This is a genomic window from Billgrantia montanilacus, from assembly GCF_003336675.1.
Lineage (GTDB): Bacteria > Pseudomonadota > Gammaproteobacteria > Pseudomonadales > Halomonadaceae > Halomonas > Halomonas montanilacus.
Genome location: NZ_QPII01000006.1, coordinates 115,343 through 170,978, shown reverse-complemented (window position 1 = coordinate 170,978; position 55,636 = coordinate 115,343). Strand labels below are relative to the sequence as shown.

60 protein-coding genes and 2 tRNA genes (2 of these 62 cut by a window edge) are annotated in these 55,636 nt (G+C 63.2%); 43 read left to right on the top strand and 19 right to left on the bottom strand.

All coding sequences use genetic code 11. The annotated features are described in order from the left end of the window. From urtB to DU505_RS10600, 13 genes are all read left to right on the top strand, one after another. Positions 1–1,465, top strand: the 3' portion of a protein-coding gene (gene urtB / locus DU505_RS10660) for an urea ABC transporter permease subunit UrtB (RefSeq protein ID WP_114478965.1). The gene continues 209 nt to the left of window position 1, outside the view; the window shows 1,465 of its 1,674 coding nt (coding positions 210–1,674); the start codon falls outside the window, past its left edge; it ends in the stop codon at positions 1,463–1,465. Positions 1,466–1,468: 3 nt separating this feature from the next. Next, complete coding sequence (gene urtC, locus DU505_RS10655; protein ID WP_114478964.1) at positions 1,469–2,614, top strand: urea ABC transporter permease subunit UrtC; 1,146 nt, start codon at positions 1,469–1,471, stop codon at positions 2,612–2,614. Continuing rightward, positions 2,611–3,450 (top strand): urea ABC transporter ATP-binding protein UrtD, encoded by an 840-nt coding sequence (gene urtD, locus DU505_RS10650; protein ID WP_114478963.1) that lies wholly within the window; start codon positions 2,611–2,613, stop codon positions 3,448–3,450. Before urtC ends, urtD begins: the two co-directional genes overlap by 4 nt. Further along, positions 3,450–4,148 (top strand): urea ABC transporter ATP-binding subunit UrtE, encoded by a 699-nt coding sequence (gene urtE / locus DU505_RS10645; RefSeq protein ID WP_114478962.1) that lies wholly within the window; start codon positions 3,450–3,452, stop codon positions 4,146–4,148. The genes urtD and urtE overlap by 1 nt, the downstream gene beginning before the upstream one ends. Before the next feature lie 232 nt (positions 4,149–4,380). After that, the gene (locus DU505_RS10640) at positions 4,381–5,274 is read left to right on the top strand and encodes an urease accessory protein UreD (protein ID WP_245947883.1); all 894 of its coding nucleotides are present in this window, start codon (positions 4,381–4,383) and stop codon (positions 5,272–5,274) included. A gap of 17 nt (positions 5,275–5,291) precedes the next feature. Next, entirely contained in the window at positions 5,292–5,594 is a 303-nt protein-coding gene (gene ureA, locus DU505_RS10635; protein WP_114478961.1) for an urease subunit gamma, read from the top strand. Between the two features lie 41 nt (positions 5,595–5,635). Next, entirely contained in the window at positions 5,636–5,968 is a 333-nt protein-coding gene (locus DU505_RS10630; RefSeq protein WP_114479025.1) for an urease subunit beta, read from the top strand. Further along, positions 5,965–7,680: an urease subunit alpha gene (gene ureC, locus DU505_RS10625; RefSeq protein WP_114478960.1), complete on the top strand. Its 1,716-nt coding sequence runs from the start codon at positions 5,965–5,967 to the stop codon at positions 7,678–7,680. The genes DU505_RS10630 and ureC overlap by 4 nt, the downstream gene beginning before the upstream one ends. Before the next feature lie 250 nt (positions 7,681–7,930). Next, complete coding sequence (ureE, locus tag DU505_RS10620) at positions 7,931–8,455, top strand: urease accessory protein UreE (RefSeq protein WP_114478959.1); 525 nt, start codon at positions 7,931–7,933, stop codon at positions 8,453–8,455. Beyond that, entirely contained in the window at positions 8,445–9,179 is a 735-nt protein-coding gene (locus tag DU505_RS10615; protein ID WP_114478958.1) for an urease accessory protein UreF, read from the top strand. Before ureE ends, DU505_RS10615 begins: the two co-directional genes overlap by 11 nt. Positions 9,180–9,210: 31 nt before the next feature. Further along, the gene (gene ureG / locus DU505_RS10610; RefSeq protein WP_114478957.1) at positions 9,211–9,843 is read left to right on the top strand and encodes an urease accessory protein UreG; all 633 of its coding nucleotides are present in this window, start codon (positions 9,211–9,213) and stop codon (positions 9,841–9,843) included. A 60-nt stretch (positions 9,844–9,903) separates the two neighbouring features. Next, positions 9,904–10,500, top strand: coding sequence for a HupE/UreJ family protein (locus DU505_RS10605; RefSeq protein WP_114478956.1), 597 nt, complete (start codon positions 9,904–9,906; stop codon positions 10,498–10,500). Between the two features lie 352 nt (positions 10,501–10,852). Continuing rightward, a complete protein-coding gene (locus DU505_RS10600) occupies positions 10,853–11,077 on the top strand; it encodes a LapA family protein (RefSeq protein WP_114478955.1) in 225 nt (74 codons plus the stop codon). Positions 11,078–11,104: 27 nt separating this feature from the next. On the opposite strand, the gene DU505_RS10595 is transcribed toward DU505_RS10600, so the two are convergent. Continuing rightward, a complete protein-coding gene (locus DU505_RS10595; protein WP_245947881.1) occupies positions 11,105–12,028 on the bottom strand; it encodes a YihY/virulence factor BrkB family protein in 924 nt (307 codons plus the stop codon). A 492-nt stretch (positions 12,029–12,520) separates the two neighbouring features. Then, positions 12,521–13,564: a serine hydrolase domain-containing protein gene (locus DU505_RS10590; RefSeq protein WP_245947880.1), complete on the bottom strand. Its 1,044-nt coding sequence runs from the start codon at positions 13,562–13,564 to the stop codon at positions 12,521–12,523. A gap of 160 nt (positions 13,565–13,724) precedes the next feature. Here DU505_RS10590 and DU505_RS10585 point away from each other — a divergent pair, with 160 nt between their 5' ends. From DU505_RS10585 to dcd, 7 genes are all read left to right on the top strand, one after another. Next, complete coding sequence (locus DU505_RS10585) at positions 13,725–14,399, top strand: polyamine aminopropyltransferase (protein WP_114478952.1); 675 nt, start codon at positions 13,725–13,727, stop codon at positions 14,397–14,399. A gap of 1 nt (position 14,400) precedes the next feature. Beyond that, positions 14,401–15,009 (top strand): hypothetical protein, encoded by a 609-nt coding sequence (locus tag DU505_RS10580; protein ID WP_114478951.1) that lies wholly within the window; start codon positions 14,401–14,403, stop codon positions 15,007–15,009. 75 nt (positions 15,010–15,084) lie between these two features. Beyond that, a complete protein-coding gene (gene arfB / locus DU505_RS10575) occupies positions 15,085–15,498 on the top strand; it encodes an alternative ribosome rescue aminoacyl-tRNA hydrolase ArfB (RefSeq protein ID WP_114478950.1) in 414 nt (137 codons plus the stop codon). Positions 15,499–15,552: 54 nt separating this feature from the next. After that, a complete protein-coding gene (locus DU505_RS10570) occupies positions 15,553–16,305 on the top strand; it encodes an RNA pseudouridine synthase (protein WP_220250618.1) in 753 nt (250 codons plus the stop codon). A 113-nt stretch (positions 16,306–16,418) separates the two neighbouring features. Beyond that, positions 16,419–17,573 (top strand): coiled-coil domain-containing protein, encoded by a 1,155-nt coding sequence (locus DU505_RS10565; RefSeq protein ID WP_114478949.1) that lies wholly within the window; start codon positions 16,419–16,421, stop codon positions 17,571–17,573. A gap of 150 nt (positions 17,574–17,723) precedes the next feature. Next, positions 17,724–18,527: an iron-sulfur cluster carrier protein ApbC gene (gene apbC, locus DU505_RS10560; RefSeq protein WP_245947898.1), complete on the top strand. Its 804-nt coding sequence runs from the start codon at positions 17,724–17,726 to the stop codon at positions 18,525–18,527. 97 nt (positions 18,528–18,624) lie between these two features. Then, on the top strand, positions 18,625–19,191 hold the full coding sequence (gene dcd / locus DU505_RS10555; RefSeq protein WP_114478947.1) for a dCTP deaminase: 567 nt from the start codon (positions 18,625–18,627) through the stop codon (positions 19,189–19,191). A 155-nt stretch (positions 19,192–19,346) separates the two neighbouring features. On the opposite strand, the gene purN is transcribed toward dcd, so the two are convergent. Together purN and purM are read right to left on the bottom strand one after the other, a co-directional pair. After that, positions 19,347–20,105, bottom strand: coding sequence for a phosphoribosylglycinamide formyltransferase (purN, locus tag DU505_RS10550; protein WP_114478946.1), 759 nt, complete (start codon positions 20,103–20,105; stop codon positions 19,347–19,349). Next, entirely contained in the window at positions 20,102–21,178 is a 1,077-nt protein-coding gene (gene purM / locus DU505_RS10545; protein WP_114478945.1) for a phosphoribosylformylglycinamidine cyclo-ligase, read from the bottom strand. Before purM ends, purN begins: the two co-directional genes overlap by 4 nt. 176 nt (positions 21,179–21,354) lie before the next feature. Here purM and DU505_RS10540 point away from each other — a divergent pair, with 176 nt between their 5' ends. Together DU505_RS10540 and hda are read left to right on the top strand one after the other, a co-directional pair. Continuing rightward, positions 21,355–22,431 carry an AI-2E family transporter gene (locus DU505_RS10540; protein ID WP_114478944.1) on the top strand — a complete coding sequence of 359 codons (1,077 nt, stop codon included), beginning with the start codon at positions 21,355–21,357 and terminating at the stop codon, positions 22,429–22,431. Beyond that, entirely contained in the window at positions 22,428–23,129 is a 702-nt protein-coding gene (gene hda, locus DU505_RS10535; RefSeq protein ID WP_114478943.1) for a DnaA regulatory inactivator Hda, read from the top strand. The genes DU505_RS10540 and hda overlap by 4 nt, the downstream gene beginning before the upstream one ends. A gap of 55 nt (positions 23,130–23,184) precedes the next feature. Here hda and DU505_RS10530 read toward each other — a convergent pair whose 3' ends face one another. The 3 genes from DU505_RS10530 to DU505_RS10520 form a co-directional block, all read right to left on the bottom strand. Continuing rightward, positions 23,185–23,718, bottom strand: coding sequence for a carboxypeptidase-like regulatory domain-containing protein (locus DU505_RS10530; RefSeq protein ID WP_114478942.1), 534 nt, complete (start codon positions 23,716–23,718; stop codon positions 23,185–23,187). Between the two features lie 152 nt (positions 23,719–23,870). Further along, entirely contained in the window at positions 23,871–24,248 is a 378-nt protein-coding gene (locus DU505_RS10525) for a phasin family protein (RefSeq protein ID WP_422667017.1), read from the bottom strand. Between the two features lie 108 nt (positions 24,249–24,356). Further along, entirely contained in the window at positions 24,357–25,331 is a 975-nt protein-coding gene (locus DU505_RS10520) for a sensor domain-containing diguanylate cyclase (protein WP_181872799.1), read from the bottom strand. Positions 25,332–25,816: 485 nt separating this feature from the next. Here DU505_RS10520 and DU505_RS10515 point away from each other — a divergent pair, with 485 nt between their 5' ends. Beyond that, a complete protein-coding gene (locus DU505_RS10515; RefSeq protein ID WP_114478939.1) occupies positions 25,817–26,575 on the top strand; it encodes a helix-turn-helix domain-containing protein in 759 nt (252 codons plus the stop codon). Here DU505_RS10515 and DU505_RS10510 read toward each other — a convergent pair whose 3' ends face one another. Then, entirely contained in the window at positions 26,576–27,160 is a 585-nt protein-coding gene (locus DU505_RS10510) for a hypothetical protein (RefSeq protein ID WP_181872798.1), read from the bottom strand. It abuts the gene before it with no gap. Between the two features lie 318 nt (positions 27,161–27,478). On the opposite strand from DU505_RS10510, the gene DU505_RS10505 reads away from it, so the two are divergent. Continuing rightward, entirely contained in the window at positions 27,479–28,858 is a 1,380-nt protein-coding gene (locus DU505_RS10505; RefSeq protein ID WP_114478938.1) for a class II fumarate hydratase, read from the top strand. A 6-nt stretch (positions 28,859–28,864) separates the two neighbouring features. Here DU505_RS10505 and DU505_RS10500 read toward each other — a convergent pair whose 3' ends face one another. From DU505_RS10500 to DU505_RS10490, 3 genes are all read right to left on the bottom strand, one after another. After that, entirely contained in the window at positions 28,865–29,935 is a 1,071-nt protein-coding gene (locus tag DU505_RS10500; RefSeq protein ID WP_181872797.1) for an endonuclease/exonuclease/phosphatase family protein, read from the bottom strand. 66 nt (positions 29,936–30,001) lie between these two features. Beyond that, a complete protein-coding gene (gene glpD, locus DU505_RS10495) occupies positions 30,002–31,504 on the bottom strand; it encodes a glycerol-3-phosphate dehydrogenase (RefSeq protein ID WP_114478937.1) in 1,503 nt (500 codons plus the stop codon). A gap of 185 nt (positions 31,505–31,689) precedes the next feature. Further along, positions 31,690–32,448, bottom strand: a complete 759-nt coding sequence (locus DU505_RS10490) for a DeoR/GlpR family transcriptional regulator (protein WP_114478936.1) — start codon at positions 32,446–32,448, stop codon at positions 31,690–31,692. Between the two features lie 149 nt (positions 32,449–32,597). Between DU505_RS10490 and glpK the strand changes: the two genes are divergently transcribed. The 3 genes from glpK to DU505_RS10475 all read left to right on the top strand — a co-directional run bounded on the left by glpK (position 32,598) and on the right by DU505_RS10475 (position 34,348). Continuing rightward, complete coding sequence (gene glpK, locus DU505_RS10485; protein ID WP_114478935.1) at positions 32,598–34,085, top strand: glycerol kinase GlpK; 1,488 nt, start codon at positions 32,598–32,600, stop codon at positions 34,083–34,085. Positions 34,086–34,157: 72 nt separating this feature from the next. After that, positions 34,158–34,234 (top strand) — tRNA-Val (locus tag DU505_RS10480). Positions 34,235–34,271: 37 nt separating this feature from the next. Next, positions 34,272–34,348: transfer RNA gene (locus tag DU505_RS10475), tRNA-Val, on the top strand. Positions 34,349–35,109: 761 nt separating this feature from the next. Here DU505_RS10475 and DU505_RS10470 read toward each other — a convergent pair. The 4 genes from DU505_RS10470 to DU505_RS10455 form a co-directional block, all read right to left on the bottom strand. Continuing rightward, a complete protein-coding gene (locus DU505_RS10470) occupies positions 35,110–35,568 on the bottom strand; it encodes a GAF domain-containing protein (protein ID WP_114478934.1) in 459 nt (152 codons plus the stop codon). Between the two features lie 99 nt (positions 35,569–35,667). Continuing rightward, on the bottom strand, positions 35,668–36,483 hold the full coding sequence (locus tag DU505_RS10465; RefSeq protein WP_114478933.1) for a MetQ/NlpA family ABC transporter substrate-binding protein: 816 nt from the start codon (positions 36,481–36,483) through the stop codon (positions 35,668–35,670). Positions 36,484–36,530: 47 nt separating this feature from the next. After that, positions 36,531–37,184 (bottom strand): methionine ABC transporter permease, encoded by a 654-nt coding sequence (locus DU505_RS10460; protein WP_114478932.1) that lies wholly within the window; start codon positions 37,182–37,184, stop codon positions 36,531–36,533. After that, positions 37,165–38,238, bottom strand: coding sequence for a methionine ABC transporter ATP-binding protein (locus tag DU505_RS10455; RefSeq protein WP_114478931.1), 1,074 nt, complete (start codon positions 38,236–38,238; stop codon positions 37,165–37,167). Before DU505_RS10455 ends, DU505_RS10460 begins: the two co-directional genes overlap by 20 nt. 413 nt (positions 38,239–38,651) lie before the next feature. Here DU505_RS10455 and DU505_RS10450 point away from each other — a divergent pair, with 413 nt between their 5' ends. The 7 genes from DU505_RS10450 (at position 38,652) to DU505_RS10420 (ending at position 44,638) form a co-directional block, all read left to right on the top strand. Further along, positions 38,652–39,281, top strand: coding sequence for a riboflavin synthase subunit alpha (locus tag DU505_RS10450; protein WP_114478930.1), 630 nt, complete (start codon positions 38,652–38,654; stop codon positions 39,279–39,281). 254 nt (positions 39,282–39,535) lie between these two features. Next, positions 39,536–40,840, top strand: coding sequence for an NCS2 family permease (locus DU505_RS10445; RefSeq protein ID WP_114478929.1), 1,305 nt, complete (start codon positions 39,536–39,538; stop codon positions 40,838–40,840). Between the two features lie 24 nt (positions 40,841–40,864). Then, on the top strand, positions 40,865–41,410 hold the full coding sequence (locus DU505_RS10440; protein WP_114478928.1) for an adenine phosphoribosyltransferase: 546 nt from the start codon (positions 40,865–40,867) through the stop codon (positions 41,408–41,410). 7 nt (positions 41,411–41,417) lie between these two features. Further along, entirely contained in the window at positions 41,418–41,894 is a 477-nt protein-coding gene (gene gpt / locus DU505_RS10435; protein ID WP_114478927.1) for a xanthine phosphoribosyltransferase, read from the top strand. A gap of 3 nt (positions 41,895–41,897) precedes the next feature. Next, positions 41,898–42,593, top strand: a complete 696-nt coding sequence (gene ung / locus DU505_RS10430) for a uracil-DNA glycosylase (RefSeq protein WP_114478926.1) — start codon at positions 41,898–41,900, stop codon at positions 42,591–42,593. Positions 42,594–42,656: 63 nt separating this feature from the next. Next, positions 42,657–43,286, top strand: coding sequence for a uracil phosphoribosyltransferase (gene upp, locus DU505_RS10425; RefSeq protein ID WP_066448473.1), 630 nt, complete (start codon positions 42,657–42,659; stop codon positions 43,284–43,286). Positions 43,287–43,393: 107 nt separating this feature from the next. Further along, positions 43,394–44,638, top strand: a complete 1,245-nt coding sequence (locus DU505_RS10420; RefSeq protein ID WP_114478925.1) for a uracil-xanthine permease family protein — start codon at positions 43,394–43,396, stop codon at positions 44,636–44,638. Between the two features lie 51 nt (positions 44,639–44,689). On the opposite strand, the gene DU505_RS10415 is transcribed toward DU505_RS10420, so the two are convergent. Next, the gene (locus DU505_RS10415) at positions 44,690–45,271 is read right to left on the bottom strand and encodes a cupin domain-containing protein (RefSeq protein ID WP_181872795.1); all 582 of its coding nucleotides are present in this window, start codon (positions 45,269–45,271) and stop codon (positions 44,690–44,692) included. A gap of 181 nt (positions 45,272–45,452) precedes the next feature. Here DU505_RS10415 and mobA point away from each other — a divergent pair, with 181 nt between their 5' ends. The 7 genes from mobA to DU505_RS10380 all read left to right on the top strand — a co-directional run bounded on the left by mobA (position 45,453) and on the right by DU505_RS10380 (position 50,635). After that, complete coding sequence (gene mobA / locus DU505_RS10410) at positions 45,453–46,058, top strand: molybdenum cofactor guanylyltransferase MobA (protein ID WP_114478924.1); 606 nt, start codon at positions 45,453–45,455, stop codon at positions 46,056–46,058. Continuing rightward, positions 46,055–46,636: a molybdopterin-guanine dinucleotide biosynthesis protein B gene (gene mobB, locus DU505_RS10405; protein WP_114478923.1), complete on the top strand. Its 582-nt coding sequence runs from the start codon at positions 46,055–46,057 to the stop codon at positions 46,634–46,636. Before mobA ends, mobB begins: the two co-directional genes overlap by 4 nt. Further along, positions 46,633–47,904 (top strand): molybdopterin molybdotransferase MoeA, encoded by a 1,272-nt coding sequence (gene moeA / locus DU505_RS10400; protein ID WP_114478922.1) that lies wholly within the window; start codon positions 46,633–46,635, stop codon positions 47,902–47,904. Before mobB ends, moeA begins: the two co-directional genes overlap by 4 nt. Further along, entirely contained in the window at positions 47,901–48,728 is an 828-nt protein-coding gene (gene moaC / locus DU505_RS10395; protein WP_114478921.1) for a cyclic pyranopterin monophosphate synthase MoaC, read from the top strand. The genes moeA and moaC overlap by 4 nt, the downstream gene beginning before the upstream one ends. 1 nt (position 48,729) lies before the next feature. Further along, complete coding sequence (gene moaE / locus DU505_RS10390) at positions 48,730–49,212, top strand: molybdopterin synthase catalytic subunit MoaE (protein ID WP_114478920.1); 483 nt, start codon at positions 48,730–48,732, stop codon at positions 49,210–49,212. After that, a complete protein-coding gene (moaA, locus tag DU505_RS10385) occupies positions 49,196–50,194 on the top strand; it encodes a GTP 3',8-cyclase MoaA (protein ID WP_114478919.1) in 999 nt (332 codons plus the stop codon). The genes moaE and moaA overlap by 17 nt, the downstream gene beginning before the upstream one ends. 150 nt (positions 50,195–50,344) lie before the next feature. Beyond that, on the top strand, positions 50,345–50,635 hold the full coding sequence (locus DU505_RS10380; RefSeq protein WP_114478918.1) for an H-NS family histone-like protein: 291 nt from the start codon (positions 50,345–50,347) through the stop codon (positions 50,633–50,635). 56 nt (positions 50,636–50,691) lie between these two features. On the opposite strand, the gene DU505_RS10375 is transcribed toward DU505_RS10380, so the two are convergent. Then, positions 50,692–52,284 carry a ribonuclease J gene (locus DU505_RS10375; protein ID WP_114479021.1) on the bottom strand — a complete coding sequence of 531 codons (1,593 nt, stop codon included), beginning with the start codon at positions 52,282–52,284 and terminating at the stop codon, positions 50,692–50,694. A gap of 260 nt (positions 52,285–52,544) precedes the next feature. Between DU505_RS10375 and purU the strand changes: the two genes are divergently transcribed. Together purU and DU505_RS10365 are read left to right on the top strand one after the other, a co-directional pair. Continuing rightward, positions 52,545–53,399, top strand: a complete 855-nt coding sequence (purU, locus tag DU505_RS10370; RefSeq protein WP_114478917.1) for a formyltetrahydrofolate deformylase — start codon at positions 52,545–52,547, stop codon at positions 53,397–53,399. Positions 53,400–53,420: 21 nt separating this feature from the next. Further along, on the top strand, positions 53,421–54,092 hold the full coding sequence (locus DU505_RS10365; protein WP_114478916.1) for an energy-coupling factor ABC transporter permease: 672 nt from the start codon (positions 53,421–53,423) through the stop codon (positions 54,090–54,092). Positions 54,093–54,114: 22 nt separating this feature from the next. Here DU505_RS10365 and dinB read toward each other — a convergent pair whose 3' ends face one another. Together dinB and lexA are read right to left on the bottom strand one after the other, a co-directional pair. Then, positions 54,115–55,161 carry a DNA polymerase IV gene (dinB, locus tag DU505_RS10360; protein ID WP_114479020.1) on the bottom strand — a complete coding sequence of 349 codons (1,047 nt, stop codon included), beginning with the start codon at positions 55,159–55,161 and terminating at the stop codon, positions 54,115–54,117. Between the two features lie 49 nt (positions 55,162–55,210). Continuing rightward, positions 55,211–55,636: the 3' portion of a transcriptional repressor LexA gene (gene lexA, locus DU505_RS10355; RefSeq protein WP_114478915.1), read on the bottom strand. It continues 219 nt past the right edge of the window; 426 of the gene's 645 nt are visible here — the last part of the coding sequence; the start codon falls outside the window, past its right edge; the stop codon is at positions 55,211–55,213.

Genomic DNA, 55,636 nt, shown 5'->3' with positions numbered 1-55,636 from the left:
CAAGGGCGAGGCCATCGACGCCATCGTCCAGAGTGACGATCCGCGCGCCCGCGACTGGCTCTCGGCACTCCTCGACGGTCGCCTGCAGCGTGCCGACGATGGCCGCTTCGTGGTGGTGCTCGACAACCGTGGCCGCGAATGGCCGGTGGAGGATGCGCTGTCCGGTGAGGCGCTCGGTCAGATGTCCCGCCGCGAGCTGGATCGCATCGGGATCAACAATGCCCTGCGCAATCAACTACGCAGCGCCATCGCCGTGGTCGACCTCTACTCGGCCGACCTGGCGCTGCGCCGTGCTTCGGCGGAACGGTTGCTCGGCGAGGTCGATGCCGACCTGGCGGAGCCGTTGGCCGGTGTGATCGAGCAGGAGGAGGACCGCCAGGCGCGTGCCAGGCTGATCCAGGCGCTGGCGATCCATCGCCTGGAGCAGGGGGATATCGATGCCGTTGCCGACCTGAAGGGAAGCCTCCATCCCCGGGTGCGGGTGGCATTGAATCGTGCGGTAATGGGCGATGACCAAGTGGTCGCCGACGCCGCCCAGGCGGCGCTGAACAGCATCGAGCAGAACTTGCGCATCAACCGCGGCCTGGAGACCCTCTACTTCGGCCTGAGCCTGGGATCGGTGCTGGTGCTCGCCGCCATCGGCCTGGCCATCACCTTCGGGGTGATGGGCGTGATCAACATGGCCCATGGTGAACTGATTATGCTGGGCGCCTATACCACCTGGGCGATGCAGCAGCTGCTGCCGGGCCAGCCGGGGTTGGCACTGATCCTGTCGATTCCCGCCGGTTTCCTGGTCGCCGCCCTGATGGGCATCGCCATCGAGCGCGGCGTGATCCAGTTCCTCAAGGGGCGCCCGCTGGAGACACTGCTCGCCACCTTCGGTATCAGCCTGATTCTCCAGCAGCTGGTGAGAACCGGCATCTCTCCATTGAACAGAACCGTCATCACCCCCGAGTGGATGAGCGGATCACTGGTGATCAACGACGCCCTGTCGCTGACCCTGAACCGCATGGTTGTGCTCGGTTTCGCGCTGGTGGTGTTTGCCGGACTGATGCTGGTCATGCGGCGCACCCGGCTCGGCCTGGAGGTGCGTGCCGTGACCCAGAACCGAGCCATGGCACGCTCCATGGGCATCCGTGCGACCCGGGTCGACATCCTGACCTTCGCCCTGGGCTCCGGGGTGGCCGGCCTGGCCGGCGTGGCGCTCTCCCAGCTCACCAACGTGGGCCCCAACCTGGGTCAGAACTACATCATCGATTCCTTCATGGTCGTGGTCTTCGGCGGGGTGGGCAACCTCTGGGGCACCCTGGTGGCGGGACTGTCGCTGGGCGTGATCAACCAGATCCTCGAGCCCTGGGCCGGTGCCGTGCTGGCCAAGATCATCGTGCTCGTCTTCATCATTCTTTTCATCCAGAAGCGCCCCCGCGGACTCTTTCCGCAGAAGGGCCGGGCAGCGGAGGGCTAACGCATGCATTGGCTTGGAAGACCCTTTACCGAGCGATCGACCCAGCTGTTCCTCGGCGTGCTGCTCGCCGCGCTGACCCTGGTGACGATCCTGCATGTGGCCGTTCCCCAGGGGCACCCGCTTCATGTCAGTGCTTATACCGTTAACTTGCTGGGCAAGTATCTGAGCTATGCGCTGCTGGCGGTGGCGGTGGACCTGATCTGGGGCTACCTCGGGATACTGAGCCTGGGGCACGGCGCCTTCTTCGCCCTGGGCGGCTATGCCATGGGCATGTACCTGATGCGTCAGATCGGCGACCGCGGTGTCTACGGTCACCCCGAACTCCCGGACTTCATGGTGTTCCTCAACTGGGACAGCCTGCCCTGGTACTGGACCGGCTTCGACATGGCCTGGTTCGCCTTCATCATGGTGCTGCTGGCACCGGGCCTGCTGGCACTGGTGTTCGGGTTCCTGGCCTTCCGCTCGCGGGTGACGGGGGTCTATCTCTCGATCATCACCCAGGCATTGACGTTCGCGTTGATGCTGGCCTTCTTCCGCAACGAGATGGGCTTCGGCGGCAACAACGGCCTGACCGACTTCCGCGACATCCTCGGCTTCAGCCTGCGCAGCGATGCCACCCGGCTGGGGCTGTTCATCGCCACCGGGGTGGCCCTGGCCGTGGGCTATGTCCTGTGCCGTGCCATCGTCAGCAGCAAGCTGGGCCGGGTCTGCGTGGCGACCCGCGATGCGGAGGCTCGCACGCGATTCATCGGCTACCGGGTCGAGCGTTTCCAGCTGTTCGTCTTTGTGGTCTCGGCGATGCTGGCCGGCCTGGCGGGGGCGCTCTACGTCCCCCAGGTGGGCATCATCAACCCCAGCGAATTCTCGCCGGTCTTCTCCATCGAGATCGTGCTCTGGGTGGCGCTGGGCGGCCGCGCGACGCTCTACGGTGCGGTGATCGGCGCCATCCTGGTCAACTATGCCAAGACGGTCTTCACCGGGGTGATGCCGGATGCCTGGCTGTTCGCCCTGGGCGCGATGTTCGTGCTGGTGACGGTATTCCTGCCCAAGGGGGTGGCTGGGCTGCTGGCCTATCGTGTCCGGCGCCGGAAACACCGTGGCGAGGACGACGAATCGCCCACTCCCCGCGGCAAGGAGGTATCGGCATGAACTTTCTCAGATCACTGGCCGACCGGGATCGTGTGTTCGACTTCCTGGTGCCGGCGGCATCGCCGGTGGATGTGCGCCATGGGCCCATCCTTTACCTCGAGGACGTCACGGTCAGCTTCGATGGCTTCAAGGCGATCAACGACTTGAACCTGACCATCGACGACGGCGAGCTGCGCTGCATCATCGGGCCCAACGGGGCCGGCAAGACCACCATGATGGACATCATCACCGGCAAGACCCGCCCCGATGCCGGCAAGGTGTGGTTCGGCAGCCGCCATGATCTCCTGACCATGAACGAGCCGGAGATCGCCAGCCTCGGCATCGGCCGCAAGTTCCAGAAGCCCACCGTGTTCGAGGCATTGACGCTGTTCGAGAACCTGGAGCTGGCCATGGCGGCGGACAAGCGCATCCTCCCGACCCTTACGGCCAGAATGACGCCGGCCATTCGCGATCGTATCGAGGAGGTGCTGGAAACCATCGGCCTTGCCGAGCTTCGCCTGCGTCCGGCGGGCATCCTCTCCCACGGCCAGAAGCAGTGGCTTGAGATCGGCATGCTGCTGATGCAGCGGCCGCGTCTGCTGCTTGTCGACGAGCCGGTGGCCGGCATGACCGAGCAGGAGATGGAACGCACCGCCGAGCTGCTCACCGGCCTTGCCGGCAAGCAGTCGGTGGTCGTCGTGGAGCACGACATGGGCTTCGTGCGCTCCATTGCGCGCAAGGTGACGGTGCTGCACCAGGGCAGCGTGCTGGCCGAGGGCAGCATGGACCAGGTGTCCAACGATCCGAAGGTGGTCGAGGTCTACCTGGGGGCCGATGCCGAAGAGGAGGTGGCCTGATGCTGACCGTCGACACGCTCAACCAGTACTACGGCGAGAGCCATACCCTGTGGGACCTCGATCTGGACGTGCCTGCCGGCCAATGCACTTGCGTGATGGGTCGCAACGGCGTCGGCAAGACCACGCTGCTGAAGGCGATCATGGGCGAAGTGGCCATCTCCAGCGGCAGCATCCGCTACGCGGATGACGTTGAGCTGACCAGGAAGCGGGTAGAGGAGCGCTCGCGCCTGGGCATCGGCTATGTGCCCCAGGGTCGCCAGATATTTCCGCTGATGACGGTGGAGGAGAACCTGCGTACCGGACTGGCGGCACGTCGCGATGGCAAGCGCAGCATCCCGGAACGGGTGTTCGAGCTGTTCCCGGTGCTCGCCGAGATGAAACATCGCCGTGGCGGTGATCTCTCGGGGGGGCAGCAGCAGCAGCTGGCCATCGGCCGGGCGCTGGTGATCGAGCCGCGCCTGTTGATCCTCGATGAGCCGGGGGAGGGAATCCAGCCCAATATCGTCGCCCAGATCGGCGAGGTGATCCGCAAGCTGATCGACGAGGATGGGCTCACCGTGCTGCTGGTGGAGCAGAAACTGCCCTTCGCCCGCAAGTACGCGGATCGCTTCGTGATCATGAGCCGCGGCCGGCCGGTGGCCAAGGGGGATATCGGGGAGTTATCGGACAGGCTGATAAAGGAGCACCTGACGGTGTAGCTGACAGCCAGGTGTCCAAGCCTTTGCACTGAAATGGGGTTTGCCTGGTGGCCGCCGCACTGACATGGTGCGCCGCCGGGCGGTGTCATGCACCACCAAGCGTCGACAGTCTGTCTAATTGCCCTCTCTTTTTGTTGTAAAGCATTGTTTCAGAAAGGCAAATATGGGCATTCACCATTCTGGTACGACCTTTGCTGAGACAGAGTCAGACACGCTTTGCGACGGACCACCCATGACTGCCTACGAAACCTCACTGGACAACATGCCCACGGCGGATTCCGGGCACCGCTTCGATGCGGAGCGCCACTGGGCGGCCTCGCTGGCACTCGCCTTCGAGGCGCGTGACGGGGTCACGCGCTTGGTTCGTGCGCGTCACCAGGGGCCGCTACGGGTCCAGCGGCCGTTCTATCCCGAAGGACGGTCGGGCACCTGCCACGTTTACCTGCTGCATCCGCCGGGTGGGCTGGTCAGTGGCGACAGGCTGGCGATATCGGCCCGGGTGGGCGCGGATGCCCGTGCGCTCCTGACCACGCCAGCCGCCAACAAGCTCTACCGCGCCGACAGCCATGGCGTGGCCTGGGGCCAGCAGACCCATCTCGAGGTGGCCGACGGCGCCATTCTCGAATGGCTACCTCAGGAGACCATCGCCTTCGACGGCTCGATGGGAGAGCAGTCGACGCATATCGATTTGGCCGGCTCGGCTCGCTGCCTGGGCTGGGAGGTGCTGGCACTGGGGCGTCCGGCGAGCGACCTGCCCTATGTCTCCGGCCGCATCGACCAGCGCTTTCGCCTGATGCGAGACGGCAAGCCGCTCTGGCTGGAGCGTCAGCCCATGGACCCGCTGCACCCGCGTTTCGCCGGGCGCTGGGGGCAGGGTGGCGCCACGGTGCAGGCCACGCTATGGGCGGTGGGGCTGGGCGACGAGGGCGAGGCCATCGAAGCGTTGCGTGATGCCATAGCCACCAGCCCACGCTGGGCGGTGACGGTGCGTCATGGCGTCCTGCTGCTGCGCTATCTGGGCAACGAACGCAATGAGGCATGGGAAATCTGCCAGCAGGCCTGGGCGTGTCTCAGGCCGCTGCTGAGCGGTACATGTGCCCATCCCCCCCGTATCTGGTTTACCTGACTCTCCAGGAGAATCTCATGGAACTGACCCCCAGAGACAAGGACAAGCTGCTGCTGTTTACCGCCGCCCTGCTTGCCGAACGTCGCCGAGCGCGCGGGCTCAAGCTCAACTACCCCGAGGCGGTGGCCCTGATCAGTGCCGAGATCATGGAGGGCGCCCGTGACGGCCGCACCGTCGCCGAAATGATGAGCTACGGCCGCGAGATCCTCAGCCGTGATGACGTCATGGAGGGCGTGGCCGAGATGGTCGACGAGGTGCAGGTGGAAGCGACTTTCCCGGATGGAACGAAGCTGGTCACGGTTCATTCGCCCATCGTCTAACACTGGCTGCAGGAGGGAAAACATCCATGATTCCCGGCCCCATGATTCCAGGACAGTATCAACTGAAGGATGGCGAGATCGCGCTCTGCGAGGGGCGTGAACGGATCAGTATCGAGGTCGCCAATACCGGCGACCGGCCGATCCAGATCGGTTCCCACTATCACTTTGCCGAGGCCAATCCGGCGCTGACCTTCGATCGCGACCGCGCGCGTGGACACCGCCTCGACGTGGCGGCGGGCACGGCCATCCGCTTCGAGCCCGGCCAGTCCCGCAAGGTGACCTTGATTCCCTTCGTCGGCCGTCGCCATGTGTATGGCTTCCGCGGCGAGGTGATGGGCGCGCTCGACACGGCGGACAAGGGAGGCAAGCCATGAAGCCCGATAACAAGATCAGCCGCCAGGCCTACGCCGATATGTACGGCCCCACCACCGGCGACCGGGTGCGCCTGGGCGACACCGAGCTGTGGATCCAGGTCGAGGACGATGCGACCCATTACGGCGACGAGGTCAAGTTCGGCGGCGGCAAGGTGATCCGTGATGGCATGGGCCAGAGCCAGCGCCATGACGACGCGGTGATGGACACCGTGATCACCAATGCCCTGATCCTCGACTGGTGGGGCATCGTCAAGGCCGACGTGGGCCTCAAGGCCGGGCGCATCAAAGCCATCGGCAAGGCCGGCAATCCCGATACCCAGCCCGATGTGGCGATCGTCATCGGCCCCGGTACCGAGATCATCGCCGGCGAAGGCATGATCCTGACGGCTGGCGGTATCGATGCCCATATCCACTTCATCTGTCCCCAGCAGGTGGAGGAGGCGCTGATGAGTGGCATTACCACCATGCTCGGGGGCGGTACGGGGCCCGCCACCGGCACCAAGGCCACCACCTGCACGCCCGGACCCTGGCATATCGGCAAGATGCTCCAGGCGGTGGACGAGATGCCCATGAATATCGGCCTGCTGGGCAAGGGCAACGCCAGCCTGCCGGAGGCGCTGGAGGCCCAGCTCGTTGCCGGCGCCATGGGCCTCAAGCTCCACGAGGACTGGGGCACCACCCCGGCATCCATCGACAACTGCCTGAGCGTCGCCGACGAGTACGACGTCCAGGTGGCGATCCATACCGATACCCTGAACGAGTCGGGTTTCGTCGAGGACACACTGGCGGCGTTCAAGGAGCGCGGCATTCATACGTACCATACCGAGGGGGCGGGGGGCGGCCATGCGCCGGATATCCTTACCGCCTGCGCGAAGTCCTACGTGCTGCCGTCGTCCACCAACCCGACGCGGCCCTACACGGTCAATACCATCGATGAGCATCTCGACATGCTGATGGTGTGCCATCACCTGGACCCGAACATACCCGAGGACGTGGCCTTCGCCGATTCGCGCATTCGCCGTGAGACCATCGCCGCCGAGGACATTCTTCACGACCTGGGGGTGATCTCCATGATCGCCTCGGACTCCCAGGCCATGGGTAGGGTGGGTGAGGTGGTGTGCCGCACCTGGCAGACCGCCCACAAGATGAGAGTGCAGCGCGGGCTGCTGCCGGAAGACGAGGCATTGGGCGCCGACAATTTTCGCGCCAAGCGCTATATCGCCAAGTACACCATCAACCCGGCCATCACCCACGGCATCGCGCATGAGGTGGGCTCCATCGAGCTGGGCAAGCTGGCCGATCTGGTGCTGTGGGACCCGGCCTTCTTCGGCGTCAAGCCGGCACTCATCATCAAGGGCGGCATGATTGCCGCCGCCCCCATGGGTGACCCCAATGCCTCGATTCCGACGCCGCAGCCGGTGCATTACCGTTTCATGTTCGGTGCCCTGGGCAAGGCGGCCAGCGCCACTCGTCTCACCTTCGTCAGCCAGGCGGCCATCGAGGCTGGCATCAAGGAGCGGCTGGGGTTGCACAGTGAGCTTTCGGCGTGTCGCAACGTGCGCGGCGTGCGCAAGCAGCATATGAAACTCAACGACGCCTGCCCGGAGCTGACCGTCGACCCGCAGACTTACGAGGTGCGCTGCGATGGTGAACTGCTGACCTGCGAGCCGGCCACCGAGCTTCCCTTGGCCCAGCGCTACCACCTGTTCTGATGGATTTGAGGAAGGCGCCATGGTCGGAACCCCACGCTCGCCACGCCACGCGCCCGAAACCCTGGCATCCCGGCCGGACTCCCGCGGTCGGAAAGACGGCACATCCCTGTGCCGGCTTTCCTCGATCTTCTTCCCTGAAGATCGACCGCGTCGTCTCGACCGTGCTGCCAGCGGTCGTGCGAGGTGGCTCGGCGGGGCCCGACTTGTCGCCTGCTTGGTTCAGAGGCCTGAATTCAACGAGGCGATTTCAATGCTGAAACTGACCGAACGCCTGGGGCCCATCGCGGCCGACCAGGCCAGCGACACCCTGACGCTGCCCTTCGAGCTGCGCATTCGCGGCCGGCTCAAGGCGAAAAGCGATGCCGGCCGCGAGCTCGGCCTGTTCCTCGACCGGGGCCCGGTGCTGCGCGACGGTGAGGGGCTGCGTGCCGAAAGCGGCGAGATCGTGCGCATCAGGGCGGCCATCGAACCGGTGGTCACGGCACGTGTAACCGCCGGCCTGCCGCTGGCGCGGCTGGCCTACCATCTGGGCAATCGCCATGTGCAGCTGGCTCTGGGCAGCGATGATGCCAGGCCCGACCAGGGCTGGGTGCGCTTCCCGCCGGACCATGTGCTGGAGGAACTGGCCGAGCTGCTGGGGGCGACCCTTGAGCGGCATCAGGCACCGTTCGACCCCGAGCCCGGTGCCTACGCCCAGGCCGGCCATGCCCACCACCATGGCCATGACCATCAGCACAGTCACTCCCACGGGCATGGTCACAGTCATGCGCACTGAGCAGTCAACGGTGGCGGGGCAGGGAGGGGGCGATGACCTGGCCCTGCTGGGGCTCCTGCAACTGGTCAGTCCGGCGCTGCCCATCGGTGCCTTCGCCTTCTCCCAGGGCCTGGAGAGTGCCTTCGAGCTGGGCTGGGTCAGCGATGAGGCGAGCCTCGGCGAGTGGCTGGAAGGGGTGCTGGAGGACGGCCTGACCCGATGCGAACTGCCGGTGCTGGCGCGTCTTCAAACGGCCTGGGCGGCAGGCGATGGCGAAGCGGTGGTCGAGTGGGACCGGTGGCTTGCGGCCAACCGCGAAACCGCCGAGCTGGCGGCGGAAGACGCGCGCCTGGGGGCTTCGCTGATCCGGCTGCTGGGTAGCCTCGACCTGTTGCCGAATTGTCCTGAGAAAAGCCCTTCGGGAGCGTTGCCCGCGCTGCCGCCGGGGGCCGGCTACGTGACGGCATTCGCCTGGACGGCCCATGTCCGTGGCGTGCCGGTGCGGCAGGCGCTGCTCGGCTTCGCCTGGGCCTGGCTGGAGAACCAGCTGGCGGTGGCCTGCAAGGCGCTGCCTCTTGGCCATACCTCGGCCCAGCGGCTGGTAGAGCGGCTGCGCCCGGCCCTCGTGACGGCGGTGGATGAGGCGCTGGCCGTGGAGGAAGACGAGCTGGGGCCTGTGCTGCCTGGCCTGGCGTTGGCCAGCGCTCTACACGAAACCCAATATTCGCGGCTGTTTCGCAGTTAGCAGGATAGGACAATCCTAGAGGAGGTATCACATGACACACTGTTTACGCATCGGCGTCGGCGGCCCGGTGGGTTCCGGCAAGACGGCACTGCTCAAGCAGCTCTGCCTGGCGCTGCGTGACCACTACGATATTGCCGTGGTCACCAACGACATCTATACCCGCGAAGATGCCGACTTCCTGCTCAAGCACGATGCGCTGCCGGCGGATCGCATTCTCGGGGTGGAAACCGGCGGCTGCCCGCACACCGCCATCCGCGAGGACGCCTCCATGAACCTGGCGGCCATCGACGACCTGCAGGCTCGTCATCCCGGCCTGGAACTGGTGCTGGTGGAGTCCGGCGGCGACAACCTGTCGGCCACCTTCAGCCCCGAGCTCTCCGATCTCACCCTCTATGTGATCGACGTCTCGGCCGGCGACAAGATTCCGCGCAAGGGCGGGCCCGGCATCACCAAGTCGGATCTGCTGATCATCAACAAGATCGATATCGCCGAGCAGGTGCATGCCTCGCTGGATGTCATGGAGCGGGATTCGAAGAAGATGCGTGGCGAGCGCCCCTTCGTCTTCACCAATCTCTATGACGGGGTGGGGCTCGAGACCATCATTCGCTTCATTCTCGACCGCGGCATGCTGCCGGAGCGCCGGCCCCAGGCCGCGGCCGTCTGACAGCCGACGTCCCATCATCGCCTCACCATTGTCCAAGTCATCGCTCAGGAGAACGCTCTCATGATGTCAGCTCTTTCCCCCGCCACCCGGGCGGCCTTGGCCGCCGCGCCAGCCCTGTTGCTGACGGCCGGCCTGGCCGTTGCCCACTCCGGTCATCACCACGAGGGCGGCTTTGCGGCCGGCCTGAGTCACCCGCTGCTGGGGCTCGACCACCTGCTGGCGATGCTGGCCATCGGCCTCTGGAGCCTTCGCCAGTCTCGCCCGCTGCGCCTGGGGGCGCCCCTGCTCGCGGCCGGCGGCATGCTGCTGGGTGCCGGACTTGCCTGGGGTGGCCTGGCCCTGCCCGGCGTCGAGTTCGGGATCGCCCTGTCGGTGCTGCTGGCCGGTGTGTTGATCGCCGCCCTGGTCAAGGTGCCCAGTGTGCTTGGTGCCGGGGTGGTCGTGCTGTTCATGCTGTTTCACGGCCATGCTCACGGCAACGAGATGCCCCACGGCGTCTCGATGCTCGCCTACCTGGCCGGTTTCACCCTGTCCACGCTTGCCATTACCTACGCCGGTCGCTGGTTCGGCGGCATCCTGATGACCCGCGAAAGCCGTCTCGTGCGTGGCCTCGGGGTCGCCATAGCTGCTGCCGGGGCACTCTTCGCCCTGGGTTGATCCACGTGCTTTAGGGAAGCGCTGAATAATCGGCGAGCGGGATGAAGCACAATGCGCACGGAGCAAAGACCCGAGCGAAGCGACAAACAGCCGTAGGCTGGCCCCGAAGGGGCGAGAAGCCGAAGGCTGCGAGTCAACCGGAGCCTATGGGGTATAGGTGAGGATTTCGCGTACCGCGCAACGCAGTGATTCGCACGCGCAGACATTTATGCAGTGTTTCCTTACCCTGCGGCCACCCGGGAAGCCGGATGGCCGCTATCCGCATGTTGACGGCTGGTGGTTGGAAGCAGGAAGTTGACAGGCGACGCGCCTGGGCTCAGCTTGAAGGAGTCCGATTCGACGGAGAGCATGCATGGATAAGCTGCTGCTGGCGGTCAAGATTTTGATTGCGGCGTTGGTACTCATTCTCGTAGTACAGAATATCGTCATGGTTGAAGTGCGATTCCTGACCTGGAGCCTCAGGTTGCCCATGGCAATACTCCTGGTGGTCATCTACCTGCTGGGTATGCTCACTGGCAAGAGCCTGTGGACGCTGATCCGGCGCCTGCGCTCCGATCGTTCGCGTCGACCCGGCTGATAGAAGGACGCTACTCGCGGACGTTTCTCAATCCACGTGGGTGACAGCTTCCCGGCGTGGGTCCAGGTGCCACGGCAGTCCTCGACGCGCGTTGTACTCCAGTTCGGCAATCACCTGGGCGCCGAGCAGCAGGATGATCGCGCCCACCTCCAGGCTCAGCAATACCACGACAAGGGCGGCCAGCGAGCCGTAGACGATGTTCACGTAGGAGAAATTGACGAAGTAGTACACCAGCAGCAGACGCACACCTTCCCACAGCAGCGCTGCCACGAAACCTCCCACCACGGCACGTCGCAGCGCGATCTTCACCACCGGCAGCACCTTGTAGATGGCACTGAAAAGAATGAATACCCCGAGAAAGCTGAACAGGTTGAGTAGCGGCACCGACAGGCCGGCGAAAGGCATGTTGCGGCCGACTACCGCGAGCCAAAGGGCATTGATGGCTTCCGCAAGGGTGGCAAGCAGGGTCAGAGCCATCAGGCCGGTGCCCAGTACCACCATGAAGGCGTAGGGCAGTAGCACTGAAACCCAGATGCTACGCCCCTTGTGTGGGTCTGGGGTATGAAAGATGATGGCCAGCGCATCTTCCAGCATGCGAAAGGCGAAGGAACTGAACAGCAGCAGTACCAGTATGCCGAATAGCCCGATCGCGTCGCGAGAGTCGAGAAGGGCGCGCACCGCATCCATCAGCAGTTCGGCGTGAGCCGGGGCGAGGTGGAGTGCCTGTACGCTGAGCACGTCGAGCAGCATCTGTTCATGCACCACCTGGGTCAGCAATACCGTCAGCAGGGCGAACAGGGGAACGATGGAGAGCAGGATATTGTAGCCAACTCCACCGGCCAGGAGGATGCCCCGGTTGCGCAGGAAGGCGCACAGGACTCGCCAGAGAAAGCCCCCCATCTGTGGAAGTAGTACGAAGACGACGTTCCGCTTAGTGCGTACTCGAGACATGCGCTTGCCGTCCTTGTGCCCAGTTCGCTGTTACTAACCGTCAGCAGCGGGTTTGCCTTGTACCCTCATGCTACTCCTCTGTCACCGTCCTGCTACGCTTCTCTACCTGAGATGCCCTCAATCTCTGTTAAAGGTATTAGGCGATGCGATAATCGACAACTGCCGCATGCCTGTCCTCAGCTTCGCTGGCTGAAACCAGCAGATTCGCTACAATGGAAGCTGACGAAGAGGTGAGATTCGTCACATACGAACCCTTCCATCCTGCCAGCAAGGAGTGCTGAATGCGCAATATCATTTATATCATCGGTTTGATCGTCGTGGTCCTCTTCATTCTCTCGATGCTTGGGCTTCGCTGAGCTGAATATTCACTGAGCGGAAAGCGACCGGACAGCAGGCCGGGGCAGTGTCATCTGAGCCAGATGTCTCGATCTGGCCCCGGCCTCAGGCTTGTCTATCGTGACGCAATTGCTGTTTCCCTTGCTCTTGCCCCATTCACCCGTCGCTCACCAGGGTGTCGACCAGCCGATTCAGCCGGTGCTGAAAACTGCCGCCCGGTGAGGGCGGCATGGGATCGGCGGTGATGGCGATCGTCAATTTCCTGTCGGGAATCACATAGAGCGCCTGGCCACCGTAGCCACGGCCATAGTACGCCCGTTCGCCGCCTAGATGAGTGACGAACCAGCCATAGCCGTAGCCGTCGTTGGTCCAGGGCGAGGTGCCTCGGGGCGTCCACGACGCGTCCACCCAGCCTTCAGGCAACACGCGCGTACCATCCATCACGCCATCGAGACGGTAGAGCTCGCCAACCTGTATCAGCGCCTGGGGTGACAGCTGCATGTCATTGCCGCCGAAATGGATGCCTTGCGGATCGCGGGGCCAGTCGGGAATGGTGATATCCAGGGGTTCCCCCAGCCACCGCCTGGCCAGTGCCAGGGTGCTGTCGTCGCCAGCCTGGGCCAGAGCGGCAGAAAGCAGGTGACTCGAGCCGGTCGAGTAGAGCATCCGTCCGCCTGGCTGGTCGACGAAGGGTCGGGTCAGGACATCCTCTACCCAGTTGGCGCTTGCCACCCAGGCGCCATAGTTGGATCCGGAGGTGCGCTCGAGCCCGGCCTGCAGAGAGAGCAGGTGCCCAACGGTGATCTCGTCCACTCGCGGGTCGGTGCCGCCAGGCACCATGGGGCCAAGCAGTTCAACGATGGGCTGATCGACGCCCTCGACGACGCCCTGTTCGATGGCGGCGCCTACCAGCGCTGCAAGCACGGTCTTGGAGAGAGACTTGATATTGGCCGGTTGGTCGCTTCCGGGCCCGGCATAGGTGCGCTCAAGTACGATCTCTCCATCCTCGGCGACGACCAGGGAATGCAGGCGCGTGATCTCCCCGGCCTCTGTTTCCAGGCGCTGGAGAGAGCCCTGGCCCAGCGGCTGAAAACCGGCTTCGCTCGCGAGTGAATGGCAAGTCGCCGTCAAGGCCAGCATAATGGTGAGGAGTATCGGATACCGTTCGGGTAGCCGCCGCCGCGTTCTCGCTATTGTCATGTTTCCTTCCTCTCGCTCGCCGCACCGGTGCCGAAGTACTTCCGGTCCGAGTTTCGAGCCGGGGTAGGTTGATTGGTTCCCCCCGCTGGAGACCTTCCGGTTGAGGGGTGCCTGGCATGACTGCAGCCAGTGCGCGTTCCCACCTGGCCAACGAGGCAACATGGCTAAATTCGAAGTGATCGGTACGGCCAGCATCCCTGGAAAGGGCAGTGAGCTGCGCCTGCTGCAGCGCAATGACGAGTTCTCCATTCGTATCGCCGGCAGCCCAGGTGAGCTGATGAATACCCGCCTCCACGGATCCGAGGATGCGTTGGCCGAACTGGCCTGTCAGCGTATCGCGGATCGCGCCGGTATCCGGGTATTGATCGGTGGCCTTGGCATGGGATTCACGCTGGCGGCCGCACTACGCTCGCTACCCGACAGCGCCGAGGTGGTCGTCGCCGAGCTGGTTCCCGGCGTCGTCGACTGGAACCGGGGCGCGCTGGGAGCCGCTGCCGGCTATCCGCTGAACGATCCTCGCACCGTCGTCAGCCTTGGCGATGTCGGCGAACTGCTGCGCCGGGAGCCTGGCGGCTTCGACGCCATCATGCTCGACGTCGACAATGGCCCCGAGGGGCTGACGCGTAAAGAAAACGACTGGCTATACTCACCGCAAGGCCTCGCCGTCGCCCAGGAGTCGCTGCGGCCAGATGGCGTGCTGGCGATCTGGTCGGCGGGGCAGGACCCCGCGTTCAGCGAGCGGCTGCGGCGAGTCGGTCTCCTTGTGGAAGAGATCACGGTACGTGCCCATCGGCCGGGGAAAGGAGCCAAGCACAGGATATGGCTGGCTAGTTGATATGCATCCATTCGTGGTCACATGGCGCCTGTTCTGGCTGCTGCTGGTTGTCCTGCCGATGTCCGGCTGTACCGGACGCGTCATGCCGCCTGCACCGGCAGAGCTCTCCCAGCCGCTGGACGTCTACCTGCTCGATCACGGTCGGCATGCCAGCCTGGTCCTGCCAGTGGAGGAGGGTGGCATGGTGCGTTACAGCTATGGCGAATGGCGATGGTATGTGGAAGGGCGCCGCCACTTCCTGGCGGGCGCCGCGGCAATGCTGGTGCCGACCGCCAGTGCACTGGGACGTGGCGTTTACGAGGACGTGACGGGGCCCGGCGACTTTTCGCGGTTGGCGCCGGAAGGCCTGATCCGGACCTATCCGCTCCGGGCGGAGGCATGGCGGGTCAGGGCGCTGCAGCGCCGACTCGATGCGCATTTCTCGGGTGAGATCGAGCCGGTATACAGTGAAGAATTCGGCCTCCATTTCGTGCCGCACCCGCGAGCCTACTGGGCAGCCCACCAGTCGAACCTGGTGGTGGCGGGATGGCTTCGCCAGTTGGACATCGATATACAGGGTATTCCCTGGTACTCCCGCTGGCGGATCGAACCGCCGCAGGACGCCCGCTGACCGCCGGTGCGCATTCGTCCGGTCAACATTCACGTTGCCCCACGCTTTGGCGTGATGCGGCATAAGGTAGGAAACATGCTGGAACTTTCTCGTCAGGTCATCCTTGCCGACCACGAAATCGACATGCAGGCGGTGCGTGCCCAGGGCGCGGGGGGCCAGAACGTCAACAAGGTGTCGACGGCCATTCACCTGCGCTTCGACATTCGCGCCTCCAGCCTTCCCGAAGGCTTCAAGGAGAAACTGCTGGCGCTCAACGACCAGCGCATCACGCGTGACGGGGTGGTGATCATCAAGGCTCAGGCGCACCGAACCCAGGAGCGGAATCGAACCGAAGCGCTCGGTCGACTCAAGGCCCTGATCAAGAGCGTGATGTACGCACCCAAGAAGCGGGTCGCGACCCGTCCGAGCAAGGGGGCGAAGCAGCGCCGACTGGACAGCAAGAAGAAGCGCGGCAAGCACAAGGCCATGCGCGGCAAGGTGGAAACCTGAGCACTCGCCGGCCGATATTGCGTCGCCTTCCATTCATAACCTTCGAGATATCTCATGACCGCTGCTGATACCGCTGCACCCACGCCATCCATCACCGAACGGCTGTCCAAGCGGCTGGCGCGACAGTTGCCATGCTCACGCCGCGAGGCGGAGCTCTACATTGCCGGGGGCTGGGTGACAGTCGATGGCGACGTCGTGGAAGAGCCGCAGTTCAAGGTCGCCGAACAGCGTGTCGAGCTGCGTCCCGGCGCCAGGGCAAACGAAATCCCGCCGGTCACCCTGCTGGTGCACGCGCCCGCCGGCCTCGCGCTTCGTGACCATACGGAATGGGTTCGGGAACTGGTTGCCTCGGGAACGCACTGGCAGGACGATCCCACCGGGCTGACTCCGCTCAAGGCGCATTTCCGTGGCCTGCAGCCGATGCTGACACTGGAGGAGGGCGCCTCGGGGCTGCTGGTCGTGACCCAGGACCGCCGTGTGGTGCGGCGGCTGGATGAGGATACGGCGCGGCTCGAACAGGAGGTCGTGGCTGAAGTCGACGGCACGCTTGGCGATGAGCAGTTGGAGATACTGCGCCAAGGTAACGTTGAGCCAGGCAGGAAGCTCGCGCCCTGCAAAGTCAGCCGGCAGAGCGAAACCCATCTACGCTTTGCTGTGAAGGGGATGGTGCCAGGGCAGATTGAAGCGATGTGCTCGAGCGTCGGTTTGACGGTGCGGGGACTCAAGCGCCTGCGGATCGGCGGGGTGTCGTTGGGGCGTGTGCCGCCGGGGCAGTGGCGTTATCTGAAGACCGGCGAGCGTTTTTGAGCCGTTGCAGCCTCCTTTCCCCATCGGTGATGCCTATGTATGCTGAATTATGACGCTACGCGTTTGCTATCGCTCGATGGCAGACAACCTTTACCAGAGAGAGGGTCTTGCCCATGTCGGAAAATACCCAGAGCCCACTTTACAAGGATAATCGAGTCAAGGCCCTGGTGGCCGTGGCGCTGCTTGCGGTGATCTGGGCGATTTTCGCCCACAACAGTGCCGGCAACCATCGCGATCGCAGTGTAGCTCTCGAGGAGCAACTGGCAGCGGTACAGGATGAGCGCCAGCAGCTGGCTGCCCAACTGCAGGAACGCGACGCAGCAGGAGAGGACATCGAAGCCATGGAGGCCCGTCTGGCCCAGCTCAACGAGGAGCGGCAGGCTACCGAGGCGGCAATGGCCGATGAGCAGCAGGCAGTCCGCAGCCAGATCGATCAATTGGAGAACGAAGCGGCCGAGGCCGAGGGGCAGCTGGGTGAGCTGCAGGAACGGCGGGCAGCCTTGACCTCTGACATCGAGACCCGTCAGTCCGAGATAGCCGAACTCGATGAGGCGGCTACGCAGCTGCGTGACGAGTACGAGGCTGTCGACCAGGCTCGCGAGGACGCTGACGCGGCACGTCAGGATGCCGAGGGCGCTCGCCAGGAAGCCGAGGCTTCTCGCCAGGCTGCCGAGGAGGAGCGTCGAGAGGCGGAAGTGGCTCGCCAGGAAGCCGACGAGGCCCGCGAGCAGGCCGAAGCCGACCTGACCGCCATCCGCGAGGAAGCGGAATCCGCCGAAGAGCGACTGGGTACCCTGAATAACGCGATCGAAGAGCGCGAGGCGACCCTGGAGGCTCTCGAGAATGATATCGAGGCGCTCGAGGCCTGGCGGGACGAGGTGGAGCGCGAGGTCGGCGAGGCCCGTGACCAGCGTGACGAATCAGCAGCCGAGGTCGAGGAGGCGCGTGCCGAGCGTGACGCCCTGAGGGAAGAAATCCAGAATGAGCGCAACGAGCTGGCTCAACTGGAAGAGCAGGCCGATCGTCGCCAGCAACAGCTCGAGCGCCTGGAAGGCCAGCTCGGCGAGTGGCGCAGCGAACTGGACGATCTCGAGCTGCGCTTCACCGATCAGGAGGGAGCGCAGCAGCAGGAGCAACAACAACAGCAACAACAGCAACAGCAACAGCAACAGGGGCAAGATGAGACCGAGCAGGCCGAAGAGGACGACCAGGCCGAGGACGAGCAGTCAGCGGAAGAGCCGGCCGAGGAGGAGGCCGAGCAGTCCTGAACCGGCTTCCATGCACTGTCAAGCGGCGAGCCTGGCTCGCCGCTTGTCGTTTGACAGGGTGTCGTTTCACAGGTCGTGAGCGCGATATAATGTAGAGTGTTTGCTCAACCCAACCGCAGAGACACCCATCAGCACAAGGAGCGAGTCGTGATCGAAGGGGTCAAGCATATCGTCGCCGTGGCATCCGGCAAGGGCGGGGTGGGGAAGTCCACCGTCGCCGTCAACCTGGCCCTGGCCATGGCCGCGGAGGGGTATCGTACCGGTATCCTTGACGCCGATATCTACGGGCCGAGCCAGGCCCAGATGCTCGGCGTGGCAGAGGGGGTGAGACCGCAACAGGCCGGTGAGAATCGCTTCACTCCGTTGGAGGCCCATGGGCTGCAGGCCATGTCGATGGCCTTCATGGTGGATACCCGCGAGCCCATGGTATGGCGCGGCCCCATGGTGGCTGGCGCCTTTCAGCAGCTGCTGACCCAGACGGCCTGGGACAATCTCGATGTGCTGTTCATCGACATGCCGCCGGGAACTGGCGATATCCAGTTGACCCTGGCGCAGAAGGTTCCCGTCGACGGTGCCGTGATTGTGACCACGCCACAGGACATCGCCCTGCTCGATGCGCGCAAGGGCATCGAGATGTTCCGCAAGGTCAACGTGCCGGTGCTGGGCGTCGTCGAGAACATGAGCTTGCATGTCTGCACCCAGTGCGGCCATGCCGAGCCGATCTTCGGCGAAGGCGGCGGTGAGCGCATTTCGGCGGAATACGAGACCCGCCTGCTGGGCCGCCTGCCGCTGGCCCTGTCGATTCGTGAACAGGTGGACGGTGGGCGTCCGACGGTGGTTGCCGATCCGGACGGCGACGTGACCGCCACCTTCCGTGCCATGGCCCGCCAGATCGCGGAGCAGGTCGAAGGGCAGCAGGCCGATGACGGGCCAAGCATCTCCTTCAGCGACTGATTCAGTGACTGGGCGCGGCACGCATCCGTGACGCCTGAGGCAGGGGCCGCTATCATGGCGGCCCCGATTCGTGATTTGACATCATCAGGACGACCCCATGAGCATCAAAGCCGACAGTTGGATCCGCCGCATGGCCGAGCGGGAGGGCATGATCGAGCCCTTCGAGGCCGACCAGGTTCGCTACGTCAACGACCAGCGGGTGATCTCCTACGGTACGTCCAGCTACGGCTACGATGTGCGCTGTGCCGACGAGTTCAAGGTATTCACCAATATCCACTCGGCGATCGTCGACCCGAAGGCATTCGATGAAAAGAGCTTCGTCGACATCAAGGGAGATGTCTGCGTCATCCCGCCCAACTCCTTCGCCCTGGCACGCACCGTCGAATATTTCCGTATCCCGCGGAGCGTGTTGACCATCTGCCTGGGCAAGTCCACCTACGCCCGCTGCGGCATCATCGTCAATGTGACGCCGCTGGAGCCGGAGTGGGAAGGGCACGTGACCCTGGAGTTCTCGAATACAACCAATCTGCCGGCCAAGATCTACGCCAACGAAGGCGTGGCCCAGATGCTGTTCCTGGAGTCGGACGAGATCTGCGAGACGTCCTACAAGGACCGGGGCGGTAAATATATGGGGCAGAGGGGGGTTACTCTGCCGCGCACCTGAGGCGCAGCGCCCCAACAATGATCCTTTCTACCGACGTTGCCACACCGCTGTAGGAGCATCTTTAGATCGCGACTGGAGGCCGCAGGCCTCCCGGCGGTGTCGCCGATGCTGGCGTTCACCGCCAGCGCGGCGGCCTCTGCCAGGCGCCTGGGTGTCTACTCTTCGTCCAGTTCCTCGTCGAGCTCTTCCGCCGCATCGGCATGGGAGAGACGCAGCCCCTGGGGCGGCAGCCGGGTGCCGTCCAGGGTCGCGCCGTCGCCCTCCAGTCGCAGGCGGCCTTCCAGGAACCACTTCACGGCGATGGGGTAGATCAGGTGCTCCCGGCTATGTACCTTCTGCTGGAGGCTGTCCTCGGTTTCCCCCTCGACGATGTCCACGGCGGCCTGGATCACCACCGGCCCGCTGTCGAGCTCCTCGGTGACGAAGTGCACGCTGCAGCCATGTTCGGCGATACCGTCGGCAAGCGCCTTGGCGTGGGTATTCAGCCCCTGATAGGCGGGCAGCAGCGAGGGGTGGATATTGAGCATCCGCCCCAGATAGCGCTGCACGAAGCGCGGGGTCAGGATGCGCATGAAGCCGGCCAGTACGATCAGGTCGGGCTGATGGCGATCGATGACCTTGATCAGGGCGCCGTCGTAGGCCTCGCGGCTGTCGTACTCCCGGTGCGGCAGGGCCACCGCATCGATGCCGGCATCTCGTGCCCTCACCAGGCCATGAGCATCCGCCACATTGGAAACCACCGCCACGATCTCACCGCCGAGTTCATCATGACTCTGGGCATCGATCAGCGCCTGCAGGTTGCTGCCACTGCCCGAGATCAGCACCAATACCCGCCGAACCTCGCTGGGCTCGGGGGTAAAGTCGTTCAGGGTGTCGCTCTGGGGTGCGTCGTGTGTGAAGTCGGGATCGCTCATGCCTTGAGGTTCTCCAGCCGCACGGCTTCCTCGTCCTTTGGGCGGGCAGTGATCTCGCCGATGCGATAGACGGTCTCGCCCTGAGCCTGGAGGTGGGCACGGGCCTTGTCGGCCTGATCGGCGGGAACCACGACCACCATGCCGATGCCGCAGTTCAGCACCCGGTGCATCTCGTGCTCCTCGACGTTGCCCTGCTCCTGCAGCCAGTCGAAGACCTTGGGCCGGGTCCAACTGGCGACGTCGATACGAGCGCTGAGGGTATCGGGCAATACCCGCGGGATATTCTCCAGCAAGCCGCCGCCGGTAATGTGAGACAGCGCATGGACCGCCACGCCGCTCTCCTTGATCAGCGACAGCAGCGGCTTGACGTAGATCCGGGTGGGGGCGAGCAGGGCATCGCCCAGGGCCTGGCCGTCCACGGCGATATCGAGGGAGGCACCGCTTACCTCGAGGATCTTGCGGATCAGCGAATAGCCGTTGGAATGGGGGCCCGAGGAGGCGATGCCGAGCAGCACGTCGCCCTCGGCGACTTTGCTGCCGTCCAGGATCTCGGTCTTCTCGACCACGCCGACACAGAAGCCGGCCAGGTCGTAGTCGCTGCCTTCGTACATGCCGGGCATCTCGGCGGTTTCGCCACCGACCAGGGCGCAGCCCGAGCGCTCGCAGCCTTCGCCGATACCGGTGACCACGTCTGCGGCGATGTCCACATCCAGCTTGCCCGTGGCATAGTAGTCGAGGAAGAACAGCGGTTCGGCGCCGGCCACCACCAGATCGTTGACGCACATGGCGACCAGATCGATGCCAATAGTGTCATGCTTACCCAGGTCCATGGCGAGACGCAGCTTGGTGCCGACGCCATCGGTACCGGACACCAGCACCGGTTCGCGGTAGCCGGTTGGTAGCTCACACAGAGCGCCGAAGCCGCCTAACCCGCCCATCACTTCCGGGCGCATGGTACGTTTGGCAACACCCTTGATACGGTCGACCAGGGCGTTTCCGGCATCGATGTCGACACCGGCATCCTTGTAGCTGAGCGGTGCCTTGGACGGCTGGGCGGAAGTGGAGTCGGTCATGGCCTGTCCTGTATAAAATCGCGGTTGCGGTTAGTGTAGCGCTGCCGCTCAAACATCGGCATGGCGCGTCGATTGCCCGGAGCGAATCGACGAGCAGTGGGCAAGATCGGGCGGGAATTGTAGCATCACGGCGCACGGCCCGCATTGTCGTGGTCGTCCAACGCAGGGAGTGTGGGATGCGCAGAGAGTGGTGGGTTCTGATTGCCGCAGTCGCGATGCTGTGGCTGCTGTTTGAGCTGGAAACAATGCTGATGCCGTTCATCGCCGGCATGATTGTGGCGTACCTGGCCGACCCGCTTGCCACGCGCATGCAGCGCTGGGGGCTGTCCCGCACGCTGGCGGTCTGCTGCGTGTTTCTGTTCATGGTGCTGGTACTGGGGGTGGCGCTGCTGATTCTGATTCCGCTGGCCGTTCAGCAGATAAGGCAGTTCGGCCAGCTGGTGCCCGGCATCTTCGAATGGGTGGAAACGGTATTCGCGCCCCAGATCAGAGGCTGGACAGGGCTCGACGTGGCGTCGGATCTCGAAAACGTCCAGGAGACCCTGGCTGAACACTGGCAGGATGCCGGTGGCTACCTGGCGCAGTTTCTCGGTCAGATCGGACGCTCTGGCATGGCCTTCGTCACCTGGGTGACCTATGTGGCGCTGATTCCCGTGGTGACGTTCTACCTGCTGCTGGACTGGTCGCGGCTGCTCGAGAACCTGCGCAACCTGGTGCCGCGGCAATGGGAGCCGGAGGCGGTGCGCCTGGTCGCCCGCTGTGACGATGTGCTGTCGGCCTTCCTGCGCGGCCAACTGCTGGTCATGCTGACACTCGGGGCGATCTACTCCATCGGGCTGACCTTGATGGGTGTGCGCTTCGGCCTCTTGATCGGCATGGTGGCGGGGCTGGCCAGTATCGTGCCGTTCCTGGGCTTTATCGTTGGCATCAGCGTGGCGCTGATCGTCGCCTTCTTTCAGTTCGGTAGCTGGTTGGCACTGGTTGGCGTCGTGGCCGTGTTTTCGTTCGGACAGGTCATCGAAAGTACCGTGCTGCAACCCAAGCTGCTGGGTGACAAGATCGGCCTTCACCCGGTCGCCGTGATCTTTGCCGTGCTGGCAGGGGGAACGCTGTTCGGCTTTACCGGTGTGCTGCTGGCGCTGCCGGCAGCGGCGGTGATCATGGTACTCTTGCGTGAATTGAAGGATCGCTACAAGCGCAGCAGTTTGTACGATGCGGGCCTACGCAAAAGACACGGCGAGGATTCTCCATGAGTCGAGCACCGGCGCAGCTGCCGCTGGGAGTGAGCCTGCGTGACGATGCCACCTTCGACAGCTTTCTGCCGGGCGCCAACGCCACCCTGCTGGAGACACTGACCCATCAGCTTGACGACAGCGGTGAGCCCTTCGTCTATCTGTGGGGCGCTGTCGGCACCGGACGCACCCATCTGCTCCAGGCGGCCTGCCATGCGGCATCAAGCCGGGATCTGCGCGCGCTCTATCTGCCCCTGGAGGAGCTGGGACACTTTCCGCCGCTGATGCTGGAGGAGATCGAGCGACTCGACCTGGTGGCTATCGACGACGTGGATGCGGTAGTGGGTCGGAAGCGCTGGGAGGAGGGGCTCTTCCATGCCTTCAATCGACTGCGCGACGCCGGTAAGCATTTGATCATGGCCTCGGCGGTGTCACCGCGGCAGCTGCCGGTGAAGCTGCCGGACCTGGCGTCGCGACTGACCTGGGGCGTTACCTTCCATCTCCAGGGGCTCGACGATACCGAACGCTTGCAGGCACTGCAGCTGCGCGCCCGGGTCCGTGGCATGCAGCTGCCGGATGAAGTCGCCCGCTATATCCTTCACCGCGGACCGCGTGGCTTGGGCGAACTTTGCGAAGCGCTGGCGGTGCTCGACCAGGCTTCCCTCACCGCCCAGCGCAAGCTGACCATACCGTTCGTCAAGCAAGCGCTGGGCTGGTAGCCCTGAGTCAACGGTATCGGCACAGTTCTATTGGTTCAATGCGATCGACTCAGTGCTATCGGCTCAGGTTGACCTCCATTCGCTGGCCATTGCGCAGCGATACCTGCCGAATGATGGCCTGCCGCTGGCCGTTGGCGGGATTGACCACGCTGCCCATGACATAGAATTCACCGGCGGGCAGTCCCTGCAGGCTGAACTGCCCGTTGCCGTCGGTGCGGGTCGTGTGGGTGTACTCCTGGGCACGGGGGTCGGCGGGTTCGACCGCGCGGCCAGCCAGGGCATGCTCGGCGGCTTCGGCGGAATAGGTCGTCACCGGGGCCACGGCCACGGTCTCACTCGCGCCAGGCATGCCGTTCAAGGCGAGGCGGCCACTGATCGCTGCTGAGCCTGACTTCTCCAAGCTGGCATACTCCCGCTCGGGAAAGGCAACCTGGCGGGCGATCCTGTCCGGCGCAGTTGGCTCGGCTTCCGGCGGCCGCTCGTCCTCGATGTCGATGACCTCGATCCGTTCGGGCGGTGGCCCGGGTTCCATCATCTGGCAGCCGGCAAGGAAGAGGCCCAGCAGCACTATCGGAATCCACGCTTTCATGTGTTACTTCCTCGTCATTCGCCCGTGCGCTACGAGAATAAACCATGTCACCTGTCCGGCGACAGTCTCGTTGCCCCGACATGGAAAAGGCCCGCCGATCAATGATCGGCGGGCCTTGTCGTCATGCCGGCCTCAGGGGCCGACCACCGGCTTTACTTGCTAGCCTTGGTGGCAGTTTCCTGGGCCTGCTTGACGTTGGTCTCGGCCAGCTTCTGGCTCTTCTGCACGAAGTCCTGCTGCAGGGAGACGACCTTTTCGGCATCGCCCTTCAGGCGCTCGGTCAGCTCTTTGGCGACCTGCTGCTGGCCTTCCATGTAAGTGCGCAGGCCTTCGGCATCCTTGACGTTCATAAGGCTGCGTACCTGGGCCAGGCCAGTATCGCTATAGGCCTTGGTGGCATCCAGCTGGGCGTTGACCAGCTTCTCGGTATAGTCGACGCTCAGCGCTGCAAAAGCGCGTGCCGGGCCGAAGAACATGGCCTCGAACTGCTTGGTGTCAAACTGCTTGGAGTCGAAATTGAAAGCGTTCATCATGATAGGAACCTCCGGTTCTCGGTGTGACATTGAACGGGAGATCCCGCTCTGTTGCAATGCACAATAGCAGAGCCTTTTGTGCAGTGCAACATGCAGTCCGGTAATTTACCGTAACGGCACACTTCCTTTGGTAATCTCGTTCCTCCGAGACGCCGTGAGGGGGCACTCGATCCGATTGCGGCCATTTCGCTTGGCATCGAGCAGCAGGTAGTCGGCCCGGCTGATCAGCTCATCGATCGTCTGATCATCATGCCTGCGGGTGGCGATGCCGATGCTGACGGAGAGCTGGCTGACCTCCTGCAGGGTATGGCAAAGCCGTTCGGCGATGGCTCTTGCCCCCTCGATGTCCGTCTCGGGAAGAATGATGATGAATTCATCGCCCCCGTAGCGGCCCACCAAGTCGCAATCGCGAAGCATGGCCAGCGTCGCCTGTGCCACGGTTCGCAGTGCCTGGTCGCCGGCCATATGCCCCTGCTCATCGTTGATGGACTTGAAATAGTCGATGTCGAGCATCATCAGGCACAGCGGTAGCTCATAGCGAATGGCTCGATTTAACTCATTGTCGGCCAGATCGAGAAGGTGGCGGCGGTTATAGGTTTCCGTAAGGCAGTCGTGGGTAGCCAGATAGGTCAGTTGGAGGTTGGCGGCCATCAGCTCGTTCGTGCGGTCCAAGACCCGACGCTCCAACTCCAACTCCAGCTCCTGAAAACGGGGCTGTGGGTAGCTACCCATATTGGGGGGCTGGGTGTTGGGGTCATGGACAATGCCTAGCAGGTGGGTCAACAACCCCTGATGATTTGCGATCGGGACCAGCAGCATCTGCCAGCGGCATTGGCGACGCACACCCTCCTTGTCGACATAACAGCCTGTTGCCTCGTACCGAACCGGCATACCCTCATCCACACAGCGGACACAGTTGGCAACCACGCCATCGCCTAACGGCGAGGGAAGCAGGTGGGCGAGGTGTTTGCCGACACAGGTCAGCCCATTTCCCAGCTTGGCCTGCTGGGAGGGATTGACCGCCTCGATGACGAAATTTTCGCGCCCCTCGATGCGAACGATGAACATCTGTTCGGGCAAAAAGTCCCAAAAGCTCCTTATCAGCGTTCCGGCGTGGCTATCGAGGCGCCCAGAAAATTCAAGCGTCAGCGAGTTCGACGAGACCATGGAGGCACCCCCCTGCACAGACCTGTTCATCGGTATAGCTCTGCACCCTTGCATGGACATACTCCCTTAATTCCCTAATTAGCTATTTCTTACATCACTTCCTTATATAGTTTTTCTTGATGCTATATTGAAACCGGTACTTAACTTATTGATGTGGATGGGAGGCTTGATCACCGTGACGTTTGCGCTAGTATGTGACTCCTCTGTAACTGTCGTGATACAGCATCTAGCTTAGTTGATGGTGCCTCAGCTGCCGTATGGTTTTCTTCACCCTTCACCTATTACTCCCTAGCCTCATTAAACTAAGGCATGACAGGTTTCACTCTTCGCCCCTATCACCGATTTTCTATACTTCATGGTGAAATCCCTAAGGCCGATCCCTACGGAAGGGGGCTCTCATGACGAGCAGTGGCAAGACGTACACCCGTGACTCAAAGGGCCTGAGTTGCCTCTCCTGCCATGCAAAGCCATTGTGCCTCGCGGCCGGCCTGCCCCTGGAGGAGATGGCCCAGCTCAGTGACATCGTCCGCCCGGCCGTGACGCTTGCCAAACGCGACACTCTCGCAACCCAGGGAGCGGCGTTCGACAGCCTGTTCGCCGTTCGCACGGGTAGTCTCAAGCAGGTCGTCGTGACCGATAGCGACGAATATCTCGTCACGGCACTCTGGCTGCCTGGCGAGCTCATCGGTCTGGATGCCATTGGCAAGAAAGCGCATCCAGGCTCGCTTGTCGCGCTGGAAACCACCACTGTCTGTGAGATCCCGTTTGGTAAGCTTGACGAGCTTTGCGGCCGCTCAGCAGAGGTGCGCTGGCGTTTTCAGCATTGCCTGAGCCACGAAATGTACGATGAGCGCTTGAGGCTACACCTGCTTCTACGGCGGACCGCCGAAGTGCGGCTGGCCTGCTTTATCATGGCGATATCCGAGCGTTTCCGGCTTCGAGGCTTCTCTCCGCACCACTTTCGCTTGGCCATGTCGCGAAGCGACATGGCCAGCTATCTGGGCCTGACCCCGGAAACCGTGGGCCGGACGTTGGTGAAATACCAGCGCCAGAACCTGTTGCTTTCGCGCGGCCGGGAGTTCGAGATTCTCGATCTCGAGCGCATGAAGCGTTTGGCGGAAGCCAACGGTCGGCGACACGGGCAGCGTTTTTCCTAGTCATAGTGCTGCGCCGGGTCGCAATGGGTTCGGCTGGCACGCCGCAAGAGAGAGCTGCCGCGGCGGTGTTGCGTCTGGTGACACGTCGAACTCAGACACGCGACTGTGCCAGGTCGGCTGTCCTGCTTCCCGGCACTCTTGTATGACACGGTACTCGTTGTTCTTCTGGGTAACGAAAGCCAGCAAGGGACGATGCAACTCCGGCGTTGCATTGGTTTCCAGCAGCCAGGCCAAGAGCTTGCATGTGACCTCGGCGGCTTCCTCGGCCTCCCTCATGACCTCATGGCCCATAGCTTCATCCACCACGAAGACGTGCCGGCTGGTCCAGACCAGGAAGGGCGATTCCTGCGGTGGGGGCATGGCGACGCAGGCGTCGAGCTCCAGCCGTGAGGCTATGTTTTTCAGCGTCTGGATGCGTTGTTCGCACTCTATGCCAAGGGCAGCCATCAGGCGACTGATATGAGGCGCGATCGGCAGAAAACTGAGCGCTAGCCGCCGATAACGGTTGAGTTCTCCCGTTTCGTGGGTGTGGGCTATGCTGAGCTGTTCCTGTGGCAAGAGGGTGAGTGCTGTCATGTGATCCATGAACGTGGCTCCGTCCGTTCTCGTTATTTGTATGAGTCATGCACTGAGTGGGGTTCAGTGAGGCAATCCTAGTGAGTAACGACTCGACCTTTCCACGATAGTTATCAACTTACGGGTCGAAAGTAGAAACTTGAACGGTGTAGATGGTGTTGTTAATCCATTGGCATTAGTTATGTAATTTTTTTGTATTTTATCTCACTTTAATCGTATTGATTTTGTAATAACCTTGCCGGAGCCATACCGATAGCGCTATCCCCCTTGCAAGAGGCGTCGGCGGCAACCATGGTGAAGTCACAGTAACGACGGCGAGGAGTGGAGATGAGCGATCATCGTATCGAGCGCGACAGCATGGGTGAGCTGAAGGTACCGCACGATGCCCTGTACGGCGCCCAGACCCAACGGGCGATCAATAACTTCCCGGTGTCCGGCCAGGCGATGCCGGTAGCCTTCATTCACGCCATCGCTCGCATCAAGCTCGCCGCTGCACGGGTCAATCGCGACCTGCAGCTGCTGGATGCCGAGCGGGCAGAGGCTATCGTCAGAGCCGCCCAGGCGATCGTCGATGGCAAGCACGACACGCAGTTTCCGGTAGACGTCTTCCAGACCGGCTCGGGCACCTCCAGCAACATGAACGTCAACGAAGTGATCGCCCATCTGGCCAGCCGCAACGATTTGACGGTGGGGCCCAACGATCATGTCAACATGGGGCAGTCGAGCAATGACGTCATTCCCACCGCTATCCACCTGTCGGCGGCGCTGGAAGTGACCGCGCGGCTGCGTCCCGCCCTGGTGCATCTGCAGGCGACCATCGACGAGCGAGCGGTGGAGCACGATGGGGTGGTCAAGACCGGGCGCACCCATCTGATGGATGCCATGCCGCTGCGTTTGAGCCAGGAACTCGGAGGATGGTCGAGCCAGGTCGGCCAGGCCATCGAGCGGCTTGATAGCGCCATGCTTCGCGTCTGCCGGCTGGCTCAAGGGGGAACTGCAGTGGGCACCGGCATCAATGCCCACCCTGAATTCGCCGAGCGGATGGCTCTTGATCTCAGCGAGCAGACGGGGCTTTCACTCCAGCCCAACGACAGTTTCTTCGCCAGTCTCGCATCGCAGGATAGTGCCGTGGAGCTCTCCGGGCAGCTCAAGGGCCTGGCCTGTGTCGTCATGAAGATCGCCAACGACCTGCGCTGGATGAACTCGGGGCCACTGGCGGGCCTGGGGGAGATCGAACTGGAAGCCCTGCAGCCCGGTAGCTCGATCATGCCGGGCAAGGTCAACCCCGTTATTCCCGAATCGGCGGCCCAGGCAGCGGCCCAGGTAATCGGTCTGGACGCCGCGGTGACGGTGGCGGGGCAGAGTGGCAACTTCCAATTGAACGTGATGCTGCCCCTCGTCGCTCACAATCTGCTGACATCGATCACCTTGATGAGCAACACGGCACGCCTGCTGGCTGATCGCGCCATTGCGACATTCAAGGTGCGCGAGGAGAGTATGGCTGAGCCGCTGGCGAGGAATCCGATCCTGGTCACCGCCCTCAATGGCGTCATCGGCTACGATGCGGCGGCGGCCATTGCCAAACAGGCCTATCGCTCCGGCCGGCCCATCATCGAGGTGGCAGAGGAGCAGACCGACCTGAGTCGCGATGAGCTCGAGCGCCTGCTAGACCCAGCCACGTTGACCCGGGGCGGTATTCCGGACTGAGTGCGTTCAGGATTCCTGATCGCGGTCGTGGGCCTCATGAATGGTTTCGCGCGCCCATTCGCGCTCGGCGCTGCCAGCCTCGGGGTTGTCGTGCTCATCGCTGCGCGCAGGGCGGAAGCATAGCGCGGCCAGAATGGGGAAGTGATCCGAACCGAAACCCGGCAGCCTCTTGAGCGCCTTCAGGGTGAAATGTTCGGTGACGAAGATATGGTCGAGTGGCCAGCGTAGCAAGGGATAGTCGGCGTGGAAGGTGCTGTACATTCCTCTTCCCTGGCGGGGATCGAGCATGCCGCTGATACGGCAAAAGAGACGGGTGGTACGTGACCATGCCACGTCGTTGAGGTCGCCTGCCACAATGGTGGGTACAGGGTTGCGATGGATCTCATTGCCTATCAGGAGTAGCTCGGCATCGCGCCAAAGTGTTTCCTCACTTTCGTTGGGCGCCGGTGGCCGGGGGTGCAAGGCGTGAAGCGTCAAAGTGTCGCCACTCTTGAGCCTGACGCCGGTGTGTATCGAAGGGATGTCATCCTGAATCAGCCACTCGATGCGGGTGTCGTGCAAGGGCAGTCGCGAATAGAGATGCATGCCGTAGAGGTTGTCCAAGGGGATCTTGACGCTATGGGGCCACGTTTCATCAAGTGCCTGGTCGAGTTGCTCCTGCCACCACCTGTCTGATTCGAGTGTGAGGATGAGGTCGGGATCATTCCGGCTAATGATCTCAATGAGGCGCTCCGACTGCCGATTGCTCGTCAGCACGTTGGCGATCAACAGTGTCAAGCATCGCTCTGACTGCCCGGGCTCCGCGTCATTGACCTGAACCCGCCAGAGGCGAGTCCAGGGCAGGATGAAGCGAGCCTGCAGGAGAACGACGAGGAGGCTCGTGCCGAAAAGCCACCAGCGCCAAGGTGGCTCGAGGGCAAGCGAGGCCAGGGCGGCGACCAGAGCGGCAGTAGCCAGCTGCAAGCGGGGAAATTCACAGGCGCGTATCCACCACCATCGCAAGGGCAGCTTGGCCACGAGCGTGGTCGCGAGCAACAGCGCTACCACGACACCTAAGGCGAATGCATAAAGGGCCACGTATGCTACCCCGGCAGGGAGAGTTGTTTAGGCGAATCTCCCTTCAGAGCTTAAGGGATGGGTGCCTCATGCCGCCAGCCCCTGGCGATGATTCCTGATGTATTGCTGCAACATCTCAATTTGACGCGGTGTCAGTCGCAAACCTAGCTTGGTTCGGCGCCATAGGATGTCCTCTGTGCACGTGGCCCATTCATGATCGATCAGGTAGTCGACTTCGGCGGCCGTCAGCCCAGCCCCGAACGCCTCGCCGAGATCGTCTTCGGACCCGGCGCCGCGCAGGAAGCGCAGGCAGAGACTGCCGTAGCTTCGGGCAAAGCGCCGGGCGCGATCGGCACCCAGCCAGGGGTAGGTATCGAGCAGTTGCTGGGTGAAGTCGGCCTGGTTCGCGATGTCACCGCCCGGCAGCGCCTCGGTGGCGGTCCATGCGCGGCCCATGGCGGGCAGGCATCGCCCGAGGGTCTCGAGAGCTGCTTCGGCCAGCTTGCGATAGGTGGTGATCTTTCCGCCGAATACCGACAGCATCGGGGCGCCTCGTTCGTCGAGAGCCAGCGTATAGTCGCGGGTCATCGCTGACGGGTCCGATGATTCGTCATCGCAAAGCGGGCGCACGCCGGAGTAGGTGCTGATGATATCGCTTCGAGTCAGCTGGCGGCGGAAGTTGCCATTGACCACCCCAAGCAGGTAATCCACCTCTTCCTCGGTGATGGTGACCTGGGCAGGGTCGCCCTCGTAACGGCGGTCGGTGGTACCGACCAGGCTGAAGTCATCTTCGTAGGGCAGCACGAAGACGATCCGCCGATCGCTGTTCTGCAGGATGTAAGCGCGATCGTCATCGTTGAGCCTGGGCACGATCAGGTGACTGCCTTGAATCATGCGGATGGCATAGCGTGATGTGCGGCTTGTCTGCTCGCGGATCACGCTTTCCACCCAGGGCCCGGCGGCATTCACAAGAGCGCGTGCATAGCGCCGCAACCGCTCCCCGGTTCGCAGGTCCTCGAGTTCGATGCACCAGTGGCCCTGCTCCTCGTATGCCGCCGTGCAGCGCGTGCGAACGAGAACCTCGGCGCCACCCTCGCGAGCCTGAATGGCATTGAGGACGACCAGCCGGGCATCGTCAACCCAGCAGTCCGAATATTCGAAACCGCGCATGATCTCAGGCTTCAGCGGCGAATTCGTGCCGAGCCGAACGCCACGGGAGCCAGGCAGTTGCTCGCGCTTGCCCAGGTGGTCGTACAAGAACAGGCCTGCTCGAATCATCCAGGCCGGGCGCAAGTGTGAACGGTGGGGAAGGATGAAGCGCAAAGGCCAGATGATGTGCGGCGCCTTCTTGAGCAGTGTTTCCCGCTCCCGTAGCGCTTCGCCTACCAGGCGGAACTCATGATGCTCCAGGTATCGAAGTCCGCCATGTATCAGCTTGCTGCTTGCCGAGGAGGTGGCGCCAGCCAGGTCTCCTTGCTCACAAAGCCCGACATCAAGACCGCGGCCGGCGGCATCATTGGCGATACCCGTGCCATTGATGCCGCCACCGATGATGAACAGGTCGAGTAGGTCACGTGATGGTTCTGCCATGAATGCAGGCTCCGTTCCGCTGGCGTTCGCAGCGCCAGACATCATGTCATGTTTGAAAGCGAACATAGATGAATCGAAACCGAACATCAAGGAAAATCAAGACGTCGTGCCAGCGCATCGAGCGGTGCACCGGTATGCAGTGGGCGTGAGGGGCAAGGACGGTCGACGGAGCGACGGCCGAGCTGTCAGGCGATGTGAAGGGCCACTGCGTGGGCTTTCATCAGGTGTACGATCGCTTCGGGGGGCTCGCGATCGGTGAAGAGGGCGTCGAGCTGGGCGATATTGCCCTGGCGTACCACCGGGTTGCGATGAAACTTTGAGTGGTCGGCGGTGAGATAGACCTGGCGAGAGTTGTGGATGATCGCCTGCGCCACCCTGGCCTCCTGGTAGTCGAACTCGAGCAGGGAGCCGTCCTCGTCGACACCGCTGATGCCGATGATGCCGTAATCGACCTTGAATTGATTGATGAAATCGATGGTGGCCTCGCCGATGATGCCGCCGTCGCGCGAGCGAACCTGTCCGCCGGCGATGATGACGTTGAAATCCTCCTTGTGCTGGAGGATGGCCGCTACATTGAGATTGTTGGTTATCACCTCGAGCCCCTGATGGTCGAGCAGGGCTTCGGCCACCACTTCGTTGCTGGTGCCGATATTGATGAAAAGGGAGGAGTGGTCGGGAATATGGCTGGCCACGAGGCTCGCAATGCGGCGCTTGGCTTCGAGGTTGAGGTTCTTGCGGGTACTGTAGGCGGTGTTGACGGTGCTCGATTCCAGGCCGGCGCCGCCGTGGACGCGACGAATCATCCCTTCCTCTGCCAGGGCGTTCAGGTCGCGTCGAATCGTCTGCGGAGTGACGACGAAATGTTCGGTAAGCTGTTCGATACTGGCATAGCCTTGGCGGCGGACCAGGTCGACGATGGCATCCTGGCGTTGCTGTTGGTTCATGTCGGCTCCCTTTCGATCCCACGATTGTAAGCTATTCGCTGGGTTAGCGGCAGAGGCGGTCGGGAAGTGCGTCGAAAGTCGTAGAGCAATGCGAACACACTGCAGTACCCTTGGTGATCATAAACGAACATACAATGACAGGACACACCATGGCCGACTACCTGCTTGCCATCGACCAGGGAACCACCAGCTCCCGTGCCATTCTCTTCGACCGCAGTGGCAACGTTGCGCATGTGGCTCAGCAAGAGTTTCCCCAGCAGTTCCCCCACGACGGCTGGGTCGAGCATGACCCCGAGGAAATCTGGGGCACCGTTGTGGCGACGTGCAGGGAGGTCATCGAGAAGAGCGGTGGGACGCCTTCCCGGATTGCCGGCATCGGCATCACCAACCAGCGTGAAACCACGCTGCTATGGGATCGGCAAACCGGCGAGCCGCTCTACAACGCCATCGTCTGGCAAGATCGACGCACGGCGGATGCTTGCCAGGACCTGCGGGATCGAGGCCATGCCGACATGGTACAGGCGCGTACCGGACTGCTGATCGACCCCTACTTCTCGGCGACCAAGCTGGCCTGGCTGCTGGATCACGTCGAGGGAGCCCGCGAGCGCGCCGAGCGGGGAGAACTGGCCTTCGGTACCGTCGACACTTTCCTGCTCTGGCGGCTCACCGGGGGGCGCGTGCATGCCACCGACGCCACCAATGCTTCCCGGACCATGCTGTTCAATATCCATACCCAGCAGTGGGACGACGACCTGCTGTCGCTGTTCGGCATACCCCCGGCCCTGTTGCCCGACGTGCGCGACAGCAGCGCGGATTTCGGCCATACCGAGGCGAGCCTGCTGGGGGAGGCGCTGGCTATCGGCGGGGTGGTCGGGGACCAGCAGGCGGCCCTGGTCGGCCAGGCCTGCTTCGAGCCCGGCATGGGGAAAAGTACCTACGGCACCGGCTGCTTCATGATCGTCAACACCGGGGACAAGGCCGCCGTTTCGCGCAATCGCCTGCTGACCACGGTGGCTTACCGTATCGCCGGCAAGACGACCTACGCCATGGAGGGAAGCATCTTCGTCGCTGGGGCCGCGGTGCAGTGGCTGCGTGACGGCCTGAAGCTGTTCGATAACGCCGCCGAGACGGAGTCGCTGGCCCGCGAGACCCGGGATGGCCACAGCGTCTACCTGGTGCCGGCCTTTACCGGCCTGGGGGCGCCGCACTGGGACCCGAAGGCGCGCGGTGCGATCTTCGGCCTGACGCGGGATACCGGCATCGCCGAGATCGTCGCCGCCGGCCTGCAGGCGGTCTGCTATCAGACCCGTGATCTTCAGGCCTGCATGCGCGACGACATGGAGGCGTCGCCGGGCACGTTGCGCGTGGATGGCGGTATGGTCAAGAACGGCTGGCTGGTTCAGTTCCTGGCCGACATGCTGGACGTTCAGGTGGACCGGCCTACGGTGCTCGAGACCACCGCTCTCGGTGCCGCTTACATGGCTGGTTTGCATCTCGGCTGGTACAAAGACCTGGACGAAATTGCCGAGCTGTGGCGCTGCGAGAAGAGCTTTGTACCGCGAATGCCGGAGGCGGAGCGGGAACGGCTCTACCAGGGGTGGCTGACAGCAGTGGACCGAGTGAAAAGCGTGCCCTGAAAGCTTGCAAACTTCAGCGATATCGGTAAGATATGCATCCGTTGCCGAGGCGCTTTGTCGCCCGCGGGATGCAGGACCATAGCTCAGTTGGTTAGAGCGCCACGTTGACATCGTGGAGGTCGGCGGTTCAAATCCGCCTGGTCCTACCAGCATTTCGGCCCGCGCATCACGGTAATGAGCTTCTACAGGACCATAGCTCAGTTGGTTAGAGCGCCACGTTGACATCGTGGAGGTCGGCGGTTCAAATCCGCCTGGTCCTACCAGATTCCTGAAACGCCTCACAGCCCTGCTGCGAGGCGTTTTGCTTTCCTGATTATGCACAAGACTCAGCAGGCGCCTGGCGGAGGCCGCTGCGTTGGCGGTAATCGCTGGCGTCGTCAATACCGCCTGGAGGCCTGCGGCCTCCAGTCGCCGATGCGTCGGACCGGAGCTGAAGCTTCCTCCGACAGGATTGTGTGGCACCGTCGGTGGAAAAAGCAGCTGTTGGAGCGCTGGTTTCCATCGCGACTGGCGCCGCGAGGCGCCTCGGCGGAGGCGATTACGTTGGCGGCGTCGACAGCCTTGGCAACACCGCCGGGAGGCCTGCGGCCTCCAGTCGCCGATGCGTCGGACCGGAGCTGAAGCTTCCTCCGACAGGATTGTGTGGCACCGTCGGTGGAAAAAGCAGCTGTTGGAGCGCTGGTTCCCATCGCGACTGGCGCCGCCAGGCGCCTCGGCGGAGGCTGGAAGGTTGCTTGTCGTCGCGAATGCCGGCAACACCGCCGGGAGGCCTGCGGCCTCCAGTCGTGATCTGAAGATACTCCAACAACGACGTGGCACCGTCGGTGGAGAAGGCAGCTGTTGGAGCGCTGGTTCCCATCGCGACTGGCGCCGCCAGGCGCCTCGGCGGAGGCTGCCGCGCTGGCAATAACCGCGACCATCGGTAACGCCGCCGGGAGTCCTTCGGCCTCCAGTCGCCGATGCGTCGGACCGGATCGAAGATGCTCCTACAGTGCGGTAGTTGCCTACCTTGTTGGAGCGCCGATCACTCCAGGTCGCTGCGCGCCATGAACACCGCAACCAAGGCCTCGATCCCCGCCTGGTCGGTGGTGTCGAAGCGTGCGCGTCGAGGGCTGTCCAGGTCGAGTACGCCCCATAGACGGTCTCTGGTCATGATGGGCACGACCAGTTCGGAGCGGGAGGCAGCATCGCAGGCGATGTGGTCGGCAATGGCGTGCACATCCTCGATGCGCTGGGTCTGTTGCGTGCGAGCCGCAGCACCGCAAACGCCCTTGCTGAACGGAATCGGATTGCAGGCGGGTTTGCCCTGGAAGGGGCCGAGAGTCAGCAGCTCGGGTTCGCGCTGCAGGTAGAAGCCTGCCCAGTTGAGCTCCGGTACTTCCTGCATGATGAAGGCGCAAGTCTGGGCGCTGTTGGTGAGCCAGTCGCGGCTGTCGAGCAGGGCTTCCAGCTGGCGGGCAAGGAGGGGGTAGTCGGGCGTCATCTTGGCTCCTGGATACCATGCCTGGAATTGACGGAGCCGGCGCAAGGCCGGCCCCGTGGATACTGGTCAGTTGAATATCCGATAGGAGGAGTGTTTCCGTTACTGCCAGCCGGGCACCGCGCCACCGTCGAACAGCTCCAGTGCCTTGGCGGCGACTTCGTCGCTCTGGTAGGCCGATACCAGCTGCTGGATCTCCTCGCGCTCCTCGTCTCCGCTGCGCACGGCGATCAGGTTGACGTAGGGCGACTCGGGCCCCTCCTTGATCAGGGCGTCATCCAGGTTCAGGCCGGCGGGCTGGGCGAAGGTGTTGTTGATGAAGGCCAGGTCCACGTCGGGAAGGACCCGCGGCAGCTGGGCGGCTTCGATCTCGCGGAAACGGAAGTCGTGCGGGTTGTCGACCACGTTGACCGGCGTCGCCTCCAGGTTTTCCGGGTCATCCAGTTCGATCAGGCCGGCGTTGTGCATCAGGATCATCGCACGTCCGCCGTTGGTGGGGTCGTTGGGCAGGGCGATGATGGCTCGCTCCGGCAGGTCTGCGATATCGGTGTGCTTCTCCGAATAGGCGCCGATGGGGTAGACGAAGGTGTAGCCGGCAACCGTCAGGTCATAGCCACGATCGTCCACCATGCTCTGCAGGTAGGGCTCGTGCTGGAAGGCGTTGGCATCGAGGCTGCCATCGGCCAGGGCCGCGTTGGGCGATACGTAATCGGTGAACTCGATGATCTCCACCTCGAGGTCGTAGCGCTCTCGGGCGATCTGGACCGCCACTTCCATCACCTCGGATTCGGGCCCGGACATGGTGCCGACCTTGATCGAACGTGTCTCGGTGTCGGCGTCGTCTCCGCCGCAGCCGGCGAGCAGGGTAGCGCCGGCCAGTGTCGCGGCGCCGAGCAGGCGGGTCAGGGTGACTTGCATGGTACCTCTCCTTTTAAGGGACTGTCCTTACTTGTAGGGGACTTCTCTTACTTGCGATCCGATTTGCGCACCAGATAGTCGCCCAGGCTCTGGAAGCCCTGGACCATCACCACCAGGATCGCCACGGTGATCAGCATGACGGTGGGGTTGAAGCGGTTGTAGCCGTACCGAATGCCCAGGTCGCCCAGGCCGCCGCCGCCCACGGCGCCGGCCATGGCCGAGTAGCTCACCAGGGTCACGATGGTGATCGTCAGGCCGGTGATGATGCCGCCACGGGCCTCGGGCAGCAGCACCTTGGTGATGATCTGCCCCGGCGTGGCGCCCATGGACTGGGCGGCCTCGACCAGGCCCGGCGGTATCTCGTTGAGCGCGCCTTCCACCAGCCTGGCCACGAAGGGTATGGCGGCGATGGTCAGCGGCACGATGGCGGCATTGGTGCCGATGGAGGTGCCGACCACCATGCGGGTGAAGGGGATGATGGCTACCATCAGGATGATGAAAGGAATGGAGCGGCCGATGTTGGTTACCATGCCCAGCGTCTGGTTCAGGGCAGGGCGGGCGAGTATCTGACGCGGCCGCGTGACGTACAGCATCACCCCAAGCGGTACGCCGAGCAGCGCCGCGAGGATGCCGGAAACACCCACCATATAGAGGGTATCCAGAGTGGCCTTGATGATGAGGTCAATCATCGCGCTGGACATGGCCAAGCACCTCCACGTGAAGATCATGGGATTCGAGATAGTCGATGGCCTGGCGCGTCTTTTCGGCCGGCCCCAGCAGCTCGGCGATCATCAGGCCCAGGGTGCGCTCCTGGATCGATTCCACCTTGGCCTGGAGAATGCTGACATCGACCTCGCAATCCCGTGCCAGGCGAGAGATCAGCGGGGTGGAGACAGCATCGCCGGAGAACGCCAGGCGCACCACCGGGTGGGTATGCTCGCCGGGCTCGGCTTCCAGGCGTTCGACCAGCCCCTTGGGTGGTTCCAGCTGCAGGAAGTCGTTGAGGAACTCGCGGCCCAGCTGCGTGCCCGGGGCGGTGAAGAAGTCGCCGACATCGGCTTCCTCCACCAGCTCGCCGCCGGAAATCAGGCTCACCCGATGGCAGATCGATTTCACGACTTCCATCTCGTGGGTGATCAGCAGGATGGTCAGGCCCAGTTTTTTATTGATATCGCGCAGCAGCTCCAGGATCGAGCCCGTGGTCTGGGGGTCGAGGGCGGAGGTCGCTTCGTCACACAGCAGTACCCGCGGCTCGCTGGCCAGTGCCCTGGCGATGGCGACACGCTGCTTCTGGCCGCCGGAGAGCTGGGCGGGATACTGGCTGATCTTGTCCGTCAGCCCGGTGAGTTCGAGCAGGGGCATCACGCGCTCGCGAATGGCGGTGCGCTTCATGCCCATCAGTTCCAGGGGCAGGGCGACGTTGTCGAATACGTTGCGCGTGGTCAGCAGGTTGAAATGCTGAAAGATCATTCCGATACGGTGGCGAGCCTGGTTCAGGGCCGAGGAGGAAAGGCGGGTCATCTCCTGGCCGTCCACCGTCACGCTGCCGCTGGTGGGGCGCTCGAGCAGGTTGACGCAGCGGATCAGGGTCGACTTGCCGGCACCGGAAAGGCCGATCACGCCGTGGATGCTGCCTTGGGGCACATGGAGATCGGCGTTCTTCAGGGCTTCGACGACCTTGACGTGGCCTCGAGCGCCGTCCTTGTGGCCGCCCTTGATATGGTAGGTCTTGGAGACGTTGCGTAAAGTGATCATCTGGCTTCCACTGAGCAGGCCGTTTCATTGCGGGGCGAGCAGTGGGTGTCAAAAAAAAGCCACCCTGACGGGTGGCCATCAACGCTGGACACACCCTTTTAGCTGCACTTCACGTCGAAGAGCGCTCGAAAGCGCTTTCGACATGGGCGCCCGCAATCCGGGTACAAATCGGCGCCTTTAAATGTGACGGCCAATGCTACGACCAAAGACGTAAGCTGTCAATCGAGGCGGTGTTTCTTGTGCGGTGACCTGCGATACGGCAGTAAAATATGCTGGAAGGCGGCGAATGGATCTGCCTTTTTATGGTGTCGGCTCCGGCGCATCGCAATGGTGCGATGGACGTGGGGCCCGCGACTTTCTACACTGCCAGCCCTATTTCATCCTCCCGCTCGGGAGCTGCACGAGGAAACTCCATGTTCACAGGCATCGTTCAGGGAACAGCGGAAATCGTGGCCATCGAGGAGGCCGAAGCCTTCCGAACCCATGTCGTGGTTCTCTCCGATGAGCTGCGCCGGGGGCTGGAGCCCGGTGCCTCCGTCGCACACAACGGTGTCTGCCTGACCGTATCGGCCATTGAGGGACAGCAGGTCAGGTTCGACCTGATGCGCGAGACACTGAAGGTGACCAACCTGGGGGCACTCGGGGTAGGGGACCGGGTCAATATCGAACGCGCGGCCTGCTTCGGTGACGAAATTGGCGGGCATGCCATGTCCGGCCATGTCATGGCCATGGCCGAGCTGGTGGAGCTGGATGAGGCCCCCAACAATCGTCGGCTCTGGTTCGAGGTTCCCCATGCGCTGGGTCGCTTCCTCTTCGCCAAGGGCTATATCGGCGTGGATGGCATAAGCCTGACCATCGGCGAGATGAGGGCTGCCAACGTCGATCATGGGCCACGGTTCTGCGTCGATCTGATACCCGAGACGCTGGCACGCACCATTCTGGTGGATCGGGTTCCCGGGGACCGGGTGAATATCGAGGTCGATCCCCAGACCCAAGCCATCGTGGAAACCGTGGAGCGCGTGCTGGCCGCCCGCGAACCCTGATACCGTGCTCGATTGACCGTTTCGTCAAGTTTCCGTTGGTGGCCCGGCTGGCGCTTGGCCTGGGGTTTGCTTAAAACTTGGCCTGGCGTTTGCCAAATCAGAGAGAAGAGCGAAGCGAAGAAAATGAGAAGAGCGAACCATGCCGCATCGATGATGCAAGGGTCGCCTCGCATCGCCGGTGCCCTTTGGGTACCATGTGCGGCTTTTCTCGCCCCGCTGGACGATAACCAGAACAATGCGCAGGATTGCCTCCAATGCTGAAAAAACTGATCGATAACCACTTCAAGCTGACAGAGCACAACACCAGCGTGAAGACCGAGGTCATTGCCGGGATCACCACTTTCCTGACCATGGCCTACATCATCTTCGTCAACCCCAGCATCCTCTCCGAAGCGGGCATGGACTACGGCGCCGTCTTCGTGGCGACCTGCCTGGCGGCGGCTGTCGGCTGTCTGATCATGGGTCTCTGGGCCAACTACCCCATCGCCCAGGCACCGGGCATGGGCCTCAACGCCTTCTTTACCTATGGCGTGGTGCTGGGCATGGGCTACACCTGGGAGGCGGCACTGGGTGCCGTGTTCTTCTCCGGCTTCTGCTTCTTCCTGCTGAGTATCTTCAAGATCCGCGAGTGGATCATCAACTCCATACCGCTCTCGCTGCGGCTGGGTATCGCCGCCGGTATCGGCCTGTTCCTGGCGATGATCGCACTGAAGAACGCCGGCATCGTGGTCTCCAATCCGGCGACCTACGTTGCCCTGGGCGATCTCTCCGAGCCGGCGGCCATCTATGCGCTGCTGGGTTTCTTCGTCATCACCGCCATGGCCTACCTGAAAATCACCGGCGCGGTGATGATCGGCATCCTGGGCATCACCGTGCTGGCCATCGTGCTGGGCCACAACGAGTACGGCGGGATGATGTCCATGCCGCCCTCCATTGCGCCGACCTTCATGGCCATGGACCTGATGGGCGCGCTGGATATCGCCATGCTCAGCGTGATCTTCGCCTTCCTGTTCGTCGACCTGTTCGATACCTCTGGCACCCTGGTGGGCGTGGCGCACCGTGGTGGCCTGCTGGACAAGGACGGCAAACTGCCGCGCCTGAACCGAGCCATGATGGCCGACAGCGGGGCCTCCATGGCCGGTGCTGCACTGGGCACCTCTACCACCACCAGCTACATTGAATCCACGGCGGGCATCGCTTCCGGAGGGCGCACCGGTCTCACTGCCGTGGTCGTGGCAGTGCTGTTCCTGATCAGCCTGTTCTTCGCACCGCTGGCGGGCTCCATTCCGGCCTACGCCACGGCCGGGGCGCTGCTCTACGTGGCCGTACTGATGGCCGGCAGCCTGGCCCACGCCAACTGGGAAGACCCCACCGATGCAGCGCCGGTGCTCATCGCGGCCCTGGCCATGCCGCTGACGTTCTCCATCGCCGAAGGAATAGCGCTGGGCTTCATCAGCTATGCCGCCATCAAGGCGCTGTCGGGGCGGTTCCGGGACCTGAATCCGGCCGTTATCGTGCTGGCCATCCTGTTCACGCTGAAATTCCTGTTTCTTGACTGATCATCCTTCTCACCGAGAGCTGCAATGAGTATCTACGGCGACTACATCAAGTCCGTGATCCGAACCGTTCCCGACTGGCCTCAGCCGGGGATCAACTTCCGCGACATAACCCCGTTGCTGCAGAACAGCTCGGCCTTTCGCAAGCTGATCGACAGCTTCGTGCATCGCTATCAGGACATGGAACTCGATGCCATCGCTGCCATCGACGCCCGGGGGTTCATCATCGGTGCGCCGGTGGCCTACGAGCTCGGGTGCAGCTTCGTGCCGGTACGCAAGAAGGGCAAGCTGCCCTTCCGGACCATCAGCGAGACCTATACGCTGGAATACGGCAAGAGCGAGGTGGAGCTTCACTCCGACGCGTTCCGTCATGGGGACCGAATCCTGCTCATGGACGACCTGATCGCCACCGGCGGCACCATGCTGGCCGCCGCCAAACTGATCACCCGTTCCGGCGGCCATGTGGTCGAGACCGCCACCATCATCGACCTGCCCGAGATCGGGGGGTCGAGCAGGATCCGCGAAGCTGGCTTCGGCGTCTTCGCGGTCTGCTCCTTCAATGAAGATGAGTGAGGCAGAGATGAGCAACCGGTACCACCAGCACTTCACTGTCTCATGGGACCAACTCCATCGCGACGTGCGCGAGCTCTGCCATCGGCTGGTCGAACGTGACTTCAAGGGCATCGTCGCCATCACCCGCGGCGGACTCATTCCGGCGGCGCTGATCGCCCGAGAGCTCAACGTCAGGCTGATCGATACCGTCTGCATCAGCAGCTATGACCACATGAGTCAGGGCGGCCTCGACGTGCTGAAGGGGGTCGACCACGATGGCGATGGCTGGCTGCTGGTCGATGACCTGGTCGATACCGGCAAGACGGCTCGCAAGGTGCGCGAGATGTTGCCCAAGGCGCATTTCGTCACTGTCTACGCCAAGCCCGAAGGGCGTCCGCTGGTAGATCAATATCTCACCGAGGTGGCCCAGGACTGCTGGATCCAGTTTCCCTGGGACATGGGCATCGCCTATGTCGAACCCCTCGTTGACCAGGTCAAGCGCTGAGCCATGAGTTGCCCGCTACCCGATAGCTGGTGCCGGTGGCTCGGTGACGAGTTCCAGGCGAGCTACATGCAGTCGCTGCGTGATTTCCTGGCGGCCGAGAAGGCGGCCAGGAAGGTCATTTACCCGCACTCGTCGCACTGGTTCCGCGCCTTCGAGCTGACGCCGCTGGACCGGGTCAAGGTGGTGATTCTGGGGCAGGATCCCTATCACGGCCCCGACCAGGCGCACGGGCTCTGCTTCTCGGTTCGTCCCGGCGTGCCGGTGCCGCCTTCGTTGAAGAACATCTACAAGGAGCTGGCCGACGATGTGGGCTTCCGGCCGGTTGCCCATGGCACACTCGAGTCCTGGGCCCGGCAGGGTGTGCTCCTGCTCAATACCTCGCTGACGGTGGAGCAGGGCAGTGCCGGCTCTCACCGCGGCCGCGGCTGGGAAATCTTTACCGACCGCGCCATCGCCACGGTCAGCGCCCATGCCGAGCCGAGCGTCTTCCTGCTGTGGGGGAGTCATGCCCGCCAGAAAAAGGCGCTGGTCGATACCGGGCGTCACCTGGTGCTGGAGTCGCCGCATCCCTCGCCGCTTTCGGCCCATCGAGGATTCTTCGGCAACCACCACTTTTCCCGGGCCAACGCCTTTCTCGATCAGAACGGGCGTGAACCGATTCACTGGCAGCTACCCGACTCGCCCGAATCCGCGCCTTAACCTCAACGGCGGATGAAGGTAGAATGCCTCCGCCCGCCCACCCGTCGCCTGAGAGGTCTGCCCATGAGCGTTCATGCCATCAATCATCCGCTGGTCCAGCACAAGCTGGGACTGATGCGCGAAGCGGGCATCAGCACCAAGAGCTTTCGCGAGCTTGCCGGTGAGCTGGCCAAGCTGCTCACCTACGAGGCGACCCAGGATCTCGAGCTCGAGACCCAGGAGATCGACGGCTGGAGCGGCAAGCCCATTCCGGTGAAGCTGCTCAAGGGCAAGAAGGTCACCATCGTGCCGATCCTGCGTGCCGGGCTCGGCATGCTCGACGGTGTGACCGACCTGATTCCCAGTGCACGCATCAGCGTGGTCGGACTCTACCGCGATGAAGAGACCCTCGAGCCGGTACCCTACTTCGCCAAGTTCGCCGGTGACCTCGACGAGCGCATGGCACTGGTCATCGACCCGATGCTGGCCACCGGCGGCACCATGGTGGCGACCCTCGACATGCTGCGGGATCGCGGCTGCAAGCATATGAAGGTCATCGTGCTGGTGGCGGCGCCCGAGGGCATCAAGCGCGTGCAGGACGCCTATCCGGACATCGAGATCTACACCGCGGGCATCGACGATCACCTCGACGAGAACGGCTATATCGTCCCCGGGCTCGGTGATGCGGGGGATAAGATCTTCGGCACTCGCTAAACACCGGAACATGGAAACATCACGCCCCTGAGATCGCCATCCAGGGGCGTTTTTCTGGCAGGACGCCTTCGACCCATAGCAACGATATACAAGAAGGAATACACCCCATGAACGAACAAGCGGCGGCGGCCCAGACGCCGGTCGACTCCCTGCCCAAGACCCTGCTGACCGGGGCCCAGATGCTCTTCGTGGCCTTCGGCGCCCTGGTGCTGGTACCGCTTCTGACCGGGCTCGACCCCAGCGTGGCGCTGTTCACCGCCGGTGTGGGTACGCTGATCTTCCATGGCGTGACTCGCGTTACGGTACCGGTTTTCCTGGCGTCGTCGTTCGCCTTCATCGCACCGATCCAGGGCTCGGTGGCCAGTTTCGGCGTCTCGGCGACCCTGGGTGGCCTGATGGCGGCCGGTCTGGTCTATGTCGCGATCTCCCAGGCGGTGCGTCTCAAGGGCACCGTCTGGCTACACCGGCTGCTGCCAGCGGTGGTGGTCGGGCCGGTGATCATGGTGATCGGTCTGGCCCTAGCCCCGGTGGCGGTGAGCATGGCCACCGGCGAAACCAGTGACCATATCGGCTACGGGCCGGCGATCTTCCTCTCCATGGCAAGCCTGCTGGTGACCCTGGTGCTGGCGGTTTTCGGCCGCGGCATGCTGCGGCTGATCCCGATCATGGGTGGTATCGTCGCCGGCTACGCGCTGGCGCTGCTGATGGGGGTGGTGGATTTCGCGCCGGTGCGCGATGCTGCCTGGCTGGCAATCCCCAGCTTCACGGCACCCAGTTTCCACTGGGCGGCGATCCTGTTCATGATCCCCGTGGCCATCGCCCCGGCCGTCGAGCATATCGGCGACATGGTGGCCATCGGCTCGGTGACGAAGAAGAACTACCTGGAGAAACCGGGGCTCCACCGCACCCTGCTGGGTGACGGCCTGGCCACATCCACGGCGGCGCTCTTCGGTGGCCCGCCCAACACGACCTATTCCGAAGTGACCGGGGCGGTGACGCTGACCCGGGCCTTCGATCCCAGGATCATGGTGGTGGCCGCCTTCATCGCCATTGTGCTGGCATTCGTTGCCAAGCTGGGTGCCTTGCTGCAGACCATTCCCGGTCCGGTCATGGGAGGCATCATGACCCTGCTGTTCGGGTCCATTGCCGTGGTGGGCATGAACACACTGGTCCGCGCCGGCCATTCGCTGACCGCACCGCGGAACCTGGTGGTGGTATCGCTGATCCTGGTCTTCGGCATCGGCGGCATGCAGTTCGGCGGCGGCCAGTTCACCCTGCAAGGCGTCAGCCTCGCCGCGCTGGTCGGCATCGTGCTGAACTGGGTGCTGCCCGGTGCCGACGAGGAAGAGTAAGGCCGCCGACGGCTGCCTGAGATGGCGCCCGGCGCAGGCCGCGGGTGCCAATCAGGCGTGATGAGTCTCCCTGCCGCCCTCTGCGAAGGTGGGTGGGGAGTTGGCGCTGACGATGACGCACTCAACGTCGCCGATATTGCGGAATCGGTGGGGCAGCCGCGAGTCGAAGTAGTAGGCGTCTCCGGCGCCGAGCACCCGGACTTCTCCGGCCACGGTGAGCTCGATCTCACCTGAGATCACCACGCCGCCTTCTTCGCCTTCGTGCTCCAGCATGTCCGTGCCGGTATCGGCCCCCGGGGGATAGCGCTCGTGGATGATCGATATGCTGCGGTCCGGACGGCGAGCCGCCACGAGCCGCCAGGAGAGATTGCCGTCGCCGATCTCGGTGAGCTCGTCGGCAGTGTAGAAGGCTCGGGGCGGGGCGGGCTCGTCACCGGCGAAGAAGGCACTGATCGATACCGGCAGGGCATCGAGGATCTTCTTGAGCGAACTCACCGAGGGGCTGACGCTGTTCTGCTCGATAAGCGAGATGGTGCTGTTGGTGACGCCGGCCCGCTTGGCCAGTTCACGCTGGGAGAGCTTGCGTGCCTTGCGCAGTTCGCGTAGTCGGGTTCCTACATTCAATGCTTCCATCGTCAGCTTCCGTCGGGTCCGTTCGATTTGTTTGACACATCATACCTGCTGGCCATGCCTTGCATAAACATCGAGAGTGATCCGCATCATGGTAAGCAGCGATGAAGGCGCCCCGTCATGGCACCGTGGCGCTGGCTAGGGCATCATGGGAAGCATTCCGGAACGGGCAGCAGGAGCCATGATGAATCCTAGGCATGACGTGACAGGCCTGATCCTGGCCGGTGGGCAGGGTCGGCGCATGGGCGGGCGGGACAAGGGGCTGGAACCCTTCGCCGGTCGACCGCTGGTGGCGCATGTTCGGGAGCGTCTCGAGGGCAGAGTAGCCAGTGTATGGATCAATGCCAATCGACATCACGAGGCCTACAGCAGCCTGGCTGATCGAGTTGTTGCAGACATCGAGGGTGACTATCAGGGGCCGCTGATGGGTATCTACACCGGCCTGCGTACCGCCCAGACACCCTGGCTGATCGTTGTGCCCTGCGACAGTCCCGCACTGCCCATGGATCTCGTGGAGCGTCTGGTGGCAGGCATCGGTGAGGGCGATATCGCCGTGGCCCATGACGGGGATCGCCTTCATCCGGTCGTGGCGCTGCTTCGGGTCTCGCTGGCTGACGACCTCGAGGCGGCGCTGGTCGCCGGCGAGCGCAAGATCGACCGCTGGTACGCGCGTCATGACTGGTATCGCGTCGACTTCAGCGACTGCCCGGCAAGCTTCGCCAACCTGAATACCGAGGATGACAAACAGCGTCTCGAGGCGCGCCTGGACGAGGAGACCCGGACGGGATGAGTGCCGTGAGCCACGCCCCTCTGCCGCTCGATGAAGGCCTGCCCCTGCTGGGCATCGCGGCCTGGAGCGGTACCGGCAAGACCACGCTGCTGGAGCGACTGCTGCCGGCGCTGACTGCCCGTGGGTTGCGTGTCGCGGTGATCAAGCATGCTCACCACGGCTTCGATGTCGACCAGCCGGGCAAGGACAGCCACCGCCTGCGAATGGCAGGGGCATCGCCCATGCTGGTTGCCTCCCGGGCGCGCCTGGCGCTGATGATGGAAACGCCACATCAGGAGGAAGCCGATCTCGCAACGCTGATCGAGATGATGCGTCCCCAGCGTCCCGACCTGGTGCTGGTGGAGGGCTTCAAGGCCTGGCCGCTGCCCAAGCTGGAGCTGTATCGCGAGGAGGTCGGCAAACCCCTGAGGGTTGCCGAGGACCCCTGGGTCAAGGCGGTGGCCAGTGCCGAGTCCTTGATCCTGCCCAAGGGGGTCGAAGCGCTGCCCCTCGATGACCTGGATTCGCTCGTTGACTGGGTGGCGGCCTGGCCGGCGCGGTGGCCGTCCGAGCGCTCGCCTCGGGAGCCAGAGACATGAGCCTATCCTGTTTCGACTTCGGGGAGCGCATGTTGACGGTGGATGAAGCGAGAGCCGCCGCTCTCGAATTGGCGCCGCGGCCTCTGGGCGACGAATGGCAGCCCCTCCAGAACCTGCACGGTCGGGTACTCGCCCAGTCCCTCGTCTCGCCCATCGATGTGCCCCAGAACACCAACAGTGCCATGGACGGGATTGCCCTGGCCTGGCCGGAAGCCGACGGGCGGCTCCCCGAGAGCTGGGCCCTGGTCGGTGAGGTGTTGGCTGGACATCGTCATGTGGGTCGACTGGCGCCCGGCGAATGCCTGCGTATCACCACAGGCGCGCCGTTGCCAATCGGTGCCGACACGGTGATCATGCGCGAACAGGTCGAGCTTCACGATCACCGTGCCCGGGTCCAGCATCCGGACTCGGTGCGCAAAGGGCAGCATGTACGTTTCGCCGGTGAGGACATCGCCCGAGGCGCCATTGCGCTTGCCGCGGGAACCCGATTGGGATCGGCGGAACTGGGATTGGTGGCGTCATTGGGCATGGCGCAGGCCCTCGTCCATCGTCGGCCACGCGTGGCCATCTTTTCCACGGGAGACGAGGTGACCGCTCCGGGCGAGCCGCTGCCGGCGGCCGGAATATTCGACGCCAATCGCTTCTCGTTGGCAGGGCTTGTCGCCGAGCATGGCGGTGAGGTGTGCGACCTTGGCATCCTACCCGATGATCGTGATGTCATGATCGCCGCCCTTGCCGGCGCCGCAGGCGATGCCGACCTGGTCATCACCAGTGGCGGCGTGTCGGTGGGCGAAGCCGACCAGGTACGTGCGGTCCTGGCGGAGGTGGGTGAGCTGGGTTTCTGGAAGATTGCCATCCGTCCCGGCCGGCCATTGGCCTGCGGGCGACTCGGGACGCAGCAGACGCCATTTTTCGGCCTGCCAGGGAACCCCGTGGCAGCCATGGTCACCTTCCTGCAATTCGTCGCGCCGGTGCTCAGGCGGCTTCAGGGCTCCGAGGCGCCAGACCCATGCCGACTCACGGCACGCGCAGAGAGCGACCTGCCGAGCAGGAAAGGGCGCGTCGATTTCCTGCGTGGCATCTTTTACAGCGATGCCCGCGGGCAGCTCCGTGTACGCAGCACTGGTCATCAGGGCTCCGGCATTCTCTCTTCCATGGTGGCCGCCAACTGTCTGATCGAGATCGCCGCCGACTGCGAGAACGTGGCCAGGGACGAGGTCGTTACCATACAACCGTTTGCTGATATCTGCCGAGGCATGCCTTCATGACACTGACCCATCTCAATCAACGCGGCGAAGCTCATATGGTGGATGTCGCCGACAAGCCCGAAAGTCGTCGGGAGGCGAGTGCGTCAGGCTACATCCAGATGAAGCCCGAGACACTGGCGCTGCTCAGCGAAGGAGGGCTACCCAAGGGGGATGTGCTGGCAACCGCGCGAATCGCCGGTATCCAGGCCGCCAAGCGGACCCATGAACTGATTCCACTATGTCATGCGCTGGCGCTGTCCAAGGTCAGCATTGAGTTTCGGCTCGACGAGGCAGCGTCACGGGTCGAGGTAAACGCGACCTGTCGGCTCAATGGCCGCACCGGAGTAGAAATGGAGGCCTTGACGGCAGTTTCCGTGGCCTGCCTGACGCTTTATGACATGTGCAAGGCGGTAGACAAGGACATGGAGATAGGCGGTATCCATCTCGACACCAAGACCGGGGGCAAGTCGGGGGATTATCAGCGTGAGACACCCCCCCACCGTGACAGTACCGCCGCACCGGCACCGATCGTGACCGGTGAAGGCGTGGCGGGACAGGTCTCCGTGGGCACCCGCTGCGATATCGAGGATCCCTGCCTGCGGGTCAAGTTCCTGGCCGAGCTGCGTGAACTGCTTGGTGTCAGCGAGCTTTCCCTGCCGCTGGATAGCCTAGCAAGCGCTGACGTGGGAGGCTTGAAATCGGCGCTGGTCAGTCGCGACAAGCGATTCGCGCGCCTCTCGGAGGGACGCGTGCTATGTGCGGTCAACCAGGTGATGGCCGTGGACAGCACGCCCATCACCAACGAAGACGAAATCGCCTTCTTCCCACCGGTCACGGGGGGCTGATATGGTACAGGCAGCCAAGATTGAGGTGCGACAGGAGCCCTTCGATGCGGGTGTCGAGCAGCGGTTATTGCTGGCGGGCCGCACCGATATCGGCGCCGTGGTGAGCTTTACCGGCCTGGTTCGTGACTTCAACGAGCGTCCCGATGTCACGGCATTGACCCTTGAACACTATCCGGGCATGACGGAGTCGGCGCTCGGCGGGATCGTCAGCGATGCCGAGGCGCGTTGGCCGCTTCAGGGCGTCCGCGTCATCCATCGCGTTGGACGCATGACCCCGGGAGATCCTATCGTACTGGTAGTCGTGGCCAGTGCGCATCGTCGTGAGGCCTTCGAGGCCTGTGATTTCATCATGGATTATCTCAAGACCCGCGCCCCCTTCTGGAAAAAGGAACACAGTGTCTCGGGCGACTACTGGGTTGCGGAGCGCGATTCGGACCACCAGGATGCCAGCCGCTGGGAGAGCGATAATGACAGTACCCTCTGAGCTGATCGACGACTTCGGTAGGCGCGTGCGTTATGTCCGCATATCCGTCACGGACCGCTGCGACTTTCGCTGTGTCTATTGCATGAGCGAGGAGATGACTTTTCTGCCTCGTGCCCAGGTTCTCACGCTGGAGGAGCTCGGCATGGTGGCTCGCGCCTTCGTCGAAATGGGGGTCGAAAAAGTTCGCCTGACGGGCGGCGAACCCTTGGTCAGGCGCGACATCGGCCGCCTCGTCGAGGACATCGGCTGTCTTCCCGGGCTCAGGGATTTCGCCATGACCACCAACGGTGCAGGCCTGGTGAAACACGCGCATCGCCTGCGTGAGGCGGGTCTCAAGCGGCTCAATATCAGCCTGGATACGCTCGATGCCGAGCGCTTTCGTCAATTGACGCGCACCGGTGATCTGGCCCGTGTTCTGGACGGTATCCGCGCGGCAAAGGCGGCTGGCTTCGAGCGCATCAAGCTCAATGCCGTGGTTCTGAAAGGGCGTAATGACGATGAGGTGGTCGACCTTGTGGACTTTGCGCGCAGTGAAGGTCTCGACATCAGCTTCATCGAGGAAATGCCGCTGGGAGACGTCTCCGACCATTCCCGGGCCGAAACCTTCTGTTCCAGCGATGAAGTGCAAGATCTCATCGAGCAGCGATACCCCCTGATTCCGACCACGGAATCCACCCTGGGACCATCTCGCTACTTTCGCATGGGCGACAGCGATTCGCGTGTGGGCTTCATTTCACCGCACAGTCACAACTTCTGTTCTACCTGCAACCGAGTCAGGGTGACCGTCGAAGGGCGCCTGCTGCTCTGCCTGGGTAATGAGCACTCCGTTGATCTGCGTGCTGTGCTGCGTCGTCATCCCGGCGATATCGATGCCTTGAAAACGGCCATCGTGGAAGCCTTGCCCCTCAAGCCAGAGCGCCACTATTTCACGACCGATGGCGAGGTACAGGTGGTGCGCTTCATGAACATGACGGGTGGATAAACACGCCTTCATCCCTTCATTTTCGTTTCTTATTTGAAGAAAAAAGTCACATTTCTGCATCTGCATTTCTTGCCAATTGGTCAACAGGACATATACTTTTGACGAGTAAGCGATTCAGCTTGCTCGTCGTTTTATGTATGGAGGAGGCCAATGTCCAGCGAAACCCTGGAGCGCATCGCCCGTAACAAGAACGTGGCTCGTGCCGCCGCTCGCCAGCTGAGCATGGAGCAGCTGAATAAGCTCTCCGATGTCATTGGCGAGGTAATCGAGCAGAAAAAAGAAGAAGACAAGCTCCGCGAAAAGGAGGAGGCGGACAAGGAAAAGAAGCTGGCTGAGATCCGCGAGGCCATGAGCGATGCCGGTCTCTCTGTGGAAGATCTCGTGGGGGAGCCGCCGCGCCGTAAGCGTGGTCGTCCACCGAAGAATGCCGGGGGCTCTTGATCGACCGGGCTTTTGATAGACCGGCTCTTGATAGAATAGGCGGAGGCTCCCGGCGGTCAATCTCTGTCGGTAAACGCCGGGGCCTCCACCGCCAGTAATTGCAGATGTATGTCCGGCAACTGCCGCAGATGTTCCGCCATCCAGGCCGTCAGTAATGGCTCCAGAGCCAGGCGCAGTTCGGCCAGGCTTCCGGCCTGCAACGCTTCCAGGCGTTCATCGAGCCAGTCGGCGAGCTCGTCTTCATCCAGCGCACTGACGCGATGTGCATCCAGCATCAATCGCCCGATGCGCGTCCAGCCCGGTCCAGTCGAGGCGACTGGTAGTGCGAGATAGAGGATGCCGTTACGGGATGAGCCGCGTTCGGCGGCGAGTCCCGGCAGTGGGGTCACGGCATTCTGGCTGACGATGCATGGGCGCTGAGGGTGCCTGGCTTCCAGGGTCAGGCCATCACCATCCAGGCGAATCAGGTCGCCATTGACGGGCGCCAGCGGCGCCTGGATGCCAAGGGTTTCGGCAAGCGTCCTGTGGGCACGTTGATGTTGCGGTTCCCCGTGAACCGGCAGCAGGTGTTTCGGCTTGATCCAGCCGTAGAAGGTGCGCAGTTCCTCTTGGGCCGGATGACCGGAAGCGTGTAGCTCCGGATGGTTGAATTCATCCCAGATTGTCACATCGAGTCGCCTGAGCCCATGCTTCAGCCGCTCGATCGGTGGCTCGTTGCCCGGAATCGCCTTGGCCGAGAAGATCACGGTATCGCCCGACCTCAGTTCGAGGCTGTGATGCCTGCCGCTGGCCAGGCGGCTTAGCGCGGCGCGAGGCTCGCCCTGGCTGCCGGTGGCGATGACCAGCACTTCTTCCGCAGGCAGATAGCCCAGGTCGCTGACCGGGACCAGCGGGGGCATGTCGTCGAGATAACCTAGCCCGCGTGCCACACCCACCATGCGCTCCATGGCTCGGCCCATGAGGCTCACCCGGCGGCCGCAGCGCTCGGCGGCCAGCGCGATAGCGAGCACCCTGGCCAGGTTGCTGGCGAAGCAGGAGACTACCACTCGGCCGGTACACTGGCTCAATCGATGCTCGAGAGCACGCGCCACTTCGCCTTCGCTGCGTGAGTGGCCGGGGAGGGGGGCATTGGTGGAATCCCCCACCACCAGATCCACCGGTGCCAGGGCCCGGAACAGGGCGCCCTTGATGGGTGGGCCGATCAAAGGCTCGGGGTCGAGTTTCCAGTCGCCGGTATGCAGCACGCGATAGCCACCCGCCGCGATCAACAGGGCACAGCTCTCCGGTATGGAGTGGGTCAACGGCAGGTAGCGAAGGGTGAAGGGGCCTGTTTCGAGCGCCTCGCCCGGTTCGATCACCTGGATGGCATCGGTGGCAAGCCCGCGTTCGGTGAACTTGGCCCGGAGCAACCCGGCTGCCAGCGGAGTGGCATGCACCGGACATTGCCATCTCGGCCAGAGCCAGGCCGCGGCACCGATATGATCTTCATGGCCATGGGTGATGAGTAGCGCGGAAGGCGTGATGCCCAGGGCATCGGCGGTGTCCAGGCTGGGAACCTGCAGCGGGCTGTCGGGGAGGTCCTGGCGTATCATCATGCCGCAATCGACGGCGATCCACTCGTCGTCATGCCCATAGAGCCCAAGGTTCATGCCGATCTCGCCACAGCCTCCCAGCGGCAGGAAATGAAGCGGTTTTCTACGGCGTGGGCGAATGGTGGCGCGGGATGAAATCATCGGCACATCATGGTCAGGCATGGAAGCGTTACTATACGGGATCGTCGCGGCCCTCCACAATCCGAGTCCCCGGGCCACTATCCAGGTCTCAATACCAGTTTTCGACGTGTCTCGTGCCCCTGAGTTCGCTACAATGCGCGCTCTTCGATCCACGCTCAGCAAGTCGATGGTTGCCCATGTCCCACTACTACCGTCTGGTCGTTTCCTGCCCTGATCGCCGCGGCATCGTGGCACGCGTTTCCGGTTTTATTTCCGGCCATGGTGGCTCCATTACCGAGGCCAGTCAGCATTCCGACCTGGCCTCGGGTCGCTTTTTCATGCGCTATGAAATCCTCGCCGACTCCATCGACATGACCGGCGATGCGTTGAGACAAGCCTTCGAACCGGTGGCGCGGGAATTCGAGATGGAGTGGGCTCTGCGCGATACGCGCCAGCGCCCGCGGGTGGTGGTCATGGTGTCCCGCGAATCACACTGTCTGGTGGACCTGCTCTATCGCTGGACCGCCGGAGAGATGGAAGGCGATATCGTCGGCGTGATCTCCAATCATCCCGATATGCGAGGCATGGTGGAATGGCATGGGCTGCCCTATTTTCATGTTCCCGTCGACGCCACCGACAAGACTGCAGCCTTTGCCGAAATCGAGTCCCGGGTGGAAGCGCTGGAAGCCGATACGGTGGTGCTGGCACGCTACATGCAAATTCTGCCGCCGAATTTATGCCAGCGATACGCCGGGCGGGTGATCAATATCCATCACAGCTTCCTGCCTTCCTTTGCCGGCGCTCGTCCTTATCATCAGGCCCATGACAGAGGGGTCAAGCTCATCGGTGCCACCTGCCACTACGTGACCGAGGAACTTGACGCCGGCCCGATTATTGAACAGGACATCCATCGGGTCAGTCACTGCCATACCCCCGGCGACCTGGTGCGTTTCGGTCGCGATGTAGAGAAGGCCGTACTGGCGCGAGGTCTACGCTGGCACCTCGAAGATCGAGTGCTGATCCACGGCAACAAGACGGTTGTCTTTGCCTGAGCCTGCTTCCTGGAGACGGTCATGTCGTTTTCCGAGCCCATGCTGGCACCCTGGCTGCTGATCACCTGCGGTATCCTGTCGTTCTGCATCATGGGGCTTGCCCTGGCTCAGCGGCCCTGGGGTGCGCTGCTGGCGGACAGGGCGCTGCAGCATCGCTGGCTGGCGGCCACCGTTGCCGTGGTACTGTTCTGGCAACTGCGTGCCCAGGCCGTCGACTGGCTGACCCTTCACCTCATGTTCACGGCGCTGCTCACGCTGATCTTCAAGGCACCCCTGGCGATGGTCACCAACCTGATCGCCAACCTGGCCCTGGTCCTGCTCGGCAAGACGGCCTGGCCGCTATTGGGCGCCAACGTGCTGATCACCGGCGTGATACCCGTCGGTGTGATCGTGCTGGTCTGGCGTCTGGTGGATCGACGCCTGCCGGACAACCTGATGATCTTTCTCTTTCTCTGCGGCTTCTTTGGTGCAGCCCTGGCCACGCTCGGCACCGGGCTGGCGGGCCTTGGGCTGGTGATGCTGGGGGCGTCTGACCCGGACGCGATTTACCTGGCGCGGGAGTACGCTCTCTTTCTACCGCTGCTGATGCCTTCGGAGGCCTTCCTCACCGGCATGCTGCTCAGCATCCTCATGGTCTACCATCCCGGCTGGGTGGCCACCTTCAACGATCATCGCTATATCGACACCAAATAGGGCAGGGCGCCGTGACAGGGGGCTACAGAGGAAGAGCCAGCTGCCGCCTGGCGTCCTCAGGCACCAGCCTCGCCCCGACACCCAGCAGTCGCACCGGTCGCTTCTTGCGCGCCCAGGCTTGTGCCAGCAGGGCGTTGAAGGTTTGGCTGCAGAGCGTTCCGCCGCGTGCCTCCATGGTCGTCAGGCTGAAATCGTCAAAGCGCACCTTGACGAACAGCCCCGCCAGCGGCGGGTGCCCATGGCGCGCGAGGCGGGATTCCAGGCGATCACACAGCGCCGCCAGCTCCCGGTGACAGTCGGGCAGGCCAGGAAGGTCGGTGGCAAAGGTGGTCTCCACGCTGACCGACTTGCGCTCTCGTTCCACCCTCACCGGGCGGACGTCGATACCACGGGCCAGCTCGAACAGGCGATGGCCGAATTTGCCGAACTCCTGGATCAGCCGGTCCTGGGGCAGCCGCTGCAGGTCGTGGCAGGTATCGATATCCAATGACTTCAGCCGCCGAGCGGTGGCCGGCCCCACGCCATGCAGCTTCGTGACTGGCAGTGTCTCGATGAAGGCATCGACTCGATCCGGCGAAATCACCGTCAGGCCGTCGGGCTTCTCCCAGTCGCTGGCGATCTTTGCCAGAAACTTCGAGGGGGCGGCACCCACCGAAACGGTGATGCCCACCCGTCGCTGGCACTCCTCCTTCAACCAGCGTGCCATCCAGGTGGCGCTGCCGGAGAAGCGTGTCACGGCCGTGACATCGAGAAAGGCTTCGTCCAGCGACAGCGGCTCCACCAGCGGGGTGAGCTCATGGAAAATGGCCTGGATCCGGCGCGAGGCTTCGCGATAGCGCTCGAAGTCGCCGGAGAGGAGGGTGAGATGCGGGCACAACCGAAGGGCTCTTGCCGTCGGCATGGCGGAGTGAATGCCATAGGCCCGAGCCGGGTAGTTGCATGTGGCGATAACACCGCGACCCTCAGCGCTGCCGCCGATGGCCAGCGGAATCTCGCGCAGCGCCGGGTTGTCGCGCATTTCCACCGCGGCATAGAAGCAGTCGCAATCGGCATGCAGTATCTTGCGCACGGGATCCATGAGCGACCGTCCGACAGCTAGCCGAGCGTGACCGAGTTCATCATAGCGCCTGGCCGCTGCCGCCGCGGATCACCCCCACGCCTATGCCTTCGATATCCAGCGACTGATGGCGCAGGTCCACTTCGATAGGCGCAAAAGCGGCATTCTCGGCTTCGAGGACGACCCGATGACCGTTGCGATGGAAGCGCTTCACGGTGACATCGTCCTCAAGCCGGGCGACGACGATCTGGCCGTCGCGAACTCGGTCCGTGCGGTGCACGGCCAGCAGGTCGCCCTCGAGGATACCGGCATCCTTCATGGAGAGGCCGCGTACCTTGAGCAGGTAGTCGGCACGGGGGGTGAAGAATTCGGGAGGCAGTGGGCAGTAACGGTCGATGTGCTCGGCGGCAAGGATAGGGCTGCCGGCCGCCACCTCGCCGATGATCGGCAAGCCTTCCACGGCGGGTTCGCCCCCGACCGGCTCGGC

Coding starts and splice junctions, on each gene's coding strand:
- urtC (WP_114478964.1), top strand. CDS start 1,469: ATGCATTGGCTTGGAAGACCCTTTACCGAGCGATCGACCCAGCTGTTC.
- mobA (WP_114478924.1), top strand. CDS start 45,453: ATGAATCCTAGGCATGACGTGACAGGCCTGATCCTGGCCGGTGGGCAG.
- DU505_RS10465 (WP_114478933.1), bottom strand. CDS start 36,483: ATGCAAGTCACCCTGACCCGCCTGCTCGGCGCCGCGACACTGGCCGGC.
- upp (WP_066448473.1), top strand. CDS start 42,657: ATGAGCGTTCATGCCATCAATCATCCGCTGGTCCAGCACAAGCTGGGA.
- DU505_RS10540 (WP_114478944.1), top strand. CDS start 21,355: ATGCGCAGAGAGTGGTGGGTTCTGATTGCCGCAGTCGCGATGCTGTGG.
- moaE (WP_114478920.1), top strand. CDS start 48,730: ATGGTACAGGCAGCCAAGATTGAGGTGCGACAGGAGCCCTTCGATGCG.
- DU505_RS10585 (WP_114478952.1), top strand. CDS start 13,725: ATGGCTAAATTCGAAGTGATCGGTACGGCCAGCATCCCTGGAAAGGGC.
- moaC (WP_114478921.1), top strand. CDS start 47,901: ATGACACTGACCCATCTCAATCAACGCGGCGAAGCTCATATGGTGGAT.
- DU505_RS10375 (WP_114479021.1), bottom strand. CDS start 52,284: ATGAACCTTGGGCTCTATGGGCATGACGACGAGTGGATCGCCGTCGAT.
- DU505_RS10525 (WP_422667017.1), bottom strand. CDS start 24,248: ATGAACGCTTTCAATTTCGACTCCAAGCAGTTTGACACCAAGCAGTTC.
- DU505_RS10630 (WP_114479025.1), top strand. CDS start 5,636: ATGATTCCAGGACAGTATCAACTGAAGGATGGCGAGATCGCGCTCTGC.
- DU505_RS10515 (WP_114478939.1), top strand. CDS start 25,817: ATGACGAGCAGTGGCAAGACGTACACCCGTGACTCAAAGGGCCTGAGT.
- DU505_RS10565 (WP_114478949.1), top strand. CDS start 16,419: ATGTCGGAAAATACCCAGAGCCCACTTTACAAGGATAATCGAGTCAAG.
- DU505_RS10580 (WP_114478951.1), top strand. CDS start 14,401: ATGCATCCATTCGTGGTCACATGGCGCCTGTTCTGGCTGCTGCTGGTT.
- urtE (WP_114478962.1), top strand. CDS start 3,450: ATGCTGACCGTCGACACGCTCAACCAGTACTACGGCGAGAGCCATACC.
- ureE (WP_114478959.1), top strand. CDS start 7,931: ATGCTGAAACTGACCGAACGCCTGGGGCCCATCGCGGCCGACCAGGCC.
- ung (WP_114478926.1), top strand. CDS start 41,898: ATGAGTTGCCCGCTACCCGATAGCTGGTGCCGGTGGCTCGGTGACGAG.
- DU505_RS10470 (WP_114478934.1), bottom strand. CDS start 35,568: ATGACGCCCGACTACCCCCTCCTTGCCCGCCAGCTGGAAGCCCTGCTC.
- urtD (WP_114478963.1), top strand. CDS start 2,611: ATGAACTTTCTCAGATCACTGGCCGACCGGGATCGTGTGTTCGACTTC.
- glpK (WP_114478935.1), top strand. CDS start 32,598: ATGGCCGACTACCTGCTTGCCATCGACCAGGGAACCACCAGCTCCCGT.
- arfB (WP_114478950.1), top strand. CDS start 15,085: ATGCTGGAACTTTCTCGTCAGGTCATCCTTGCCGACCACGAAATCGAC.
- purU (WP_114478917.1), top strand. CDS start 52,545: ATGTCCCACTACTACCGTCTGGTCGTTTCCTGCCCTGATCGCCGCGGC.
- DU505_RS10415 (WP_181872795.1), bottom strand. CDS start 45,271: ATGGAAGCATTGAATGTAGGAACCCGACTACGCGAACTGCGCAAGGCA.
- DU505_RS10640 (WP_245947883.1), top strand. CDS start 4,381: ATGACTGCCTACGAAACCTCACTGGACAACATGCCCACGGCGGATTCC.
- DU505_RS10490 (WP_114478936.1), bottom strand. CDS start 32,448: ATGAACCAACAGCAACGCCAGGATGCCATCGTCGACCTGGTCCGCCGC.
- dcd (WP_114478947.1), top strand. CDS start 18,625: ATGAGCATCAAAGCCGACAGTTGGATCCGCCGCATGGCCGAGCGGGAG.
- DU505_RS10440 (WP_114478928.1), top strand. CDS start 40,865: ATGAGTATCTACGGCGACTACATCAAGTCCGTGATCCGAACCGTTCCC.
- gpt (WP_114478927.1), top strand. CDS start 41,418: ATGAGCAACCGGTACCACCAGCACTTCACTGTCTCATGGGACCAACTC.
- DU505_RS10615 (WP_114478958.1), top strand. CDS start 8,445: ATGCGCACTGAGCAGTCAACGGTGGCGGGGCAGGGAGGGGGCGATGAC.
- DU505_RS10450 (WP_114478930.1), top strand. CDS start 38,652: ATGTTCACAGGCATCGTTCAGGGAACAGCGGAAATCGTGGCCATCGAG.
- DU505_RS10530 (WP_114478942.1), bottom strand. CDS start 23,718: ATGAAAGCGTGGATTCCGATAGTGCTGCTGGGCCTCTTCCTTGCCGGC.
- DU505_RS10460 (WP_114478932.1), bottom strand. CDS start 37,184: ATGTCCAGCGCGATGATTGACCTCATCATCAAGGCCACTCTGGATACC.
- moaA (WP_114478919.1), top strand. CDS start 49,196: ATGACAGTACCCTCTGAGCTGATCGACGACTTCGGTAGGCGCGTGCGT.
- DU505_RS10590 (WP_245947880.1), bottom strand. CDS start 13,564: ATGACAATAGCGAGAACGCGGCGGCGGCTACCCGAACGGTATCCGATA.
- DU505_RS10505 (WP_114478938.1), top strand. CDS start 27,479: ATGAGCGATCATCGTATCGAGCGCGACAGCATGGGTGAGCTGAAGGTA.
- DU505_RS10600 (WP_114478955.1), top strand. CDS start 10,853: ATGGATAAGCTGCTGCTGGCGGTCAAGATTTTGATTGCGGCGTTGGTA.
- ureG (WP_114478957.1), top strand. CDS start 9,211: ATGACACACTGTTTACGCATCGGCGTCGGCGGCCCGGTGGGTTCCGGC.
- ureC (WP_114478960.1), top strand. CDS start 5,965: ATGAAGCCCGATAACAAGATCAGCCGCCAGGCCTACGCCGATATGTAC.
- moeA (WP_114478922.1), top strand. CDS start 46,633: ATGAGCCTATCCTGTTTCGACTTCGGGGAGCGCATGTTGACGGTGGAT.
- mobB (WP_114478923.1), top strand. CDS start 46,055: ATGAGTGCCGTGAGCCACGCCCCTCTGCCGCTCGATGAAGGCCTGCCC.
- purM (WP_114478945.1), bottom strand. CDS start 21,178: ATGACCGACTCCACTTCCGCCCAGCCGTCCAAGGCACCGCTCAGCTAC.
- DU505_RS10365 (WP_114478916.1), top strand. CDS start 53,421: ATGTCGTTTTCCGAGCCCATGCTGGCACCCTGGCTGCTGATCACCTGC.
- glpD (WP_114478937.1), bottom strand. CDS start 31,504: ATGGCAGAACCATCACGTGACCTACTCGACCTGTTCATCATCGGTGGC.
- DU505_RS10605 (WP_114478956.1), top strand. CDS start 9,904: ATGATGTCAGCTCTTTCCCCCGCCACCCGGGCGGCCTTGGCCGCCGCG.
- DU505_RS10570 (WP_220250618.1), top strand. CDS start 15,553: ATGACCGCTGCTGATACCGCTGCACCCACGCCATCCATCACCGAACGG.
- DU505_RS10510 (WP_181872798.1), bottom strand. CDS start 27,160: ATGGATCACATGACAGCACTCACCCTCTTGCCACAGGAACAGCTCAGC.
- DU505_RS10380 (WP_114478918.1), top strand. CDS start 50,345: ATGTCCAGCGAAACCCTGGAGCGCATCGCCCGTAACAAGAACGTGGCT.
- purN (WP_114478946.1), bottom strand. CDS start 20,105: ATGAGCGATCCCGACTTCACACACGACGCACCCCAGAGCGACACCCTG.
- hda (WP_114478943.1), top strand. CDS start 22,428: ATGAGTCGAGCACCGGCGCAGCTGCCGCTGGGAGTGAGCCTGCGTGAC.
- DU505_RS10445 (WP_114478929.1), top strand. CDS start 39,536: ATGCTGAAAAAACTGATCGATAACCACTTCAAGCTGACAGAGCACAAC.
- DU505_RS10455 (WP_114478931.1), bottom strand. CDS start 38,238: ATGATCACTTTACGCAACGTCTCCAAGACCTACCATATCAAGGGCGGC.
- ureA (WP_114478961.1), top strand. CDS start 5,292: ATGGAACTGACCCCCAGAGACAAGGACAAGCTGCTGCTGTTTACCGCC.
- DU505_RS10595 (WP_245947881.1), bottom strand. CDS start 12,028: ATGTCTCGAGTACGCACTAAGCGGAACGTCGTCTTCGTACTACTTCCA.
- DU505_RS10420 (WP_114478925.1), top strand. CDS start 43,394: ATGAACGAACAAGCGGCGGCGGCCCAGACGCCGGTCGACTCCCTGCCC.